A 56,260-nucleotide genomic window follows, 5' to 3' on the forward strand; every position below is an offset into this window, starting at 1 on the left:
GCAGTGAGAATCCCCAGTCATGGCAGTCTCGCACCAACTGGCAAACCTGCAGCTCAGAGCGAGATCCACAGTCAACTTCACTTCGAAGGGACAGCTGGCCACTGCCGTCACTCGTTTGAGGACTCCGTTGCCGGCGGGATACCGCACAGCGGGCAGCCGTTTGCGTGGTCGTCCTGGCAGACGTAGCCGATGGCACCTTCCACGCACCATTCGGCGGCCTCCTCGGACAGCAGGTCGGGCCCGGCAAGGAGCAGCCGACGAAATTCCGTGGTGTCCGCAATGTCGGCCGGCCGGTTGGTGAACCACTCGTCGAACCAAGGCTTGTCCCGGTATATGCGCCAGTGCGCATTCTCCCGGTCGTCGACAGCCGTAAGGAACCGATCGACGATGCGCCCCCAACTCGGTGCTCCGAACCAGCCGTTGTCGAACGCGCAGAAGGATTCGATCAGGGTTCGCAGGCCGAACTCCTTCTCGCTAAGGCAGTACCTTCGCCCCCATGAGATCGCGCCCTGTGCCATCTCCGCGAGATCTTCTCGCGGATCATCCTCGTGCGCCGGGTCGTCAGGGTTGTGGCAGGCCAGCCCGAGCTCGAGCACGGACTGCCCGGTCGGTAGAACCCGGGACGGGTTGACGATCGCGAGACCGACAGCGATCCAGTTGACATGGTCGAACGACAGCATCGAGCGCACCAGTCGGGTGGTTGCCGCGTTGATCCGCATCATCGTGCCGTCGTGTAGCGGACTCTTCCCGGCATGCCAGTTCTCGACGGGTGTGTTGCGCCACAGGGCGAGCGTGATGCGGGTGGCAGCGAGCCACAGCAGCGCGTCGTCGTCGAGGTGCCCGAACCGCTTGGCACACTCCTGGGCGCCGTAGGTGATCAACTCTTCCGGTTTCGGCCACCTGTGGCTATCGGGCCCTTCAGGCGCGTACTCGTAGTCGTCGGCGTACTCGTCGAGGATCGCGCTCAACTCGGCTGCGCTGTAAGCCTCGCTGTACTCGGAGCTGTTCGGCTCCTCGACGGTGTACATGTCGTGGTCCCAGGAGACGTACACGTCGCCCCAGAGCACGACGTCATCGCACTCGCTGGCGTTGTCCGTCACAACCGGCCTGATGGTGATCGGGGCAGTACGCCCGTCGGTTCGCTCGCCGTCCTTCTCGGCAGCCCATGCAGTGATGACCCCGAGCGGCTTCGGAAGGAGAGGACCGACCTCGGTGATGCTGAACGGCTCGTCGTCGTCATCGGTGTCGAACCGGCTGTTGACGAACGCGACCGCCTCGGAGGGCGAGCTGACGATGGACTGGGTACCACTCGCGTTGTCAACCACTCGCCACAACGCGCTGTTCTTCACGATGCTCTCCGATCGCGGTGAGTGCACCCGGGGCGGGTGCGATGCGCCGGGTCGCTCGGCACTGACTCCAATTATGGGCTGATCAACCCGTCCGTAGTCCCGCAGGCGCTTGTCAGCGACGACGCTCGGGACGTTCGTGTGCAACGAAGGTGTGTGAGTGGGTGGAACGGATGGTTGCCGATGCAGGTTCGTGACGCCCCGGGCCGCGTTGCAGCCTGCTGGACAGCCTGAGGAAATGACACCGATCTGAGACAGCCGCCTGCCGACACAACGTGAGACTCAAGGGAAATTTCCAGGTCACAGGGTCGGCGCCTGACACTGAAATTGAGAACCTACAGGCCCGCCGCATTCTTCGCCGCCCAAGCCGCTCTTCAACCGCATCATTGTTCGTTGCGTCCCCTGCCAGGTACACGCAGTGGACACCCGTCGCCGGATGGATCCGCTCAACCAGACCGCGCCGTACAGCACAGCACACGCCCGTCTAATCCAGCGTCTCGCGGGCCGTCGCGGTCCCTCCTGCCGCAGATCATCCCGCCGCAGCTGTTCCTCGCTCCGTAGAGGGGGGAAGTTGCCGCAACCGACCTCGTCCGTGGCGAATGCCAGGCGCTCCGCCTCTTCCCGCTCGATCAACTGCCGCACAGGATGCCGCACATCACCCACTACATTAATCAACTTACGGGTGCTTTCACCTGACGGCAGGTCGCCCCTACCCCACAGCGAGGGCCCAAGGAGTCCAGATGACGCTCTCTTCGCCTGGTGCACAGGCCCTGAACGGCGGCGGACCACTGGTACAGGCGAAGGACGCCGGGCTGATCACGTTCGGCTCTGCTCCCCTGCACGGGGGCGAACTCCTCGACGCCATGACACCCGAACTGGTGAACCTCATCCGCCCCGGCCTGTCGGCCGCAGCTGCTGCCCTGCTGGCCGCTGGCTCATGCCCCGGCCTCGATGTCGTCCTCACCTCCGCGAGCACCCGCGAGCACTGGGACGATGCCGCCAAGGCTCTGGCTGCGCCGCTGACGGCCCAGGAACTCAGGAGGGTGACGGATGAACTCGCCGGTGAATGAGGAGGTACGAGCCCTGATGGAGGCAGCCCACGACCGGGCGGCCAAGGCACTGGGCCTCACCTGCACGGGGCCACTGGCGTGGGGCTTCCTCGGTGTCACCCTCGGACGCCGAGCGGAGGACCGGTGGCTACGGGTGAGCCGGACGGCGAAGAGGAACGCGGGCAGGAAACCGGGGGAGGGCATCGTGGGCGCCTCCCAGTTCGTGCCCGAAGGCGTGCCCCGCCCACGCCTGCACGGGGTGCACGACTGGACTGACGGCGAGTGGGCCTTCGAGGCCGAAGTCCTGGACTACCTCACACAACCTGTGGTGTCCCCGGACCGAGCCGACATCGACCACGACCCTGGGTTGCCCGACGAATGGTGGGCGGACCTTCGCCAAGCCCTTGCCCTACTCGCCGAAGCGGAGGGTGTGAAGACGACCGTCCGGGACGGATGGATCGAACGAGCCTTCCCCCAGTTCCTCGGCATCCCGGCCCCCGCCAACGTGGAGCGGGTGACCGGTCACGGTGACCTGCACTGGGGCAACCTCACCGCCGAGCCCCTGTGCCTGCTGGACTGGGAGCGGTGGGGCCTGGTGCCCTTCGGCTATGACGCGGGGCTTCTCCACGCCAACAGCCTGCTTGTACCCGACGTAGCCGCCCGCATCCGCAAAGAGTTCGCCGCCATCCTCGACACCCCAGCCGGTCGAATCGGGGAACTCGCGGCCCTGGCCGAGATGCTGCAAGCCGTGGCCCGTGGCTGGTACCCCGACCTTGCGCCCCACCTTCTCGCCCGAGCGGAGGCACTCACGGGAGTGCGCCCGCCCGTTCCGGTGCACTCCGAGGTGAGCGCCTGACTGCGCCCCTGCGCGCCTCTCTCAGGCCCTCTCTGCCAGGTGGCGGTAGAGGGTGGCGCGGTGGACTCCCAGCGCCTTGGCAATGCTGGTGACGCTCTCGCCCTTGTCGCGTCGCGCACGGGCTATGTCCAGCTTGCCGTCCCCACCCGGCCGCGGGGCATCACCGGAGGACCCAGCGTTGTCGGACCGGAGACTGTCGTACCGGCTGTGGACGGCCGTGAGCTCCTCGGTCGATCGCACGTCGCTGTGGACGTACACCTGCGGGCCTTCGCTGCGGATGCCGGCGTCACGGGCCTGCAGTACGAGGAGCTGCGAGCTGTGTACGAGGAGGCCGCCGCCGCCCTCGGACACGAACCGGGCGGGATGGAGCACGCGGTATGGCGGTTCAAGTCGAGGGCCGTCTGACCCGCCACCCTAGGCCGGCCGCTGCTCGGCGATGCCCAGCACGCTCACCCGGATGCTCTGAATCCTCGGATCGACACGGCGCCCTCGACCGTGGTGGTCGAGAGCGCCGTTGCGGGCGCGTCAGCGGGTTGCTGTCGCCTTGGCGAGGGCCTTGTCGAGATGCTGACCGACCAGGGCTGGCGCGCCAGAGACGATGAGGAGCAGGCTTCCCTCACGTATCGCGGTCTGCTTGACGACGCTGTCCTGCCCACCGGAGGTGAAGGTCATCAGCTGGCTCCACTGCTGGTCGCCGAGCCGGGGCGCGGTCGTCTTCTGTGACGTGACGTTGATGACGGTGCTGCCGGAGACGACTTGGTAGGTCGGGCAGCCGGTCGTGGCGTCGAAGATCCGATCGATGCCGTCGGACAGCTTCGTGGAGGTGTCGCTGTACAGCTCCTCGGAGACCTGCGAACCGGCGCTTCCGCCGGTGTAGGTGAAGGACACCTTCGCCTTGTTGGGGAAGTCGAGGGAGCCGCTGGCCGCCGCGTCGCCGCCCAGCTTCTCCAGGGCGGGACAGCCGGTGACGGTGACGTCGTCGTGGCTGGAGGTGTCCTCCGGCTTGCGGGTGTAGTCGGGCCCGAGGTCGCTCTCGTCGAGCAGGCGGGGCTGAAGCGCGGCCGACGACAGCGGGGCGTCGCTCTGCTTGTTGGTGGCCGGGTGGTCTGCGGGGGCGGAGGACGGGGAGGTGGACTTCCCCTGGCTGGTGCCGGCGGAGCAGGCGGGCAGGGTGAGGGCGGCGGCGGTGAGGCCGAGGGCGGTGATGGTGAGGCGAACGCGCATGGGTGAACTGACCCCTGTGGTGCCGGTGACGGTTGGACAGTGCGGGCCCGTGGGCCCGAGAAGGGGCCGAAGGAGTGGAGGTCAGCGGTGGCCGAGGTGCCGCAGGCAGTCCTCGAACGTGGCGTGGATGGCATCTCCCGGGCCGGAGTGTCGGTTGAACCACGCGGTGTCGAGACGGGTCTCGTGCTGCTCGTGGCCGGCCTGGCAGCGCAGCCAGACCTGGCCGTGGGTGGAGAGGATGAGCCACTCGCGGTAGGCGCCGCACTCGGCGCAGGCGACGACCTCGCCGTCCAGGACGACCGGCCACGGCCAGGGCATCACCCGGCCGTCGAGCTGGTCGTGGCTGGGGACGCGCAGCTCCGGCGGGAGGAAGTCGTCCACAACCGGCGCCGGCTCCGCGAGCTGATGCTCCTCCTGCATCTGCAGGACCGGCGGCACCTGGTCGGCCATCCGCAGCCACGCCTCGCACGCTTGGCGCTGCACCTCACTGAACTCTTCCTCTTCCGCGCGGCGGCGTCGTCGTATCCGGTGAAACACCCGGTGTCCTCCCTCGTCTCGTCCTGCACGCGTCATGATCGTGCGCGAAGTCCGCTGACCTGTTCAATTCACAAAGTCCACAGTCACGACCGGCCACGCCCAGGCCGGGCCTGTCCGGGGATGTGCTGCCCGGCGCGCTGTGCGGCGTGAGCGTCGGGCACCATGCCGGTGGTATCCGCAGGCAGGTCCGCTGCCCGGCGCAGCCGCCACACCAGGACGTCGCTGACGGACTCCGCCGTGTCCAGCTCCCGCCGACCCGCGGCGTCGGCGAGCAGGGCGGCCGGGTCGTGGCCGGCGGCTTCGGCGTCGGCGAGGGTGGCGGCGAGCGCGTACCAGCCGGGCTCGGCGAGGATCTGCTCGGCCAACTCCGGCAGCGCTGTGCGCAGCACCGTCGTCTGCCGCTGCCGCAGCGCCCGGCCCAGGCGCCGGCCTCGCTGGTAGAGGGCACCGAGGGGTTGGGCGGCGGCGGCCTGGTAGGCGGCGCGCAGATGTTCGGCGGCCTGGCGGGCGGCGGCGGCCTGCTGGGCGTGGTTCTTCTTCGCGTGCCAGTGGGCGGCGGCGGTGATGAGGAAGAACAGCATGTCGATCGCCATCGCGGTGGTCGCGCCGTCCTCGCCGCGGCCCAACGCCGGACCGCTATAGACGAGGTCACGGGCGGCCTGCCGCAGCGCTCGGTCGTGGCCACGCTCGGCGCGGACGTGGGAGCGGGAGGCCCGCTCGAACGCGAAGGCGGCGTCACGCAGTTCGCGCCTGGTGCGGGCCGCGGAGGTCTTCGCGAGCGCGTCCAGGACCTCGCCGGCAGCGGCAATGTACGCGGCGGCGATGGCGTCGTCGCCGTGCTCGATGACGAGCACCGCGTTCCACGCGGCCGAGGCCGTGCGTCGGCGGGCGGCGGCCGGGTCGCTCGGCGCCGCAGGGGTGGGCACGTCTGCCGGTGTGGCGTCCTGGTCGCGAGTGTCGGCGGACCAGCGCTCCCGGATACGGGGCAGGGACAGATCGGGGGCCAGGCGGGCGCCGGGGTAGAAGACCGGTTCGCCGTCCTTGTTGCGGTCGTCGGGCAGGGCGACCTTGTAGCCGAGCAGGTCGCCGGAGGGGGCGACGCGCTTACGGATGATCAGGCCGGCGGCGGCCAGCCGGTCGAAGAACTCGGTCTCGCTGCTGGCGCCGGCCACCGCGCGGCGCACGGTTTCGCGCAGTTCCTCCCGCGCGGTGCGCTCGCGGCCCTGACGTTCGGCTTTGTGGCGCTCGGCGCTGGTGGGTCGTTGGGCCGCGGTGCCGTCGCCCTTGTTGAGCCGGCGCAAGCCCAGCTCCGCTTCCAAGGCGCGGGCCTGGGCCTGGGCGCGAGCGGCGTCGTGGTCGAGGTCGGGCTTGTAGCCGTCCTCACGGACGAGCGTGGCGACGATGTGAATGTGGTCGTCGGCATGCCGGACGGCCACCCACCGGCAGCCCGCGCCCTGTTCGGGGTAGTCGATACCGGTGGCGGCGACCATCCGGCGGGCCACCTCGCCCCACTCCTCGTCGGTCAGGATCCGGTCCTCGGCACTGTTGCGGACGGACAGATGCCACACGTGCTTCTTCGGCCGCTCAGCCTGGTCGATGTTCTCGACGGGTTGGTCCAGGAGCTGCTGGAGCTGCTTGAGGGTGGCAGACGGGTCGCGGCCGGGGTCGGGAGCGTTGTGGTCCCACGAGGCGACCAGGTGCGGGTCGATGTGCTCCTCGTGCTTCCCGGGCCCGTAGAGGTAGTAGAGGAGACCGATGGTGCGCTGCCCGCGCTTTTGTATCCGGGGGATCATGCTGCTGTCCGAGGTCGTCGCTGGGAGTGGCGGGATGCGGGGCGGTAAGGGGAGCCAGCTCAGCGCTGCTCCAGCAGTCGGTCTGTGGCTGCCTGTACGCGGGTCACGGCGCGCTGGACCGCCGCGACGACCGCGTCGATTTCCGCTGGCTGGCCGCCGGAGTTGATGGCCCGGGCTATCTGGTTGAGGTTGTTGCCGACTTGTCCGAGGTGCCGGCGTGCGGCGAACAGCTCGGCGATCAGCTCGCGGTGGCCGGCGATGGCGGCGGCGGTGCTGTCGAGGTCGTGAGCGGCGGCGAGCCCGCTGCGGGCGAGGAAGCCTGGCAGGCTCGTACGGGTCGCGGTGGCGGCAGCGCAGAGCAGGGTCTTCTCGTCGCCGTTCAGGCGGACGCTGCAGACGTATTCACGCTTGTGCGAGGGCGGCTTGGGCGAGCGCTTGCGCGAGGTCTTCTTCGCGGCGCGCGGCTTGCGCAGTGAAGGCGTCTCCTCCAGCTGCGATCCTCCCTCGGTCGCTGTCTCACGGACCAGCACCCCCCGGTGCTGGTCCGCTCTCGCCACCCCCGGGGCGGGCTTGGCCAAGGCACGCTTCCCCGACGGGGAAGAGTGTCTTGGCCGATAACTTGCTCGCCGCGAGACCGAGTTGGAGTCGGGAGCAGGTTCCGGGGCGGTGCCGGTCTGGGTGGGGTTCGTCATCAGGATTCGGTCCTCGTGGAGCGGGTGTGCTGTTGGATGCTCGCGGCCAGCGCGAGGACGTCGGCCGGTCCCGTAAGGACGCGGACGGATCCTTCTGAGTGGCCCTGGACGAGCCACTGGCCGGTAGGCGTGAGGACGGCGGCGTGCAGGAGTCTCCGGCGGACCAGGACGTCCGCCCAGGCGCTGGCCTCGACGACCGTGGGCTCGGATGAGCGAACAGGACGCGGAATCAAGGCGTGTCTCCTCAAGCGGGGCGGGTGGCCCGGCACGGAGCCGGGCCACCCTTTGCGATTAGGGCCTTGAGTGGGGTTTTGCCGGTTCAGCCGCACTCGGGGCAGCGACCGACGTGGCTGTTGAGCGCGCGGGCCATCCGCTGCTTCGTCGAGGCAGCCTGCTTCGCGCTGGACTTCGCCGCCGGCCTGCCCTCGTGCCGCTTTGAGTGGGCGAGCATGAAGCCGATCTCCCGCTCGTACTCCGCACGGACGGTGTCGAACTGGTGGCAGGTCTTCATCGGGCGGAGCTCCATGTCGTCGTGGTGGCGTCACTCCGCAGTTCCTGGAGGACGAGGCTCAGCCGGTCGTTCCGGCCGCCCTTCAGGCCCTCACGGCGGAGAATCTCCCGCAGCTGGACCCGGGTGACGGACTCGTTGCCGTCCCGTTCGAGCAGGGCAGAGACGTGCGGACGGACCTGCTGGACGAGCTGGTCCACCGACTGCTCGAGCTCCCGCGGCGCGCGCTGCGTCTGCGGGCTGCGGGACCGGGCGCGATTCCCCTTGGTCTTAGTCCGGGGCTTCGTGGCCGTCTTGCTCCGCAGAGGCACCGTGTGTCCCCGGTCCCCGGTGGGCTCGGTCCCCGTGTCGGTGTCGTTCGGTCCCCGGTCCCCGGTGGGCTCGGTCCCCGTGTCGGTGTCGTTCGGTCCCCGGTCCCCGGTGGGCTCGGTCCCCGACTCGGCGGCGTTCGGTCCTGGATGCGAATCAGGGCCTTGAGCAGGTACTTCTCGCGTAATGCGGTCGTTCCCCGCGCCTCCGGCGTCCCCCTGTGAGGCTTCCGGGTCGGTGGGACCGGTCCCCGGGACCCCACCTGTGGCTGGAACCTCGGTCCCCACCCTGGTCCCCGCGTTCTCGCCCCCGGTCCCCGCGCCATCCGACGCCTTAGAGTCCGCAATCTTGGGGACCGGTCCCCTCGGGGCGCTCGGTCCCCGGTCCCTGTACGACTCGTGGGGGCCGGGGGGATCGGCTGCGGGGACCGGCGCCGTCGAGGCCGGATGCGAGGGGACGGCGGCTGCCCTCGCGGTGATGTGCGCCGGGGACCAGGGCGAGGGAAGCGGGATCGTGGCGAGCGCGAGTGCGTGGCGGCGCGCGGCGAGCTGGTCGAGCAGCTGTGCGCGCTGGCGGGCGTCGGTCCCGACCGAGGCCCTGCCGACCGCCTTCGACAGGCGCCGCGTCAGCCGCCGGCCGCGTCGGCGCTGCTGCTGCTCGGGTGCGCGTTCGGCGAGGCGGACGGCGAGGGCGACTGCGCGGGCGGTGGCCCGGTCCCGGGTGATCTGTGCGGCGTCGCGGTCGCGTGCGGCGATCCCGAGGCGGGACAGCAGCCGCTCGCGCGCTTCCCGCCCCAGGACGGCGATCAGTCCGTGGGAGGCGGCACCCGGGGTGCGCAGGCGCAGCTCGATCCCCATGGCGAGGTGCCACAGCATCGCCGCCATGACCGGCCCGACGAAGGCCCTTACCGTGCCGCCGATAGGACCGCTCTCGGCATAGGCGGGGATCACCTGCACTCCGGTGATCACCCAGACCAACGTGCCCGGAAGGCCGGGGGCGCCCTCGGTGGCCAGGTTCTGCCGTGCCATTAGCGCCGTCGCGAAGAGCGCCAGCTCGGCTGCGGCGAACATGCCGGCCCGCTCGGCGGTGCCGGCCATGTCGAGGTAGTCGGCGGCGAACCGCCAGCTCGTGTCCGCGGAGTAGCAGGTACAGCCGAGGGCGGCAAGGGCAGCGACCTTGACCGCCGGACCGCTGAGACGTTTCTGCGGGCGTGTGCCCTGGCGCCGGATCGTCCAGGCGGTCAGCACCAGCACGACGGCGGCGGGCACCACGGCGGCGAGGAGGAGAGAGAGGTCCGGAGCGGCGCCGAGGGACAGGAAGGGGTGGGTCATGCGGCCTTTCCGAGAGAGGCGTGCGCCGGAGTCGACGCTGCCGGGCGGGCTGCTGGCTGCTGTGTGCCGGGTGCTGAGGCGGGCGGGGGGCCGCCTGCTGCTGGGGCGGTCTTCTTCCGCTTCTTCTTGGGCCGCGGCACGCCGTAGGTGCGGTCGCGGTCGAACACCTTGTTGGCCGCCTGCCGCAGCAGGTCGCGTGCGTGCTTGTGGCTGATCTGAAGGGCGGTGGCGAGCCGGTCGGGCCGCCAGCCGCGTACGTAGGCATGGTCGATGACGACCTGCCGCTCGGCCTCGGTCAGATGCACGTCGCGTCCCAGGAAAAAGGAGGTTACGCGTCGGTAGTCGAGGCGCTGGTGCAGTCCGTCGTGCCAGGGACGCCGCTCGGCCTCGGTGAGGCCGCCCCAGATGCCCTCCTTGAGGACGTTCTCCAGGGCGAAGTTGAGGCAGTCGCTGCGTACCGGGCACCAGCCGCACAGCTCCTTCGCCTCGGCGATGGCTTCGTGGTCCCGCGGGAGCGGGAAGAAGACGGCGTCAGCGTCCTCGACGTCCATGCCGTGGCACGCTCCCTGGGTGTGCCAGTTGGTGTCTCCGATACTGCGCAGGCCGGTGGCCGGCGCGTCGTGGGTGGTGATGTGACGCAAGGGTGGTCTCCGATGTGCTGCCGCGTCGGCCGGCTGGGGCGGTGCTGGGCGCGGCGTCGGGTGGCCGCAGCGCGCGGGCGTGCGCCGCAGCCGGGGCGGGACGGTGATTGGGGGGAGCGGTGCATCGGGCCGGATGCACGCGCCCGATGCGCCGGTCAGGCCACGGCGGGCTGCTGGACCTGCTCGCTCGGCTGGGCCTGCCGGGCGGCGGCGAGGTCGACGCGGCCGGGGTGCGGGGTGGCGCGCGGGGCGGTCGTGCGTACCCCGTCGTCGGGACCGATCCGGCGGCGACGACACGGCTCACCGGGCTGGGCCAGGCACCACTCGCACTTGACGCTCAGGGCGTCGGGCAGCCCCTGAGCGACGGCGGCCTCGCGGGCTGCGCGAGCGGGCCGATAGGGGGCGAGGGCTGCGCGGGCGGCGGGCGGTATGCAGGAGCCGATCTGCCGCAGCCTCGCCTCCAACCTTGGGTCGATGCGGTCGCGACCGCTGGTGATGGCTCTGGCCTGGGCGGGCTGCGCGGTGCCGGCGGCGACGGCGCGGCGGGTGCCGACCAGCTCGGCGGTCCAGGCGGCCTGGTCGTCCGGGTCGGCGGACGGCGTGGGATCGGAGTGCCGGGCCAGGCGGTCGCGACGGTAGCTCTCCCAGGGGCGGGCGACGTCCGCGGGCAGGATCTGGTACGGCGAGACTCTGATGTGCTGGCGGGCGGCGACGCGGGCGTCCCAGCCGTGCGGAGTGGCCATCGGCACGTCGCCAAGCAGCTCGTGCCACTGTGCGAGCTGGTCGCGTGCCTCGCCCTGGTCGGTGCGGATGGTGCGGGGGTCGAGTCGGCCGATGTAGGCCAGCAGGGCTGCGATTTCACGGCGGTCCACGACTACTGCTCCGTTCCGGTCGGCTCGTTCAGGGCGGCGAGAAGTGCGGCGGTGTGGGCCTCTGCCCGCGTCATGCCGCCGGGCTGGCCGGGACCCGTGCCGGGCACGGCGTAGAGGTTCGGGCGGCCAGGGGGGTGCTCCCGGGCGACCCAGGAACGCCAGTCGGCAGCCCACGCAGCCGCCGGCCTCGGCTTGAAGCCGGAGCGGTGGGCACGCCACTTCGCGTCGGCCGCCTGCAGGCCCTGCTCGCCCAGACGGTCGAGGTGCCCCTGCTCGCGGGCCCAGGTGTGGGTGGCTGGGTCGACCTGCCACTCGGCAGCTGAGAGGACGGCAGCACCACCACTGCTGTACCTCCGGTTCAAATCCGGTTCACTACGGTTCTGTGTGCCGGTTTCCGGTACATCGCTGTGCCGGTTCCCGGCACGTCGAGGTGCCGGTTTCCGTCCGGACCTGCCGGATTCCGGTACTGCCGGTTTCCGGGCCCTCGCAGGGGACTCCGGCACCTCACGCGGGCGGATGTTGTAGCGCCGCAGGGCCGAGATCCGGAGCGCCGGGGTGGCTTCGGTCCCCTCCGCCGGCGTCTGGTCGGGGTCCTTGTCGTCCACGGTCTCCGCCAGGACCTTGGCGGCGAGGGGGAGGCGGTAGACGGTGCTGCGCTGCGGGCCGGTGAGGTCTTCGAGCTGCTCCAGCTCACCGGCGTCGACCAGACGGTCGATGGCTTCGCGGACCGTGGAGACGGAGGCGCGGGTGCGCTTGGCCAGGCTCGACAGGGAGGCCCAGGAGACGCACTGCTCGTCGCCCACCCGGTCGGCGATCGACAGCAGGACCAGACGCGCCGTCCCCCGGCTGCAACTGTGCTCCCACACCCAGTCGCGGGCTTCGCTGCTCATCGGCAGCTCCCGACGAGCGGGCGGATCCCGCAGCTCGGCGGGGCCATGAACGTGCGGTCCGGCTCGGGGCGCTGAGGCGCCGAGGCGGAGATGGCTGCCGCGCAGGCCAGGCGAAAGGGCCTTTTGCGCAGGGCAGGAGGCATGCGATACTCCCCTTTGCAGTGTTGCCACGCTGACGCGCCCCTTGGAAGGACTCAGCGTGGTGATGGTGGGCAATCTCCGCCCTTGCCGGGGCGGGTATGCCGCTTAGCGTTCGGCGTCCGTGAGTTACCGCTCCCGGGCGCCGTCGCTGTTTGTGGACCTTCGCGGTCCGGTCCGTCCTCGTGCTCTCCTCATGTCCGTCGCTGCGGGCGGGCTGCCCGGGGACGACGAACATACGCACGGACCCGTATCAAGATCCAGACTTGGTTCTTAAACTCTGTACTGGTTGCAGAGAGTCATCGAATGATCGTGTGCCGCAAGTGTCCGTACGGCGCGACCTGGGGCGCACCCTCGCGTCGAAGCGCACCGTTGCCGCGGTTGTCTCGAACGCCGAGAGCGTGTCGCTGTGTCCGAATTGGAACGGGTGTCTGTTATTCCCTGCAGTGGAAATGCGAGGCGGATGGGGTGTTTCCACTGCCGCCTCCGCGCTTTCCGGTCGAAGATAAAATCCTGCGTGCCAGACGTGACCTATGTCGCTGGCTTAATGTGGCTTGTGCCACTCACCCGGCATACTCCTGCCGGTAGAAACGGACAGGCCGACCTGAAACAGGCGGTACGCGTCACACGGAAACGTGCTGGTGAGGAAGAACTTTCCATACAGTGGATCAGCTCGTCAACTCACGTTTATCGCGGGGTAGGGTGCTTGAAGTGACGACGAAGTCCACCCAGGAAAGGATCATGAAAGACTCGACCGAAGGCCAGGTGAGCCCCAAGGGGCTCATGGACCGCCTAAACCGCCTGTTCGACACAGTGCACCCGCCCGACCGCGGCCCCTTCAGCAACGCCGAGGTGGCCGAACTCATGGAGAAGCGCGGGCTGGGCAAACTGTCGGCCCAGTACCTCTGGCTCCTGCGGACCGGGCAGCGTGATAACCCGACGAAGCGTCACCTCGAAGCGCTAGCAGGGTTTTTCGGCGTGGACCCCGCATACTGGTTCGACGACGCCGTCGCCGAAAAGACCGTGCAGGAACTTGAGTTGCTCACACTGCTTCGCGACACGAAGATCAAAAACGTGCTCCTTCGCCTGTCCGACGTTTCCGCAGACGGAAAGGATGCCGTCCTGGGAATCGTCGAGAGCGTACGAAAATCCGAGGGGTTGCCACCCTCAACTGGCTCGTAAAACGGCCGCGTTCAGTAAGTGATCAAGGAAAAGCAATGTGGTCCGCACGTAGGCTGCGCCGGCCTGACCTCTTGGCCGAGCTGCAGCTCCCGCACGTCACCAATATCCGCGACCTCAGCGACGAGGTCTCACGCCGCACGGGACGGAAGGTGGTCCTGGAGGCCCGTGAGCAGGCGCCCTCCGTGTGCGGGGCATGCGCCGTCACGGAGAGTGCCTTCCACGTGTACTACGACCCGCGGACCAGCTCCCTGCACCAGGACCACATCATTGCCCACGAGTTCAGCCACCTGCTGCTCGGCCACCACAAGAACCGCCCGGCGTCCGCGCTCTCCTCAACGATCTTCACCAGCGTGGGCTCGGCCACCGTCGAGATGATGTTGGGCCGTACCAAGTACGACGAGGACGAGGAGCGGGACACCGAGCTCCTCGCCTCGTTGATCCAGCGCCGGATCATCGACCGGTGGCTGCGCAGCGACGAGTCCTCCGGAGACGAAGTGCAGGACCGGGTCACGCACACGCTGCTGCGCCGACGGGAGGCCCGGCCGTGAAGGACCTGCTCCACCCGATCAGCCTCGTCGTCGCCACGCTCGGCTTCCTCTGCTTGCTGCGGGACGTGCCGACCCGCCGCCGAGACCCCGCCTTCACCGCGCTGGCCGCCGTCTTCCTGCTGTCAGGGCTGTCGTTCCTGTTCTCCATCACACTGATGTGGCAGTACCTCGACCATGTCTTGGGCGTGGTGAACCTCTCCGTACCCCTGGCGATGGGGTGCGTGGTCGCGCTGCTCGCCTGCCAGCAGATCGTCCTCACCTACTGGGGATCACCCCCCGAAGTTGCCCGCAGGAGGGCACGGGAGTGGCTAGCCGCAGGCTTCACTGTGATCGCAGGGCTGCTGGTGCTGTTCGCCCTGCTGACGCCGAACGCGCCGCGGCCGATCAACTTCACGCTGTACTACGCGCATGATGGCTGGTACGCCGCGTATCTCACCCTGTACGTCACGGCCTACACCATCGGTGAACTGTCCCTCGCCCGTGCCTGCTGGCGCCTGGCCCACCGCAGCACACGCGGGTCCGTCCGTATCGGCCTGCGCATCGTCGCCCTCGGCGCGACCGTCACTCTCGGGTACAGCGCCGTGCGCATCGGGAACGTGATCGCCGGTGCCTTCAACGCGTCGCTCGCAGAGTGGGAGGGCTTCGCGTGGACCTGCGGCGATGTCGGCGCCATGCTCACGCTCATCGGCTGGCTAGTGCCCACCATCAACGATCAGGCTCAGAGCCTCCAGTACCGGATCAAGCAATACCGCAGCTACTACGGCCTACGCCCTCTGTGGCTGGCGTTCTACAGCGAGGCGCCCGAGATCGCACTGCCGATCGACCGAGTCGACCCGGCCCAGAGGCGCCGCTTCCGCAGCATCTCGATCCGGCTCTACCGCCGAGCAGTCGAGATCAGAGATGGACGGTTCGTGATCCGTCAGTACCTTGATGCCGCAGTCCGCGAAGCCAGCGAAGCCAGCCACCGGGCCCGAGGGCTTCACGGAGAAGAGCTGTCCGCGGCCGTCACCGCCGACCAGATCCTCGCCGGAATCGCCGCCCGGGCAGCCGGTACCCGCCCGGAGACCGACCAGCTCACCGAGTTCGCCGACTCCGAACGCCAGACCAGCAGGCCCATGGACGACATCGACGCTCTCCTCGACGTCGCGCGCCACCTGCCCCGCCAGCCCGCACGAGCCCCCCACCTTGAGCAGGTCTCTGCATGACGATCGACCTCACCCACCAGCCCGCCCACGTCCAGCTGCAGGCCCTGGATCGCCGCGAGATCTCCAGCCGCGAACTGCTCGACCTCCACTTGGCGCAGATCGACGCCAGCCAGATCAACGCTGTCGTCACCCGCGACGACAGCGCTGCCCGAGCCGTCGCACACGCAGCCGACGAACGCCGCGCCCGCAACGAGAGCACCGGCATCCTCGACGGCCTTCCCCTCACGATCAAGGACAGCTTCGAGACGGCCGGCCTGCGCACCACCAGCGGTGCCGAAGACCTCGCCGATCACGTTCCCGCACACGACGCCGACGCCGTCGCCCGGCTCCGCCACCAAGGCGCCGTCATCATGGGCAAGACCAATACCCCGGCGTACTGCCAAGACCTGCACACCGACAACGTCCTGTTCGGTCCCACGCTTAACCCGCATGACCCCAAGCGCACTACCGGCGGCTCCTCCGGCGGCCCCGCCGCAGCAGTCGCCGCCCGTCTGACCCCCGCCGACCTCGGCAGCGACCTCGCCGGCTCCCTGCGGCTCCCCGCCCACTACTGCGGTGTCTACGGCCTGCGCCCCACGCAGGGACTCATCCCAGCCCGCGGCCACGTCCCTCGCCCGCCGGGGTGGATCACCAGCAGCGACATGGTCACCCCTGGCCCCCTGGCCCGCCACCCCCGAGACCTCGACCTGCTCCTCGCCGCACTGACGACACCGTCACCCGACGAGAACAACCCCTGGAGCGTCACGCTGCCCACAGTGCAACGCCCAATCGGCCAGCTCCGCGTGGCAGTGTGGGCCGACGACGCGAGCTGCCCAGTCGACCGCAACACCGCTGATGCTCTCGCCACCGTCGAACGGACGCTGACCTCCGCCGGCGCGAGTGTCCGCCACACCACGGGGCCGGTCGGCTTCGCTGACTCTCTGCGCCTCTTCGAGCAACTCCTTTACGCCACCACGACCGCAGCCACCGACGACGACGCCGGCGCCGCCGAACTCGCCGCTGCCCGTGACCTGCACACGGACGATGCGAGCCCTCGAGCCGCCTTCCTCCGCCACCGAACGCAGACACACCGTGTCTGGCTCCGCGCCAACGAGGAGCGCCTCCGGCTCCGGCAAACGTGGCACCGGTTCTTCGCCGACGCCCAGCACGATGTCCTCATTACGCCCGCCGCTCCTACTGTGGCGATCCCAGCCGGGAGCCGCTCTCTCATGGTCGACGGCGTCGAACGGAGCTTCTTCGACCAGACCGGCTGGGCCAACCTGACCAGCCACGTCGGTCTGCCCAGCCTGGTCATGCCTGCTGCGCGTAGCGCCGATGGCCTCCCGATTGGTGTGCAGTTGGTAGGACCGGCCTATTCGGAGCGGTCCTTGCTCGTGATGGCCGAGCACCTGGCGCCTCTGCTCGGCGGGACGGCCGGGGGCGTCATCGGATCATGGAGCGGATGACCTCTGCGTCGCCGTTGTAGGCGATGACGGCACCTTCATCGTCGGTAGGCGGTTCGAACCGAGCGAAGAAGTCGTCCAAGGCTTCGGGAGTCACGTTCAAGGCATTGGCGTCCTTGCGCTGGTTGCGCACGGCGAGGCGCCGCAGGAGCTTCTCCCTGGAGGCCGGCAGGTAGACGAGCAGCGGGAGTCCGCTCGCGGCCCGGACTGTCTTCTTCCATTCCTCGCGATCGGAACGACGCCACAGGCCGTGGTCGAGGACGACGGCACGGCCCGCGCGCAGGTGCTCCGTGAGCTGCGCACGTACGGTCTCGACCGCAGGAGCCTCGCGCTCGAAATACCCGTGCTCGGGATAGTCGACCCCATACCGGCCGTGGAGGCGGTGGACCTCCTCGTCAACGCTGAGGCGGACAAGGCCCATCGCGGCGAGAGCCTGTGCAAGGTGCGTCTTGCCGGAGCCGGTGATCCCGATGAGTAGGACGGCGGTCGGCTTGCTCACGATGTCGCGCTCCCTCGCGGTGCTGCTGGTAGCTGCTGCTACGTACGGTCGCTTGGTCCGTAGATGGCGGCTGCCTGGCCAGTGTGGAGGGCCCAGTATCGGTCTCCGTAGCTGAAATGCCACCACTCCGTTGGATAGTTCACAAAACCGGCGGCTGACATGACGCGGCAGAGCGTGTCGCGATGGGCCCGGGCAGCGCCGCTGATCGAGTTCGCGTGGGTGTAGCAGGCGCCGTCGCTTTCCTCCGGGGAGGCGTTCATCCTCGTCCCCATGTCCACCTCCTGGCCGTCCGAGGCAGCGAGGGTCAGGTCGACGGCCGCGCCGGCGCTGTGCGGCGCGATCTCAGGTGGGGAGACGTAGCGGCTTGCGGCCTCGTGGACGCGGCTGTCGCTCCAGTCGGGGTTTCCGCGACGCAGCTTGGTCGCGTACTCCTCGAAGTACGCCCGCTGGAGCGCCGGAGGCCGGTACCCCTCAACGACGAGCAGGCGGAACTCAGTGGGAAGCAGTCGCTGAGCGTGTTCCAGGCGCTCGATGAGCCCGTGCCGCAGGTGTGCGAAGTGGCCGTCGGGGTCCTGCTTGCGTTGATCGACGAGGAACAGGCCGGACGCCCGTATGTCGATGAGTTCCTCGCCGCAGTCCTGAACAGGGATGGCGGCGACCCGAGGGTCGGACATCAGCACGATCTTCAACTACGTCTCCTTCGACAGTAAAAGATGAGCGGCGCCGCCGGTGTACCTCGGTGCTGGCGGTCAGGCCAGGCCGTCGCCCGGCATGGCCGCTGGTCCGGATGCGAAATGCGTGAAGTGCGCTGGCGAGTGGTCGATGGCCAGGTCGGGCCGCCATGCGGTGAGGATCTGGGCGCTGCACACGAACAGGCCGTCGGGCAGCTGATCGAGCGGGTGCCAAGCCCAGTCGCCGACGCTCTCGTCCGGCTGCGTGGTCGGCTGCCCCTGCCAGGCGTGGACGAGCGCGCCGACGGTGACCCGCAGGACACTTCCGACGTGGTCGACGAGCGTGCCCAGGAGCTGGACGTCGCCGGTCCGAGCGACCAGACCGGTTTCCTCGCCGAGTTCTCGGATCACCGCGTCCTCGAAGGATTCCCCGGCCTCCACGCTCCCACCGGGCAGTTCGAGGGTGCCGCGTCGGTGTCGGCCCAACAGAATGCTTTGTTCGCTCAGCAGGATCACTCCGACGCCGACGGCTGCGTGGGCTGCCGGCGCTCGGGCGCTGCGGGGCCGGCTGGAGACTCGCGCCGGCCGGTCGGGAAGGCGCCGGGCGCGGATGAGCTGCTGGATAACCGTGGCGCCCTCGTCGGGGTGAGGCAGCAGGTCGATGGCCTCGACGCGGAAGCCGTACTCGGTGAGCAGGTCCTCCCACAGCTGCGGTGACAGGACCCACATCTGCGTCGGCAGGGGCGGATCGTCGCGCAGCAGGATCATCTGCTCGCGCGGCGCCACCTCCGTGGACGGGCCGCGGCCGTGCAAGTCGGTGTGGAGGAGCGAGAGGATCAGAGGGGCACCGGGGCGCAGTCCGTCGCGCAGCGCGGGCAGGGAGCGGTGCGGATCGATGAACCCGAGCGTCCCGATCGCGTATGCGGCGTCGAACGGCGCGGTGCCGGCCAGGTACTCGGCCACGTCTCCTTGGACGAACTCCACGCCCTCCACGTTCGTGTGGACAGAGACGGCGCGTTCGTGCTGGGTCGGGGACAGCTCGATTCCGGTGACGCGGGCTCCGTGCGCTTGGGCGAGATGGACGGCGTGGTGGCCAGCTCCCGAACCGATGTCCAGGACGCGGCGGCCGGTGACGTCACCGAGGACTTCTGCTCCTGGTCCGACCCCTTCCCAGGGCGTCCAGGTGAGCTGGTCGGGGACGGGCGGGGTGTAGGCGCGAGCCAGTTGTCGCTGCCCATACATATGCCAGGCCCGTGTGTTGGTGTCCTCGGCGGCCACGATTGCCTCCTGGGTGGGTGCGCTGGGGATCAGGTGTGCGTGGTGAGGTAGGCGGGGCCTTCGCCACGACGGGCCTGTTCGATGGCGTCGAGGCGGGCGAAGGCGCGCGGCGCCATCAGTCCCTGCCAGGTGGCGAGGTCGTGTACGGCCCACATGTCGTGCTCGGCGGGATCGAGTCGGATCCGACCGAGCTGCTCTGTGGTCAGCCGCCCTCCGTCGAAGATGAGCCCTACCTTGTTCAGCGGCAGGCGGGGCCCGGCGTGCAGGAAGTGCGTCAGGAGAAGCTTCGGCGTATCCAGGCCCAGTTCGAGGCCGGTCTCTTCGACTGCTTCGCGGCGAGCGGTTTGCAGCGGGTCCTCTCCTTGGGCGTCCAGGTTGCCGCCCGGGAACTGCCAAAGGCGCGAGCCGTAGACCGAGCGCAGTTGAACCGGCCGGTCGTGTTCGTCGCGGATGTACAGGCAGCCGTACACCGTGTGGTGGGGGACGGTGTGTGCGTACTGCGCGGGCGTCATCGGCATCGGTCGGCCTGGCCGTGCAGGGCGGTGGTCGAATGCGAAGGCGAGGACGCCGAGGCCCTCCTTGGCTGGCGGGTAGATGCTTCGCAGGTTGGCGAGCAGTTCTCCGGGCGGCCCGTTCGGGTCGATGCGCGCGAGGTCCTCTGAACTGAGCAGATCCTCGAAGGAGGGGTACGGGGTGATCCGCTGCACGATGACGTCGAGCTCCCGGCCGGTGTCGCGGTCGTGGAAGACGACCGTGTCGCCGACGGCAACGGCGCGCTTCCGCGGGGTGGCCACCCTCACTTCGATCGTCTTGCGGCCTGCTTCCACTTGGCGGTAGTACCGCGGGAGCAGGCGCATGTGGTGCTCTTGCCGTTCCTCTCTGGCCGCCGGACTCGGGACGGCTGGGATCGCCTGTTGGGTGTCGTCAGGCACACATGCCTCCGATAGATGCGGTGTGGTTCGTTGCGTTCAGCGGCCCATGGAAGGTGAACGGGGGTTGCTCCGTGACGGAATCTTCAGGGTGGACCATGTCCCGCCCCCTGCGCCGTCGGCCCGTCACACCCGGCTGCTCTCGCGGGCCACAGAGGTGTCCGACCAGCTGGCGATGTAGCCCACTGCTTGTTTCGGCGAGCTGCCGCACTTCCAAGGGCGGGAGGTCCGGGTGCATCGAAGCGGCCATGTTCACACCCAGCCCGCTTCGGAGTAGGAGCGGCCGGCCCGGATGCCCTCGATAGCGACCCTGGTATAGGGGACGAGGTCCTCGGGGAGGGCGGCCGGATCCCAGAACTTCCACTGGGTGCACTTGTCCGGCTCGCGTAGTTCCGGCTCGCCGCTCCAGGTCCGAGCGCGGAAGAACAGGCCCATGCGGGGCCGGCCCCCGGCCCGGTCGATGTGGTGGACGACGTGGACGAGTTCGACGTCCTGTCGCTCGATGCGCAGACCGGCCTCCTCCCATGCCTCTCTGATCAGGCAGGTAATGGCGCTCTCCTGCTCGCAGTGGCCGGCCAGGACGTGCCAGGTGGAAGGCGCGAAGTTGGAGCCGGGGTGGCGCAGCCCGAGCAGCACCGTCCCGTCAGGCCGTTCCAGGTAGAGGTGAACGCCGATGATGTTGGGAACCGTGCCGTGCGGAGCGGCCGGGCGGCGCCCCTCGTGCGATGCGGGCCCGCTCTGCGACACGGTGCGGGATGCGCCGGCCGGGCGGCTGGCGGCGTGGCGCCGTACGAGGGCGCTGGTGGTGTCTGCGATGCGGAGGCGGTGGAGGTCGTCGGGGGCGAACCAGGCCAGCATCACCCCTTCCGTCAGGTGGAGTTCGCGGGGGTCACCGTTCCAGCGGCCGGCGTAGATGGCGATGGGTACGGTCACGCCGGCGTCGTCGGTTGCTTCCTCGATGCCGAACGGGGTCAGGTCGGCGATGTGGAGGCCGGCTTCCTCGGCCAGTTCGCGCCGCACAGTGTGCTCCAGGGTGGCGTCCTGGGGCTCTCGGCCGCCACCCAGCAGTGACCACATCCCCGGCTCCCAGATCCGGCCGGGGAAGTAGTCGCGCAGGTGGAGCAGGTACTCGCCACGGTCGCTGTAGATCAGGGCCGAGGCGTTGGCGGTCGCCGGTCCGGTTCCGGGCGGGAGCTTGAGCAGCTTCTGGCGCAGGGAGGGGGAGGCCACCCTGTGCGCGGGACGCCATTCGATGCCACCGACCTCTTCTTCCTGCAGTACCAGCGGCACCTCTACCGCGGTCTGCAGGCGGAAGAGGAACCGGAGGTCGAAGTGCCGGTGGCCGGGTTCCCCCTTGCCCGGGTGGGCGTCGATGTCGTGTATGTCGATGTCGAACGGGACAGTCTCGTAGCCGGGCCACGGTGCCACGGCCTGGGGCGGGATCCCGGTCTCCTCGTGCAGCTCCCGAAGAGCCGCCCTTGCTAGGGACTCGTCCTCGGGCTCGGTGTGTCCGCCGGGAGCGAGGACTTTGCCGCTCGCCAGGTGCAGCACCTGCAGGACGCGGCCGAGCGGATCGATGACGATCGCGCCGCAGGTGACGTGTCCGGTGAAGGTGGAGCGGCTGGCGATATCGGTGGGACGGTCGAGGGCGCCCAGGAGGTCGGCAAGCTGCGCGCGCTCGTGAGGGTGGCGAGCGAGGTAGGTCTCGACGGTGGTGCGGATGTGGTCGGGTGACAGCGGCATTCGGCTACCTCAGAGGAGCGTGAAGCGGGACAGATGGAGGCGGGGTAGTCGTTCGTGTCAGCTCAGCCGCATCCCCTCAGCAGGGATCTCCTCGATGGCAGCGGGCCGAGCGGCAGGCAGACCCCACCGCTCCCGGGCCGTCTCAGCGGCAAGCAGGGCTTGCCGCGCTCCGGGCGGCCCCCATCCCAGCAGGGCGGCTGCTTGGGTGGGGGAGGCGAGCAGGCGTGCGAAGGGGTGGCCGGTCGCAGGGTCGACGGCCGCCGGCCCGACGGCGGTGACCCGGGCGACCAAGCGGAGCCGGGCGTTGGGCCCCACCCCGCCGTAGACCTCACCGGTTTCGTCCAGCACCCAGCCCAGTCGCACCGGGTCAGTCAGAGCGAGTTGCGCTTCCTCGGCGGCTTCCCGGCGGAGAGTGTCCTCGGGAGTCGCGTCGGTCTTCTCCAACGTGCCGCCGGGCAGCATCGGCAGCGCGCCTTGCGGGCCGGGGTCGGCCAAGAGGACGACCCGGCCGTCCGGGACGAAGCACCACGCCCAGGCTTGCTGCACGGGGAGCCGTTCGGGGACGGGGTCGCGGTTGAAGGGGCTCTCCCACAGAGGCCGGTAGCGAACGTGCACGTCATGGCGGTCCAGCACCGGGACGTCGAGGATGTGTCGGCCATCCGCGAGGTGAGCGGTGGCTGTGTTCCCGAGCCGTGCACGGTAGGCGGCGAGCATGATCTGCCCGTCCACGGGGCGCAGCCGCTGCACCGCGTCCCGGGTCTCCAGGAAGGCGTACTCGGACAGCTCCTCGCGCGGGAGGCGGATGGCCTCCGCCTGGTCAGGAGCGAGCGTTCCGCCATCGAAAACGAACCGGATCTCTCCGGGGAAACGGGTGCTGTGCTGGCTGTCCGGGTGGTGCGGGGAGAGGGAGTGGACGGCGAGCACGCCCGACAGGGGCAGGCTTGTCAGGCCCAGTTCCTCGGTGATCTCGCGCCGGCAGGCGACGTGCGGGTGTTCGCCGGGTTCGACGACTCCTCCGGGCAGCAGCCACCGGTCGTCCTCGCGGTAGGTGGGGTGAACGAGCAGGACGCGGCCGACTTGGTCAGTGACGAGCGCGGCGGCGCCGACCCACACCGTGTGCCGGGGGACGGCGTACTGCCCTGCGGACAGGGCGGCACGCGGTGCGACATCATCCGAACCTGAGACGGGAGTGGTCACTTGGCGGTGCCTTCCTTATCGGTGGGGCGGGCATGGGTTCGGCACGGGCCGGGAGCGGTGATCAGGAGGTACGGCCGTTCATCCCGCGCTGCAGCTCCCTCGGCCGGTGAGCAGTGCAGCGCGGCCGGGAACGATCGGCCAGTCCACGGTGATGCGGGTGTGCTTCTTGGCAAATACGTGCAGTTCGTGGTCTCTGGTCGGCGGGGCGCAACTGGCGGCCGGTCGGGCGGTGATGCGGGGGCATAGGGCGCCGCGGTGGTTGCGCTGCCAGTGCCGGACCTGCTCGGCCATCTCCTGTGCAGCGAGGTGTCCTCGGGTGCCGTGGCCATGGACAACGAACTCGTACAGGCCCTTGCCGTCGTCTCCGTCGCCGATGCGCTCGGTGGCCAGTCGCGCGAGGGAGTTGCCGCGGACGATCGCGGCGCCGGGCCAGTGCTTGGGCGGCGGGTTCAGGACCCCGTTGTCGCCGTCGGAGTCGGCCGAGAGGCGGCAAAAGCCCGGCAGGGCGCCGGCGAGGTAGAGGGTGAGGGCGTCGAAGGGTTCCTGGCCGCCTACGGTGACTTGGGTGTGCGTCACGGTCGGCTCGCAGGTGAGGGCTGGGGCGAGTTCGTCGACGGGCAACGGGGTGCCGTCTTCCCAGGACAGGTGGACGCCGGTGCCTGGGACGGTGCGGCGATTCCTGTGCCAGGCGCCGTCGCCCTGCATGGCGACAAAGCCGCAGACGATGAGCGGCTCGTCGCTGTGCAAGGCCCCGTCGCGCTTGGTGAAGCTGATGGCCCAGTGGTACCCGTGCAGACGCAACGGTGCGACGAGACGGCCGCCCTCGGCCAGGGCGTCGATCCAGGGCAGATCCCAGGTGTCGACGGTGACCACGATGGCGTCGAATCCGCCGTCCGGTACTACCTCGGCAGGCACGTGCTCGGCGTCCGCGGTGACCACGCGGATGCGGCCGTATCCGGTCTGGTTCAGGAAGCGGGTGGCCCGGTCGGTGACGGCTGGGTCGATGTCGAGGGTGGTGACGTGGCCGGTCGGGCCGGCGAGTTCGGCGATGAGAGCAGCGTTGTAGCCGCCGGAGCCGATCTCCAAAGCGTGGTGGCAGGGCTGGATGCGGGCGGCTTCGAGCATGTCGGCCTGCAGCCAGGGCGCGGAGATGGAGCTGATGACGGTGCCGTCGTCGCTGTGGCGGGTGGCGATGATCTCGTTGGCGTACACAGCATGGAGGGGCGTTTCGGGGGCGAAGGCGTGCCGGGGCACGGTGCGCAGGGCGCGGTCGACCGCGGGGGTGCGGATGTGTCCGGCGGCGGCGAGTTCGTCGGCCAGTTGGTGGCGCAGAGCGGTGGCTTCGTCGAGGTCCGTGCTGGGGCGTGTGGTCACGGCGCGCCTTTCGGTCGTGCGGGTCAAACCTGGTCCGAGACGGTGGGCGTTGCAGGGTTTGGGATGGTCGCGGTCGGGGCGTACTGGGCGGCCTGGGCGTCGAACATGGCGGCGTACCGACCGCGGGCGGCGATGAGTTCGTCGTGGGTGCCGTGCTCGGCGAGGTGTCCGTTGTTGAGGACGTAGATGTGGTCGGCGTGGCGGACGCCGGACATGCGGTGAGTGACCAGGACGACGGCTCGGTTCGGTGCGGCGAGGCGGCGGATGCGGTCGAAGGCTTCGATTTCGGCTTCGGGGTCGAGGGCGGAAGTCGGTTCGTCGACGATGAGGACGCCGTCTGCCTGTGATGTTGAACTGCGCCAGTGAGTGCGGGCCAGGCCGACTTTCTGCCATTCGCCGCCGGACAGTTCGATGGCGCCGCGGAACATGCGGGCCAGCAGACTGCGCAGCCCGTCGGGGAGTTTGGCGATGACGGGGCCGGCAACGGCGTAGTCGACCGAGGGCTTGAGGTCCTGGTCTGTAGCGGGGTGGTCGGGGCGGCCGAGGCGGATGTTCATCGCGGCGGTCACGGGCCAGCGCTGGAAGTCCTGGGTGAGCAGGGAGACGCGCTCGAAGACCTGGGCGCGGTCGAGACCGGTGAGGTCCGCGTCGCCCCAGCGCAGGGTGCCGGCCTCGGGAAGCAGCATGCCCGAGAGGATCTTCATCAGGGTGCTCTTGCCGGAGCCGTTCTCACCCACCACGGCGGTGACCGATCCCATGGGCAGGGTCAGTGACACGCTGTCCAGGGCGGCGGTGTCCCGGTCAGGGTAGCGGTAGGTGACCTGGTCCAGAACGATTTCCCTGACGCGTTCCGGTACGGGCGCACCGCCGGCGGGCAGCGTCCGCTGGGCGGCCTGGGTGAGGAAGCGGCCGTGGTCGCGGACGTAGAGGCTCTCCTCGTGGAGCTGGTTGATGTTCATGACCAGCGCGCCCAGGCTCGCCGAGCCGGTGCGTACCGCGATGACGGCGGTCCCGGCGACGGCGAGGCTCATGTGCCCGGCCATGATCAGCCAGAACATGGCCCCGTAGGTCGCCGCCATCGCCAGACCGGACAGCGCGGAGGCGACCCACTCGGTCAGGGCCTTGTTGGAGGCGAGGCGTTCCTGTTCGGCCTCGGCGCTCTCGGCCATCTGCTCGTAGCGGCTCAGGAGGAAGTCGCCGACGGCGTGGAGGCGCACTTCCTGGGCGGCGGTGCGTTCGGTGAGCAGGTTGCCGATCAGGCGGCTGGCCCGCACGTGCTCGATCCAGCTCATCACCGACACGTATCGTTCCTGGGCCACGCGCATGGCGCCCCAGCCGCGAGGGGCGGCGATGAGGATCAGCATGGGCAGCAGTACGGGGTGGAGTACGGCGAGGACGCCGGCCGTGGTGATCAGCGAGATGAGGCCGTTCAGCGCGGCGACGCAGGCGCTGATCATGCGGCGGGCCGAACCCGGGCCATGCTGGGCGATGTCCACGAGCCGCCGGAAATCGGGATCGTCGATGGCCTCCAGTTCGACGCTGGCTGCGGCGGCCAGGTACTGCGTGGTCGCGATCCGCTCGACCTTCGGCTCCAGCCGCCCTGCGCGGGAGGTGGACCAGGCGGACAGGGCGGAGTTGATGACGCCGATAGCGGCAGCGGCCAACAGGCCGGGTAACAGGGCGTGCAGCCGCTCGGCAGCGCTGCCGTTGCCGGCGAGCAGAGCGTGCATGACGGCGTTGACGGCGAGCAGGCCGGCGGCTGCGGCGATGCCTTGGCCGATCTCGCTGACCCCGACCGAGAGCAGAGCACGCCGGTCGGCCTGCCACGCCATGCGCAGCGTTGCGCCGACGAGTGCGGGCATGGAGCGCAGCGCGGACATCATGGTCAGGTCCAAGGTCGCGTGCTCGTGCTGGGACCAGCCCATGTCGTAGCGCAGGGGGCCGCCGAACAGCTCGTGTTCGGCGTCGGAGACCTGCGGATCGGCCATCGTGACCGGGCCGAAGAATCTCTTCACCGGGCGCCTCCCGCAGGCCAGTTGATGGCCCGGTAGGACGGGCCGTGGGTGAGCATGTGGAAGATGGTGGCGGTGTAGGGGTGACAGTCCGGCGACGGTCGTTCCATCGGCACCCAGAAGAGCCCCTCGTGCTTGTGCGGCTCGGCGTTGTACGGCTCACCCGTCCACGACTGCGCCACGAACACGGCGGTGATCCGGTCCAGGCCACCGTCGGTGTCGTGGTGGTGGATTAGCCCGCAGAACTCCTGCTGCTCATCAGTGATAAGGACCCCCACCTCCTCCATGGCCTCGCGTCGCGCAGCATGGTCGAGTGGTTCACCGACTTCCAGGTGACCGCCCACGACAGTGAGCTGTCCCGGTGCGAGGGCGGCGTCCAGTGCGCGGCGTACGCACAGGGCGGCGCCGTTCGTACGGAGCAGGACCTGTGCCACGTCGGCGATCAGCTGGTGAGGCGAGTCGCTCACGGGCGGCCCTCCTGTACCAGGCGTTCTACGGTGTGCCGACCGTTGGTCACGAGGGCACCGCCGTGCCGAAAGCTATAGGTGAGGACGGAGGACGGGAGAGGTGTGGGCTGCGTCACGCCAGGTACCTCGTATCCGGTCGTGCCCCGTCGTCGAGCAGAGCTGCGCGACCGGAGGTGAGGCGAAGGCTGGCGCCCGAGGAGGTAGCGGCATTTTCGAACGCAGGATGAACGAGTCCAGGGCGGCGTACGGGATGCATGGGGACTCCTCGGGGCGAGATGCGGACAGGTGATCGGGTAACGGCGGCCCTGCTGTAGCCGTAACGGGTGGAGGGGGGCGAAATCTAGAACGTGATTTCGAATACTGGGCTCTCTCCTTGTGCCGTCGGTTGGGGCGGGCTGTGATGCAGTGTTCGATCACTCATGTGGGTTGCGGTACCTCCTGCGGGGGATTGCCGGGGGGCGCTTGGTCAGTCATGCCGTGGCGAGGTCCGGGCGGAGGGCGATGGCGTCGCGAAGGAAGCTGCGCTTGGAGTAGAAGGTGTGCCCGGCGGCCCAACCGTGACTGGCGAGGTACTCGCAGAGCCAGCTGTCGATCCGCTTCATCTCGATGAGGATCTCGTCCTGGTCGTGGTCGAGGATGCTGCGTGAGCGGAGGTACTCCAGCTCGCACTGGGAGAGCACCACGTCGGGGGCCGCCAGGAGGGCGCAGCGGTCGAGGAAGATGCCGTAGACGTGTCCGGTGCGCAGCGACTCGCACTGGATGTCGTAGCGGACGCGCTGGAAGGGCGGCATGGCCCGGACCTGGAGGTTCAGGTCTTCGCGCAGGAACGTCTCGAAGCGGTCGGGGGTGATGTCGAGGCCAGGGGTGAGTTCCTCGCGGCGGGCGAAGGCGTCCTCGGTGAACCACTTTCGCTTCAGCACGTGCCCGGCGGTGACGGTGGGGATGAAGGAGGCGTAGCCGATCTCGGGCTCGGGGCCGGTGACGTCGAACAGATGGTTCTCGGTGTGGTGGATCTGGAACTCTTCCCGGTACTCCGGACGGCAGCCTTCCAGCTTGCCGTCGCGCAGTGCCTTGAGCAGTTCCATGGACGCGGACCAGATGTCCGGTGCCGGGTCGAGGGTGTACTTGAACTCCAGCTCGGTGCCGGAGCAGTGCTTGCGGAAGTACCGCAGATGATTGTTGAGCGCCGTGCTCGACTCTGCGTGCGCCGTCAGCACGGGGTCGAACCAGCGCAGTTCCTCGACCGGGCCGTGGCCTACTGGGTCCCGGGTGGTGCGGACGAAGCAGGCGTCCTCGGGGTGGAAGCGGATCTGCGCGTACGCGTGGTAGCCGCCGCCGGGGTGTTCGGCCAGGTAGCACAGCGGCACCAGGCCGGGGGCGGCCTCGGTGCCGACCAGGCCGCGCAGGGCGGGGCCGGCGATGGCGTCGGGGAACAGTTCGCCGCCGTCGATCCTGGCCGCCCCGAGCCGGGTGCCGCCGGGGTACAGCGCTTCGACCGGGCAGGGCCCCAGCGCGTTCCAGCGGACGATCACGGTGGTGGCCGGCCGGCATACCTCCTGCGGTGGCACCCGTACGAGCACGATCGGCTCGTCTGGTCGCCGTGGCGCGGTGCGGTTGAGCAGGTGGACGCCGCCGAGGACGACCCAGGCTCCCCGGTCCGAGGGCTGCTCATCGGGCACGCTGGTCTCCTTCGTGTGAAGCGGGTGCCACGGGTGATCGCCCTGCAGCCCGAAGGGGCCACCGGGTCGGCCGGACATCCTCGGATGGCTGCCTGCTCGTCGCTGCGACGTCCGGCCGGTTTGTCGGCCTAGGGTGGGGTGGGTGAGTCATGGTGAAGTCGGTCAGGTGATCTTGGACGAGGCTGTTGCGGATGCCCGCCTCGCCGCATGGGAGTTCGACGGTGCACGGGCCTGGTTGGAGGAAGCCCGCCGGCATCCCATGGAGCCGCTGGCGGCCGAGGTGTGGGTCACCGACCCTGCTTTCGAGCACGTCCTGCTGGTCAAGCACCGCGTGCGCGGATGGGTGCCGCCGGGCGGCAAGGTGGAGCCGGGCGAGGCGCCGCGTGCGGCGGCGGCACGAGAGCTGCTGGAGGAGACCGGCCTGCGCACCGAGTTGCTGCCCGAGCCCGCGGCCGTGGCGGTGCGTTCCTACCGGGCCGACTGGTCTCCGACGCTGGGCCTGTCCTACGCCGCGATCGTGGGACGCGACGTGCCCCTCGCCGGGGAGCAGAACCAGCCGGCGGCATGGTTCCGTCTGGACACAGGCTGGGACAGTGTCTTCCCCGAGGACCGCGAGCGGATCTGTGCGCACGCTCGCCGTCTGGCAGCCGGCTGGGCGGTCGGCTCCCGCTGAGGTAGGTCCCTGGCCGCCGTTCACAGGAGGGCCTCGATCCGGTCGAGGTCGGCCAAGGGCATGGTGACGAGCTCAAGGTCGTGCAGGAAGCGGCACCACACTGGTTCCAGGCCGGGTTCGCGCTCGAACTCCTCACGGCCCAGGCATCCGTTGGCGTGCGCGGCGGTCCGCAGCGCGTGCTGCTGCAGCTGGGCCGGGTGGATCCACCGAGGGGTGCGGACCTCCCGGGGCGAGGGGCACAGAGACCCGGAAACCTCGGCCTGGAAGATCCACCAGTGGTGGCCGACCGGACCGCTGGGCGTGCGGTGGCAGTGGTTGGGCCGCCACTGGTCCAGCAGCAGGTGCAGGTGGGTGACGGTAAGACCGACCTCTTCGGTGACTTCGTCGCGGGCGGCCTGCTCGGGGCCGCCATGCTCGTCGACGTGGCCGGCGACCGGGGCGATTCCGGCCGGAGGAATCGCCCGCTCGAAGACCAGCAGGCCGCTCGGAGAGGAGATCAGTACCCCGACGCTTGCGTGGTCACAGAGGCGGGCCCCGCCGTCGGGAGCCGGGGCGGCCGGGGTCATGCGGTGGCCTCCGGCCGTTGGGCGACGACGACGAGCCAGCTCGTCACGGCCGGGGCGTCGGGGGTTGTCATGGCGTAGGCGGCGTCGAGGATATGCATCCGCTGGGCGTGGGTGAAGTCGCCCTCGGGCCGCGCGAAGACGGGGATGGACAGCCACGCCTTCTTCTCGGCCATGGTGCTGTGCTGGGCGGTGACCTCTGTGCCGACGACCGTCAGTCCGGCTGAAGTCAGCTGCTCGGTGACTGTTTTCATCGGAAGCTTCGGCGGCCTGTCCGCGTCGCGCGGCGGTGGGGTGTATCCGTGGGTCTCAGCGGCGACTTGGCGGATGAGGGCGTTCAGGGTAGGTCCGGTGCGGGTGGACAGTTCGTCGGGGTGCCGGACGCCGGCGAAGCCACCGCCGATGTTGAAGACGAAGCGCCCGCCTGGGCGCAGGATGTGGGCGACGGCCGCGAACACTGCGGCGGTGTCGGTCTTCCAGATCGCGGAGTTGCACACCACGGCGTCGGCGCTGCTGGCGTGCAGGTGGTCGGCGAGCTGTTCGGCCGGGGCAGTGATCCAGGTCAGGCGGGCGTCTGTCAGGGTGCGGCGGCCGACGCGCTGCATCGCGGCGGCGTTGTCGACGGAGACGACCCGGGCGCGGGCCGGGATCAGGTCGAGGATCGCGCGGGCGGTCGCGCCAGCGCCGCCGCACAGGTCGACCACCAGGCTGGCGTTGGCCAGATGACCTCGGCGGGCAAGGTCGCGGCTGGTCGCGTCGTACATGGGGTGGGCGCGGGTGAAGGCGTCGTACGCCTCGGCGTTGCTGTCCTCGTCCCAGCCGAGGATGGCGTCCTGGGGTGCCATGTTGCTGTGGCCTCGCTTCTCAGGGCGGCCCGGCAGTGCAGGCCGGGCGTTCGGACAGGGTCAAAAGAGCGCGGACTGTACGGCGGCGGGCGGTGAGGAGAACTGTGCGCCGAGGACGATGCGCCGACCCTTGAGGGTGCCGAGGTCAAGCAGGTAGGGCAGTTGTTCACCGTCGCCGTCGAGGGTGGCGAGGACCTGGGAGCCGAGGCAGGAGAGCACCGTCAGCCCGTGCTCACCGGAGCGCGGGTCGTGCGGGTACAAGGCGCGCCCGGTCTCCGGCGTCCGCAGCAGTTCGCCTTCGCTGGGCGGCGTCCACGGCTCCGGTGTGGCTGGGACGTTCAGGCCGCTCAGGGCCGCGGTGGCGCGGTCGAGGTGCTGATGGTGCGCGGCACCGGCCGGGGCGAGGTCGCGCAGCTCGGCCAGGGCCGTCAGCTTGGCCGCGCCTCGCACGGTCTGCGTCAGGCCGAGGTGGCGGGTAAGGGCATCCTCCAGGAACCGCACAGCGCGGCCGTCAGCACTCCGGGCGAGGTAGGTAGCGATCAGGGCACCCTGTTCGTCGAGGCGGGAGCGCTTACGGGGTTCGGCCGCGGTGCCGATCTTGGTGGTGCCGTCGGCGAACGTCGCCAGGTACAGCCAGTGCGGCTGGGCCATGTACGCCGCCAGGGCGTCGGGAACATGCCCGCCGGAGTGGAACCGGTGGGCGAAGCGGAAGTCGTCCCGCCCGGCGCAGGCCGGGCACTGTCCGCCGGCCTCGGCCGGGGACCGGTCAGGGCAGGCGACCGCCTCGACGCGGACGCGGTCGGCGAACCGGTAGCGGCCGGTGCACCACCGGCCGGTACCGCTCACCTGGTAACTCAGGCGCCTGCCCATGACCGGGGCGTAGACGAGTGGTCCGCCGGTCACGGGGGCGAGCAGAAGACGGGGGTCTGCGCTCGCCCAGGTGATGCCGTGACAGACGTATGTCCCGCTGGCGGGCAGGGCCTGGTCCATGGTGCGTTCCTTGTCGATCGGGGAGGGAGGGCCGGTTTAGACGGTCAGGCGCAGACGGTCGGCCAGGGCAGCGGCGGCGGCCTTGAAGACCTGGTCGCGGTCCAACTGGGCGACGTCCAGCGTCAGCCAGGCGCCGCGCTCCGCCTGTTCGCGCATCTGGTCCAGGACGGTGTCCTGGTAGCGGATGAAGTCCTCGTCACCGCCGCCGGCGTGGCCGGCCTCCAGGGAAGTGAACGAGCCTTTGCGGACGAGAGCCTCGCGGGCACCGATGTTCAGGAAGAACACCAGGTCCGGCTTTGTGAGATGCGCGAAGACCTGCTCGCACAGGCGGGGGGAGACCTCGGGGTTGACCGCGTACCGAGCGAGGATCTTGTGGTGCGCGTTGTCGAGGATCACGTGGGTTCCCGCGGCGAGGGCCGGCTGGATGACGAGCCGGTCCTGCAGGGTGTACCAGGAGGCCAGGGCAAGCAGCCAGTAGTGGTCGCCGCATGCCTGGGCGACGCCGGCGTCGCGCCGGTAGACCAGCTCGTTGAGGCGGTCGAGGTAGGCGGACAGCTCCGGGTCCCGGCGGACGTCGGTGCTGTGCTTGCCGATGAGGACTGCCGTGTGGCCGGCGTCGTTGAGGGCCTGGTGCAGGCGGGCGGCGAGGGTGGACTTGCCGGCCCCGTCACCACCGACGAAGGTGATCAGCTTCCCGGCTGCGGTGGTGGTCGGCGCGTTTGCCGTCATCGGGATTCTCCCAGGGGGTGGGTCGGGCTGGCGGTCAGGCGGCCGGTGATGATGGTGCGGATGCGGTCCACCAGGACGGCGCGCTGGCGCAGGACGTCGCTGTGACGCTCATTGGACAGGTCGGCGGGATAGTGCGTGGCGAGGTTGTTGGAAATGACGTGGAGGTAACCGAATCTGATCCCCGCCTGGCGCGCCGCCGCCCCCATGGGGCCGATCTCCGGGTCGACGAAGGCGTACGAGGCGGTGTGCTGGGCCAGCCAGTCGCGGTTCTCCAGCAGGATCGACGGGGAGGACACGTGCAGGCCGCTGCGCACCCCATCGTGGGCGGCGGCGTAGTCGCCGAAGAAGTCGTCCCAGCTCACCATCGCCCCGCGTACCAGGCTGGTGTTGCCGGTCGCCAGCCAGGCGTTCGGTTCGACGCCGGGGGTCAGCGAGCCGACCTTGCCGACGTAGACGACGTCGCCTGCGCCGAGTTCGGCAAGGCGCGCGACGACCCGTCCGGCCACGTCTCCCCAGATGCTGTGGAGGAACCCGAGGTAGACCACGCGACGGCCGGCGACGTCGAGGCGCTGCCACGCGTAGCCGGGTCCGCGGGTCCACACTCCATTCTCGGGAGCAAGGTGCTGAAGGCCCCAGCCGACGATCACCAGATCGCCGTCCAGTTCCAGGTCGAGCGCGTCGAGCGCCGCTCGGCACTCCTCCTGCTCGGGCGGCTGATAGGTGACGGTATCGGCGGGGCGGCCGGTCATGACCAGGTACGTGGCGATGATCAGGGCGTAGTGCTGGACGTAGTCGGCTCCGGGGAACGCCTTGACGACGAGGTCACGGCCGTGGATCTCTGCGGTGGGCCGTTCGATGTTGAACAGCTTCCCGGTCTTCTCGTACCGGGAGACCACCGCCTTGCGGTCGTAGCCGCCGATGACGCGGATGCTGTCCCAGTCCTGGTCCTGGATGAGGTGGTGGACCTTGATCTCCAGGTAGCGCAGCAGCCTCGCGTGGGTCATGGTGTGCCCGGCCGGCTCGATCGGGGCGGCGCGCAGGAGTCCGGGGGTCCGGTCGGCGAGTAAGGGCGTCATCGGTGCTCCTCGGCGATCGTCACGGTGCTGCCGGCCGCCGCGCGAACGACGGAGATGTTCTTCCGGATGAGGTCGAACCGGTCTTCGGGGATCGGGCCGAGCTTCTCGATGCGGGGCGTGGAGGGCTTCTCGTACGGCCCTTCGGGCAGCAGGGCGACGCCCATCGCGCCGAGGATGACCGGGGCTGCGCCGTCCACGGAGGAGATCCACTCGTGCTCGCGCTGCTCGATCAGCTCCAGGTGCCCGGTCCGGCCCAGACCGAGCAGCCGGTAGATGAGCAGATCGTCGACCAAGCCGCGATCCTGCAGGTAGGCGGTCGCCAACCAGCGGGTGCGGCACAGTTGCTCGTCGGGATCCGGTCGACGCGAGGCCGGCAGGGCGATGGCCCCGGCCCAGCCGCTGGTCACGAAGGCGTCGTAGGTGCGCAGCCACTCGTCGTCGTCCGCGGCGTGCAGGACCGCGCACAGCCGGAATGCGTCGCCGGACAGCTTCCGGATCTCTCGCGCGGCCTTCTCGCTCGCCTTCAAGGTCGCGGCCCCGTCCCGCATGACGTCCGGCAGGATGATCTCCCTGGCGGACACCGCCAGCGCGGCTTCGACGAGGCTTTCCGCCGGCAGGGCGTAGCCGAGGTCGAAGAGCCCGTTGTCGACGATGATCTCGGCGCCGCGCTCGGCCTCGCGAGCGAAGAAGGCCCGGTAGCTCTCGTCGGACAGCACGTGCTGGGCGGCCACGTGGTGGACGCGGGCCGGCTCCTGGGCGACGAAGTTCTTCAGGTAGGCAGGCGGAGCGATGACGGAGAAGTCGATGCCCGCCGTGGTGATCACGACGCCCCCCACAGGCCGGTGGTGAGGGTGAGGAACTGCTGGGAAAGGACGGGGTCGGTGCCGAAGCGCCCGCCCGAGTGCACCGTGGTGGTGCGAGCCTCCTCCATCCGTACGCCCCGCATGCTCATGCACAGGTGCACGCCGCGCACGGCGACGGCGATGTCCTCGTGTCCGATCACGCCGTTGAGGTATTCGGCGACCTGGCGGGTGAAGCGTTCCTGGACCTGCAGTCGGCCGGCGAAGTGCTGGGCGATCCGCCCGAACTTCGACAGGCCCACCACCTCGCCATCCGGCACGTATCCAGCAGTGACCTGCAAGTTCATGGGCAGCATGTGGTGCTCGCAGAGCGACCACACGCTCATGCCGCCCACGATGACCAGCTGACCACCCAGCTGGGACTCGGTGAAGCAGGTGGCCGTTTCGGCGCCGTCCGGGGACAGGAAGGCTCTCCACCAGGCCGCGACGCGGTCCGGGGTGCCGGTCAGCCCCTCGCGGGCGGGGTTCTCGCCCAGCTCGACCAAGAGCTGGTGGATCAGGCCGGCGACCCGGCCGGTGTCGATGACCGTAGCGGGCCCGGCGACGGCAGCCGTCGGCGCCGCCGCAGGGCTGGCGATAGAGGTCGTCATGGGCGTCTCTCGTTTCCGGGGACTGGGGAACGGATGGGGCGTGCGGTCAGCGGCCTCGGGCGTCCGCGAAGGCCAACACGTGAAGGCGGGTGGTGAAGTGCCAGTGCCGGGCCGCGACCCCGTCCGCGAGGACCCGGGTAGTCGCGGTGATCACCTCGGGGGTGGTGCCCTCCGGCATCACCCACACCGGCGTGAGCCGGTGGGCGTCGGCCAGCTCGGCGATCCGGTCGAGGTCGTCCACCGTGGAAGCGACGAACTTGAACGCCGCCCGCCCGGAGGCCACAAACGCCTCCAGCGCGGCTGGCACGATGCTCTTGGTCTCCTTCACGCCGAAGCTGGCAAGCTTGGGCGAGACGTTGAACCGGACCCCGTCGGCCGCCAGCTCGGGAGTGGGCGCGATGGTGCCGTTCGTCTCGAACTCGATCCGCTTGCCGACTGCTATCAGTCCCCGGATGAGAGGCACCAGTCGCGCCTGCTGAATCAACGGCTCGCCGCCGGTGATCACGACCAGCTCGACCGGTGAAGACGTGGCCCAGGCCACCAGGCCCGCGACGGATTGCCTCGTCGACTCCTCGTGCGGGTCGAACCGAGACCAGTCCCAGGTGTACTTCGTGTCGCATCTCGTGCAAGTGAGGTTGCACCGGGACAGGCGGATGAACAGGGCCGGGTGTCCGCAGCTTGGGCCCTCGCCCTGAAACGTCGGCACCTCGGTACCGAAGCACTCCGCGACGATCAGGGATTCGCCTTCGTCAGCTTCCGGTTCGAGGTTGAGCGGCTTGGTTGTGGTCATTGGCCCACCACATCGAAGCGGGCCCAGCTGCTTGCGGTCTCGCGGACTAGGACGGCGACAAGGCGGCCGGGGATCTCCGACTGGAGGTTCTGAACGAACCAGCCGGCCAGGAACTGGGCCAGGCGCTCCGAGGTGGGCTCGAAGGGCAGGATCTCGTGCAGGTTGTGGTGGTCGAGCTCGGTGTCCAGGAACGACTTGAACGGGGCGAGCGCACCGAAGTCCGTTACAAAGCCGGGATCCTCCAGCGCGGATGCAGTGAGGATGACCTCAACCTCGTAGCTGTGCCCGTGCTGGCGGGAGCACTTGTGCTCATGCGGCAGCCGGGGAAGTCGATGGCCAGCCTCGAAGCCGAACTTCTTACCGATGGTGAAATTGCCGGGCGGTAGTGGAACAGCAGTGAAGCCCATTCGTTTTCTCCGAGAGGTGAGGGTGTGGCTGATTCGGGCGGGGTGGGGTAGCCGCCTCTTCAGGCGGCTACGGGTTGTGCCCCCAGGTGGTTCTTCGCGGCCTTGTCCAGCACCTTGGTGAAGTGCTCGGCGCGCTCGTCGCCCTCGGCCTCCTGAGCGCGGCGTGGGCGGCTCCGACCACGGCGGTGGCGAGGGAACCGGCGCCGGCAGCGAGGACGGCGGTGGTGAGCTTCATGCTTTAGCGGTCCTTCCACGCAAAGTGGTCTGGGGCGAGGGGCGAGTCTCTGGAAGCCTGCGGGGCTCGCTGCGTCATGCGACCCCCGCGAGCACGACGCTCGGTGAGCCGCCGTCAATGTGATCCAGGCCGTACCGGCGGCGCACAGTGTCCAAAGCGACGGCGATCGGCGGCAGTCCGACGGCAGCCCTTCGCTGGTCCAGCAACTGCGGCGCACGCAGTGGGCATAGCTCCACTCCTGCTGCGCTGAGGACGAGTTGCGTCCCGAACTCTTGGGGTCGCCCGCTGTTGACCAGGCCGCGGTCGTGAAGGTGGGCCCAGTGCTGGATGCGCGCATCGCCGTCCTGGACCGCACGTTTCAAAAGGGTGGTGGCCGCCCGCTGGAAGTCGGGTTCGTCGTCGGCGTGAAGAGCGATGCTCCAGGCGGCACGTGCTGCGTCGGGGCCCACGAGACGGTGGCCGGGCCAGTCATGTTCGGCCAGGATGCGGCGCAGCACTTTGGTGTCGGCGTGCTCAGCGTGACGGTCCTGGCCGAGGTGGACGGCGTCGAGCTGGTTGCGTACGCGTCTGGCCCGGCGTGCTGCCGACTGTGCGGCGCGGGCGATGAGTTCGCGGGCGAGGTCCGGCCGCAGCGGTTCCGAGGTCCTCACGCGATACTCCGCTGGTCGGCGGCGGACTGCGGCTCGTGGACCTGGCAGCCGATGAGCGCGCTCAGCCCAGGCCGAAGCTCAGCGGTGAGTTCGAGGCGCGCGACTCGCTCATGGTGCTGTCCGGTGCCCGATCCACGGACGTCCCAGCCCATGTCGGTGAGCCGACGAAGGAATGTGGCGATCGGATCGACGTCGAGAGGATGGCGGGCCATGGCCTCGGCCCGCACAAGCGGTACCTCGAGCCGGGCGGCGAAGTCGGAGGCCCACAGAGTGATCAGCCGGACAGTGTCATCGGAGTGACCGGGCAGGGTGGGGACGCAGTCCAGGAAGAGGCACGGGCCTTCGCCCCATCCGAGGTCGGGCCCGCGTTGCGGGATCATGCAGGCCAGCAGCAGCCCGTCCTCGAACAGTCCAGCCGGCTTCACCTGCGGGGCGCGGAACAGGGCCGGGATATCGGACCGGGCGGGTGTAGGCACTCCGCGCATGGCGAGCCAGCGCTGACGGTCCTGGACGAGGGCCGCGGCCTCGTCCCGTTCGGCGTCGGTGCGCAACGACCGCATCTCGTACACGGCCGGTAACCCTTTCGCGCACTGGCTTCGAGGCGCGGGGGAGGACTCGATGGCCGCAGAAGCGGGTGAGGCATTCACTGGCTCGCTCCGCTCTCCATCGTGGTGGCCCGCCTGGCGCCCAGCAGGCCCCACGCGTGGGCCCAGACGACAAGTTGGGTGGTGTTGGCCGCCCCGGTCTTGTCGAGCAGTTCGTCATGTGCGGCTCGCACGTCAGCGGGCGCGATCTTGGCTATGGCAGCAATGTCGCTGGGATTGCTGTGCTCAGCGACCGCCCGCAGCAACAGTTGCTGCTCTGGACTGAGTTCCGGCATTGGCCTGTCCGTTGTGGGCGGAGCGACCTGCCGGGCGTTGCACAGGAAGTGCACGATCACCGGGGGCTTGCAGCGGGGCGGGCAGTGGAGGCTCTCCCGGATGTCGCGTACGTACTGGCGGACGGTCACGGCCGACAGCCCGGTCCTCGCGGCGATCTCTTGAGGGCCGAGGCCGTCCACGAGGTGCTGGGCGACGCGCTGCTGGGTCGGGGTCAGGGGGGTGATCGGTGCGCTGGTCGTCATGCGCGGGGTCACGGGTGTCTCTTTCGCGGCTGGGTTGAGGGATATCGGGTGGGGTGTCGCCGGACCCCGCGGGGGACGGGGGCCGGCGACACGGGCCCGTGCGCGGCGGTCTGGATTCACGGGGCGCCGCACACGGGGGCTCATGCGGCTGTCGGGTCGGGGCGGGCCCACGCCGCTTCGGCGGCGAGACGTTCTGACCACTGGATGTGGGCCTCGTCGAAGGCGGCGTCGGCGAGGCGTATGCGCTGGACTTCGCCGGTTCCGGCCGGTGGGTAGGTGAACTGGATGTCGCGCCACAGGCGCTGGAGGATGTAGTCGCCGTTGAGGGCGTGGGCGCCGTGCAGCTCCATGGCGTCCTGGGTTGACTGCATCGCCCACTGGTGGCCGAGGTACTTGGCGTTGATCAGGTCGGTGTCGCAGGGCAGGCCCTGGTCGAGGAGGTGCACGGACTGATAGGCCAGGATTCGACCGGCGCGCAGGCGGGCCTCCATGTCACCGATGCGGTCCCGCAGAACCGGCAGATCGGAGAGGGCGCCCCGGTAGCGGGAGCGCGCCTTGAGGTAAGCGGTCGAGGCGGCCACGACTGCCTCGTGTATTCCCAGGCTTACTGCGGCCAGGTTGGGACGGCCATACAGGATGCTGCTGCTCTGCGCTACGCCCAGCCCCTGGCCGATCTCTCCGACCACGTTTTCCTCGGGGACGCGGACGTGATCGAGGTCGAGGCGGCCGGCGGAGAAGCCGTGCAGGCCGAGGCCGGGACGGTGGTCGGCGACTGAGAGCCCTCGGCGCTTGGATTCGACCATGAACGCGGTCAGCGCATGAGAGGTGCTCACGCCTGCCTTGGCGGTCCGGGCGACCACGAGGTGGGCTCCCGCGAGGTGGCTATTCCCGATGTGGATCTTGCTGCCGGTGATCACCCATTGGTTGCCGACGTGCTCGGCGATGGTCTCGATGCCGCCAATGTGCCCGCCGGCTCGCGGTTCGGTCACGGCGATCGACAAGAGCAGTGAACCGTCCGCTACGCGGGGCAGCCAGCGGCCCTTCTGCTCGTAGGTGGCGAAGTGCAGCAGGGCGCCGACGGGGATCAGCGTGGCCTGGAGGATGGCCGCCGCAGCCGCCGAGACGCGGGCAATGCGGTGGACGAGGATGGTCTTGGCCACGTGTCCGGCGCCCAGCCCGCCGAAGGAGGACGGGACGGTGACGGCGAACCAGCGTCGTGCGGCCATCAGGTCGGCGACCTTGCGCTCCACCCTGCCGGGGGCGGCCTCCATGCGTGCGGCGCGCGGCGCGATGTGCTCGGCCGCGAAGGCGTCCGCCTCGTCCCACAGCAGTTCGTGGCGGGCGGTGAGATAGGGGCGCAGCGCCGGCGGCGGCGTGGTGGGTGTGGCGGGCATGGTCGTCTCCCTCTCCCTGGATGAAGGTCGCACGGTGGAGCGGCCGGGGATCGCCTGCGGCTCCCGGGTGGGGGGGCGTGGAACGGACTAGCGGACGGGCGCGCGGGCGATGTGGTCCATCACCCGGACGCCGGCGTTGATGACGATGTCTCTCAGCCGTCGGGCCTCGCTCAGGGGCCGCTTCTCGGGGTCGATGACGCACACCGTGCCCAGCACGGTGCCGCTGTCGTGGATGAGCGGGGCACCGAAGTAGGAGCGGATCCCGACCGCGTCGACCACGTGGTTGCCGCTGAAGCGCGGGCTGGCGTGCACGTCGTGCAGCGGAAGGGCCTTCTTGCGGGCCATGACCTCCGGGCACCAGCCGTGGTCGCGGCTCATGGTGCGGCCGACTATGACGTACCCGCTGTCCGCGGGCGGCTGGTGCAGCCCGACGAAGGTCTGCTCCTCCAGGAAGAGGTTGACGAAGCCGTACAGGAACCCGGCTCGTGTGGCCATGTCGCGGGCCAGTTCGTCGAAGTCCTCGCTGGCAGCGGTGGGCACGCCTAGGCGATCCAGCAGCTCGTATCGCTGCGCCAGCTCGCTCGCCTGCTGGGCCTGCGGGACGGGGACGGCGGCGCCGGCGGGGAGGGATGGCCCATGGGTGACCTCCCGCATGGTGCGTCGCGGCAGCGACTGCGTGAGGGGGGCGATCTGCCGTGCGCGGTAGGGATCGTTGGGCTGATACGACATCAGGCGTCCTGAAAGGTGGTAGTGGATGCGGGGCGAGCGGGGCTTGCCGATGCGCTCTTCAAGGCGTGGCCAACTAGGGTCAGCAGGACGCCAGCGACGTGGTTCGGATCGCGAGCGTCGCAGGTGACCACCGGCACAGAGGCGGGCAGTTCGAGGGCGGTGCGGACCTCTTCGGGGGGGTAACGATGTGCTCCGTCGAACTGGTTCACCGCGACGACGAAGGGCAGGCCGATGTCCTCGAAGAAGCCGACGGGGGTGAAGCTGCTTTCCAGGCGGCGGGTGTCGACCAGGACGACCGCGCCGACGGCTCCGCGACAAAGGTCGTACCAGAGGTCGACGAACCGGTCCTGGCCGGGCGTGCCGAACAGGAACAATTCCAGGGGCACGGGCGCGTCGGGCAGGTTGAGGCGACCGAAGTCGAAGGCGACCGTGGTGGTCTGCTTGGCCTCGACGCCCGCCAGGCTGTCCACGTCCGCGCTCGCCTCGGTCAGGTACTCCTCCGTGCTCAGCGGCGTGATCTCACTGACGGCACCCACGGCGGTGGTCTTGCCCGCGCCGAAACCGCCAGCGATCACGACCTTAAGCACGGTCGGTGCACCGGTACGCGGGCGCGACGACGGCCGCAGCACCACGGCCGGGTCACCCGGCCTGGGGGTAGGCGATGGCATCGGGCCACTTCCTCTTCAGGCCGGCAGATAGGGCCGCCAGCAGTTGTGCAGAGGGACGTGCATGCGCGTCGGACGCGGCATAGGCGGTGACGGGGACGACCAGGGCGTCGGCGTCCAGGAGGTCGGAGATAAGGATCTTGACGGCGGTTACGGGACGGCCGAGTCGGCCCGCCAGCTCGGTCACCGAACGCCGGTGCTCCCGGCACAGGGCGAGGATCTCTGCGCATTCTTCGGCCTGGCCCGGGCCGGGCCGCCCGGGTCCGGCGTCCAGCACCGTGTCCAGGCCGAGCAGATGCCGTGGCCGGGTGCGACCGCGCGTCAGGGTGTAGGTCCGCACGAATGTCGAATCCTCGGCCGCGCTCCCGTGTGCGGTCACCGGACCTCATCACCCGTGCCGACGCGGACGGGGATCTGCATGTAGGGGGCGAACTTCTGCACCAGGCGCCCCATCTCGAACCCGACGGTGCCGGCATCGGCGTCCATGGTCGCGATCACCGCGAGGACCGTGTCCACCACTCCCCGTTCGTTGCCGGGATGGCCCTCGAAGGCCGCGCTGCGACCGGAACTCTGGACGAAGATCAGACAGTCGTCTCGCTCGATGACGACCTGCCTCGCCGGCCTCTTCTTGTGGGTGGGGCCGGTGATGTTCGCCGCGAGTGAGGCCACTCCGCTGATGGCGGCCGACAGTTCGTCCGCCCAGTCCTTGTCGACGTCGCTGTCCAGCAGCCGCAGTCCGTCCCGCGAGAGCAGGACGGCGTGCGTGACGCCCGTCGTGTCGGAGGCGAACTGCCGCAGCAGCCAGGCCATGTTGTCCCGCTGTCCGCTTGCCGTTGTCTCGGTTGCGGGTGCGTCGCCGGTCACGTTGTTCATCGCGGGGTGGGTACTCATAGGGATCGCTCCAGAAGGGGGGAAGGGCCAGCGGATGTAACGGCCACCGGGAACGTGGAGGGACGAGGTTCAGGGCCTGGGGTGCTCTGTCGAAGCGGTGGGAGAACCGGCTTGCCCGCTGGCCTGGATGCCGGTGCGGAAGGCGGCTGCGAGCCCTGGGCCTCGGAGTGGCTGGAGTCGCGGCAACCTGCTGCGGTTGCGGCGCCAAGGGGCGGGCGTCCTGGGGCAGCGCGCTCGCATCGTCGACGGAGGGAATCGCTACTAGGAGCCGTGCCGGGATGACCACCAGGGCGGTGGTGCCTCCCGTCACGTTCTCCTGCAGGAGAACGGACAGCCCGTGCGACTGGGCGATCTTCGCGGCGACCAGCAAGCCGAGCTGCCCCGCTCGCACCTGGCCGCTGACGTCGACCTCTTCGGGGGCCTGGAGCAGGTGGTTCATCTGCGCTCGCGTCTGCGGATGCATGGGGATGGCCCGGTCCTCGACCTCGACCGCCAACCCGTTCGCCACCCGCTGCGCACGCACCATCACCTTCGTAGCCGGATCGGAACACTCACAGGCGTTCTCGATCAGCTCAGCCAGCAGGTGCGTCAGGTCCGGACCCACATGGCCGGGAAGGCCCAGCTCCGCGCCCACGGACCCCGCCGCAACCGCCACCCGCGGATACTGCACGACCTCGGAGACGGCGCCGCGCAGCACGCTCTTGACGGGAACGGGCCGACGCACGCTGCGCAGGGACTGCCCGCCCAGCACCGCCGTGCTCTCGACCTGGCGACGCATCCGCGTCACGAGGTGATCGATCTCGAAGATCTTGGCCAGCAGCTCCGGGTCGTCGGTCAGCATCTCCAGCTGGCTCAGTGCTTCAAGTGCCTTGCCGACCAAGGCGTGCTCGCGCATGGCCAGGCGGCGCAGCACTTCCAGGAGGACGACGGACTGGGACTCGTCGTGCACCCGTATCAACGACGCGACGGCCCGCACTTGGAGAACACTCAACGCCTTGTCAATCTCGGCGTCAGGGCTGGCAGGTGGCGCCTGCAGGTCCGGCAGCGGCGGGCGTCCCCCGCGGCACAGCTCGTCCGCCGACCACTGCACCGACTTCTCGATGGCCGCGGCTGCCCCTGCGATTGCTGCAAGTGCCGTTGCCCGGGCCTCCTCCGCCGCTGCCTGTATGGCTCCTGCGGCCGTTCGCGCTCCGCGAGCCGCCATCGTGGCGACGCCCGCGAGTCCGCAGATCAGGCCGGTCAGGAGCCAGCCGGGGCCCACCGCGGACACCGACCAGAGGGTGAAGGCGGCACCCAGCAGGGCGGCAAGGAGCACTAGGGGCAGTGCGACGGCGCGGTGGACACGGTGCAGGGTGAACGCGTTGATCGGAGGCCGCCGTCGGCGGTGGCCGGTGGCGGCCGGCCGTGCCGAAAAGGCGCTGTCAGGCATGGGAATCCTCGTCAGGGTGGGGGTGGCTAGGCGTGCTGCAGCGTCAGGTCTGCGCAGGTCTTGTGTGTGCTGCGTGCGGTCGAGCAGGGTGACGGAAACGCGACCGCGCCGCGGTGGGAGGACTGCGTCGCCAGGAGTTGAAGCAGCCGGGCGCTCTGGATCAGGCCCATGTGGCTGAATGCTTGCGGGAAGTTGCCGAGCTGGCGCTGCTGGACGGGGTCGTACTCCTCGGCCAGGAGGCCGAGGTCGTTGCGCAGTGCGAGGAGGCGTTCGAACAGGGCGTGGGCCTCGTCGAGGCGGCCGGTCAGGGCCAGGGCGTCTACGAGCCAGAAGGAGCAGAGGACGAATGTGCCCTCGTCTCCGCTCAGGCCGTCCACCCCGGTGTGGTCGCCGATGGTCGGGTAACGGCGCACAAGCCCGTCAGACGTGGAGAGTTCACGGCGCACTGCGTCCACGGTGCCGATGACGCGCGGGTCGTTCGGCGGTAGGAAGCCAACGCGGGGGATCAGCAGCGTGGCGGCGTCGAGTTCCTTGGAACCGTAGGACTGGGTAAAGGTGTTGCGCACCGGATCGAAGCCCCTGGTGCAGACCTCGTGGTGGATGGTTGCCCGCAGCTCGGTCAGGCGGGCCAGGTCGATGTCGAGCGCGCCGGCTTCGGCCAGGCGGATGGTGCGGTCGATCGCCACCCAGGCCATCACCTTGGAGTGGACGAAGTGCTGGCGTGCCCCGCGGATCTCCCAGATCCCCTCGTCGGGCTCCCGCCAGCGCTGTGCCAGGTGCTCGACGAGCCGCTGGTGCAGGACCGCGGTGTCGGCACAGTGGGCCACACCGCTCTCGTGCGCGAGGTACAGGGTCTCGATCACCTCGCCGTACACGTCGAGCTGGAGCTGGTCCGCCGCCCCGTTCCCGACCCGCACCGGCGTCGAGCCCTCATACCCGGGCAGCCAGGGCAACTCCCGTTCCCGAAGATCACGCTCTCCGGTGATCGCGTACATGATCTGCAGGTTCTCTGGGTCGCCGGCCACGGAACGCAGAAGCCAGCGCCGCCATGCCTGCGCCTCCTGCCGGTAGCCGGTCTCCAGTAACGCGGCCAGGGTCGTAGCGGCGTCGCGCAGCCAGGTGAAGCGGTAGTCCCAATTGCGTCGGCCGCCGATCTCCTCGGGCAGCGAGGTGGTCGGCGCGGCGACGATCCCGCCGCTCGGGTGGTAGGTCAGTGCCTTCAGTGCGATCAAGGAACGGACCACGGCCTCACGGTAGGGGCCGTCGTAGGTGCACTGCTGCGTCCAGTCCTGCCAGAAGGCGAGCGTCTCGGTGAGCGCCGCGTGCGGGTCGGGGATCTCCGGAGCCGGTGCGTGGGACGGGCACCAGCTGAGCACGAACGCCACGCTCTGCCCGGCGCGGATGGCAAAGGCACTGACGACGACCCCGTCCTTCTCCGCCTGCGGGACGCAGGTGTCGAGCCACAGTGCGTCCGCGCCGGCCTCCGCGACCATGCGCCCATCGGCCTCGTGGATCCACGGGCTGACGCTGCCGTATCCCGGCCGCGGACGCATGGCCGAAACCATTGCCACCTCACCGGCCAGACCCTCGACGATCCGGATCACCTGCGGTGCCCCGTCGCGAGGCGGCATGAAGTCCAGGACGCGGACCGACCCGGCCGGTGTGCGCCAGATCGATTCGAGGACGAGCGTGTCACCGCGGTACCGGCGCTCGGTGACCGCTCCGGGCCCGGAGGGGCCAGGCGCGGCCGGGGCGATCTGCCAGGTGCCGTGCTTGTGCGTGCCGAGCAGGCCGGCGAAGACGGCCGACGAGTCGAACCGGGGCAGGCACAGCCAGTCGATCGAACCGTCGTCGCAGACGTGGGCACTGGTCTGCATGTCGCCGATCAGGCCGTACTGCTCGATGCGCGGGAGGCGTTTCATCGTGTGGGTCTCCGTAGTCCCCGTGGACCCGGGGGTGGCTTCGGGGCCGCCGGGGCGGCCGGGAAGTGTCGGTGTGAGAGGCACGGTGGTTACCGGTCCGGGGGAGGTCTGTTCTGCCCCGGCCGGGGATCCACGTCCCGTGGAGCAAATGCGGCCGGTTACTCGCTCACCACGAAGAGCCAGCCACGCCATGGGACCGAGAATCAGCGCGATCAGAACTGCCCCGGCGGCGGTCATGTCCGGGGCACCGACGCGGCCAGAACCACGCACGCGAGGGCGAGAGCGAAGACCGCGCCGCGCAGCACGTTGATCGGCGGCTTCCACCAGCGCCGTCTCTGGACCGACTTCGCAGGGGCCACGTCGTGGGCCTGCACGGCAGCGATAAGGTCTTGGGTCGCCTCGGCCAGCCTGACCAGATGAACCCTGCTGGGCATGTAGCCATCGGGGAGGCCGCCCGAACAGAGCTGCTGCGCACGGAGCAGGGCCGGCTCTTGCGAAGGCGTCAGAGCTCCGAGCTGGCTGACGTGTCCTCGCAGCCGCAGTGCGAGGTCTTCCACATCGGCGGCAGTATCGGGTAACGGCGAGTCCTCGCCCAGCACGAGCGCCACCGTTTCCGTCGCCGAGGCCGCCGGGTCACGTCGCAGGATGGGCTCACCAAGGGCGTGGCTTCTCCTTCCCTGATCACTCAGTTGGCACGCCCGGCGAAGGGCCAGCGAGGGACGCATGACGCAACTCCTAGGTGAATCAAGCCAACTTGAGCGAGGAACGCTGTGCACCGCAGGCAACTGACGTGCAAGGTGAGTGATCCTGCGGCTACGTTGAGCGAACCGCGAATCCCTGTCAGGGGGTATGCCTACGCGGCCCTCAAGGCCGTCAAAGGCGTCAAAGATCATTTCGGAACCGAGGGGCAGTACATGGCCCGTGAGAGAAACGTCGCCCTTGCCGCGCTCCTGCGCGAAGCGGGCTGGTCCCAGCCCCAAGCAGCCGCCGCGGTCGCTCGCGTTGCCGCGGAGAGCGGTGTACGCGAACTGGAGGCTATTTCCCGCTCCCACATCGCCATGTGGGTCCAGGGCACGAAGCCCAGTGGACGAGCGCCTCATATCCTGCGTGAGACGCTGTCCCGCAGGCTCGGCCGACGCCTCACCCTCGCTGACCTCGGACTGGAAGATGGGCCGACAGGATCCACTGACAGTAGTTCTGACTGGAGCGTCGACCCTCTGACCGTGCTGGCCGAGCTGGGAAGCGACGATCTGGACATGCACCGACGCAAGCTGTTGGCTACCACCGCGTACTCGGCCGCCGGCCTCGTCCTGCCTGCCGCTCCATGGTGGGCAGCCGCCCCGGCCGCGGCGGCCTCGCGCCCTGCAGTCTCCTCCCGGCTGGTGACTCAGGCTGACATCGACGATGTCCGCAAACTGACCACCTTCTACTCCGCGAGGGACCAGCAGCGCGGTGGAGCCTCGGGGCGCTCGGCCCTGGCCGGCCATCTTCGCGACGAAGCGGTGCCGCTCCTGGGCAGCAGGTTCCGAACGGAACAGCACCGCCGGGATACGTACTCGGCCGTGGCAGAGATGACCTACCTCGCAGGCTGGATGGCCTTCGACGCCTCCGAGCATCGGACCGCCCAGCGCTACCTCACCCTCGCCGCACGCATTGCGGCCGAAGCCGCAGACGGACCGCTGGGCGGCCACATCCTGCGTGCCCTCGCCCATCAAGCAGTCGACCTCGGGCACCCACGCAGAGCGCTCGACCTGGCCGATGCCTCCATGTCCCGCACCCACTACGGCCAGGCCAGCTCGCGGGAGAAGGCCCTGCTCGCGGTAGTCCATGCCCGCGCCCTGGCCGCCGGCGGCGACCGCCGCGGCACTCTCGCGGCCATCAGTCGCGCGGAGAGGGACCTCGCACGTGCCGATAACGAAGGTGCCCCCGACCGCGTCAGCTTCTTCCAGGAAGCCTCCCTCGCCCACGAGACTGCGTGTGCCTTGCGGGACCTGGGAAATCCTCTCGACGCGGAGTTGCATTTCCAGCGCAGCGTCGCCACCCGCCGGCGGCAGCAGTATGCCCGTACCCACAGTGTGACCCTCGGCTACCTCGGTGCTGTCCAGGTCCAGCAGGGACGCCTCGCTGAGGCATGTGGTACCTGGGGACAAGCACTGGACGCCATGGCTGGCGTCCAGTCCGGCCGCGCCCGCGACGTCATCGTCCGCATGCAGAGCGACCTCTCGCCTGTGCGGCAACGTGGTGGCCGCCACGTCGCCGAACTGGACCGCCGGGCGCGGGAAATGCTGCGCGCCATAGGCTGACCACAGGGCACGTCCGCAGCTATTGACGGCAGCTGCTGAACACGCGACCCCGTTAGAGAGGAACGAGCGCCGATGGCAACGTACGAGGTCGAATCGATCGCAACGGTGGTCGGGGGCCACACCCGCGTTCAGGACGATTACCAGGGCGGAGTCGAGTCGGTCATCCGACTCAACGAGGCGTACCCCCTTGAGACGCTGCAGGGAATCGAAGAGTTTTCCCACCTGACGGTGACCTGGCTCTTCCACCTGGCGCGACCGGAAGACGTCCAGCTCCACGCACGCAGCCCCCGCGGGAATCCGGACTGGCCGTCGACCGGTACCTTCGTCCACCGCAACCATCGGCGTCCCAATCAACTGGCGATCAGCTACCCGCGGCTGCTCGAGGTCGAGGGACGGGACCTGTTGGTCACCGATCTCGATGCTGTAGACGGAACGCCCGTGATCGACTTGGCACCGTACTTCGAACAGATGGGGCCTCGTGGCCCGATCCGTCAGCCCGCCTGGCCCGGCGAGATGCTCGAACCGAATTACTGGGCGAAGGCAAGCGAACGGCCCTCGGAGCGCCCTGTGTGACAGAAGCGACTGAGCTGCCCGGCTTGCCATTTGCATCGTCGGCAACCAACTGGAGGTCTGGCTCAAGCTGCAGCCCTCGCGTCTTGGAACTCACACCACGTCTCCTCGCCGCTGCTCTCCCATGCGTCTGAGATCGCATCGACCAGCCGGATCCCGCGCCCCGATTCACCGTCGGGTCCGGCTTCCTTGAGCACAGCGGGCGCCGGGTTGTGGTCGGTTACCGAGACACGCACCACGTCGACGCCCACCGTGATGCGGAGCACGACTTCGCCCTCACCGTGGACTACGGCGTTGGTGACCAGCTCCGAGACGGCCAGTACGACGAGCCCCGCCACCGGCTCCGAAACACGGCACCGCCGCAGGAACGCCCTGGCTATGCGCCGCATCTCCCCGATCTTCGCGAGGTCGGGGAGAAGGGCCACCTGACAGGCATGGGATGCCGCCGGTACCTCTGCCCTCGCCCATGCGCCGGGCTCGTCTTCCTGAACCGGCCTGACGCATGACGCGCCTGCTGTAGCCGCACAGCTACGGATGCCCCCGCCGGGCGGGGCCGCCTCTTGGAGCCTGGTCATGTGGGCTATGGCACCGCGCGGCGACGCCGTCGACCAGGGGAATCCAGAGGGGGAAAAATATGTCAAGGGGGAAACTGCAGGGGGGAATTGAGGCCATGATTGGATTCCGCCCACCAACAGAGGTCACACTCATGCCAGACCCCTTCGCCGACCTGCTCCTCCGGCTTCGGCAGGAGGCGGGCCGGACTCAGGAGGAGCAGGCGGAGGCGATCAACGCTGTCTCCGGCCGGGACACCATGACCCGCCGAGAGATCAGCCGTTATGAGAACTTCGAGAACATTCCTACCAACCACACGATCGGCCACATCGCGGCGGCCTGCGGTGTCCCCTTCGAGGAACTGCAGCGAGAGGCCAAGGCCGCCCGCGCTCGGAAGAGAAAGGGGCATGCCGATGCAGGGGAGGAGCAAGACGCCGTGAAGCGTCGCACGCTCCTGGGTAGCGCCACCATCGGCGTGAGCGTGGCCGCCGAGCCCTGGGGGCGCCTCGCCTTCGCCCTCAGCAAGGGGGCCAAGATCGATTCGCCCGCTGCCGCCGCGCTCATCGACCGAGCCGCTGAACTGCACGTCCAGGAACTCAACCTCAGCGCGCGGCGGCTACAAAAAACGGTCGAGTCGCATCTTGACGCGATCACTGCGGCCCTACCTCGTGCAGGCGATCACGAAGGCGCTCTCACCATCGCCGCCGGTGAAACCGCCGCTCTGGCCGGTTGGGTGGCCTGGGACCTGGGGGAGCACGACAAAGCCAACGCCTACTACAAAGTCACGTCGCAGTGCGCGGCGGCTGCCGGGCATCCTCCACTCCGAGCCCTGGCCCTGACCTACAGCAGCTACGGCGCTTTGACGCCAAAGGCGAAGATGGAGTTCCTCTCCCAAGCCGCCAACGACGTGCGCGGCCACGGTAACGCTACTGCTGCCGCCTGGGTTCTCGGTAGGCATGCGGAAGAAGCTGCGGCGGCCGGCGACGAGGTGGGGGCGCTCCGGGCGCTAGACCGAGCGCGCTTCGCTTACGATTTCGCGGACCACGCCAGCGAGCAGGCATGGGTCAGGTTCGTGACTCCATACCGCATGGACTCGTTGGCCCTGTCCGTGTACGGCCAGCTGAGGCGTCCCGAGCTCACGTCCACAGCTGATACCGCGGTCGACCGCCTCGGAGACGGACTACCGGACGGGGGCGTCGTGGTCCTCGGTGATCTCGCTACGGCCCTACTGCGTGGGGGGGACGTCGATCAAGGGGTGTACGTGTCACGTCAGTTCGTCGCAGCTGCAGAGGCCAAGCCCAACACGATGGGCAAGGAGCGCGCATCGACTATCGCCTCGTCGCTCCCTGACAGTGAGCAGGAACTCGGCCGCCATCTAAGGAAGTTCGCATCCTGAGACCCCACACGCAGTAGGCGGGTAAGCCCAGGACGCGAGCGCCGTCGTACGGGCGGCCCGGCGCTCCGCAGAACCTATGCCGTCTCCTCGTTAACCCAGGACAGGTACGCCTCCGACCCGCCGGTCACGGGCAGCGTGATCCACTGGGGAACGTCGTAGGGGTGTTTCTCGTGCAGCCACGCCTCCAGTGCCGGGAGACGGTCCGTCGTAGTCATGTACGAGATCCGCCACTCCTGCGCCGTCTCGACCTTCCCCTTCCACCAGTAGAAGGCTGTGATCGGCGCATCAATGTGAACGCCCGCTGCCAGCTTGCTCTCGACCGCGCCACGGGCCAACGCCTTCGCCTGATCCTCGTTGTCGCTGGTCGTCTGCGCGATCACAATCTCGTTGGCCATGCAATTACCTCTCCAGTTCAGTTACCGCGACTCTACCGAGCCGTCAAGGGCACACGTCACGCTGCTGCAACAGCATCATCCCGGCCGTGCCGGACCATCCGCTAAACAGAGCGACGTGATCATGCGGGTCACCGAGCCATCGAGGCGGCGACGCCCCTGTCGAAGGACGGTCACGGGTAGTTGCGGCATCGAAAGCGGAACCCCGCAATTAGGGGGGCACAGAGCCGCGGGCACACCCGAGTGCGTGACCTGTGAACGTCGACCGCACGACGGCCCGTCCGCTACTGATGGACTTCAAGCGGGTCCCCGTCGTGCCGTCGGAGTGGGATCTTGACTCTATGGCCGCGGAGATGACGACGGCCGACGCGGCCACCAAGACCGAGTACGCCCAGTTTCGCGAGACGTACGGCACGGACGTCACCGAGGTGCGAAGGATACGAGTTCCTCCTCGCAAGTTGCGCATGGCGACCTACAAAGCCCCGTATGAGGCCACGCGACCGAGTGGCAAGCAGAGGCTCAGTACCGTGTCGACTGCCTGCATGGCCGTGCAGCGCCGTGACCCTGGAAATGGAGAGGGATCCATGTAACCCTCACGAACACTCCGACACTCAGGTGTTGTAGCTCTTCAGTTTCACTTCGCTCCCCAATTGCCTGCGCCCTCCACTGATATGTCTGCAGCGTAGCCGGCGACCTCCGCCGCCTTCTTTTCGGAGGTCGCCGGCCGCTCGTCCGGGCTGGTCCCTGGCATCGTGCACATCGACATCACGGTGCGACCGAGTCAGGTGAAGGAGGAGCACGCCTTGCCCCTCTTCTCCGACGGAACGCCCCCTGCGTCTTTCGGTTGGTCTTCCCGCGGCTCGGCATTCGCCCACGGCAGACGAGAAATAGCCCCGAAGGACTGGAACCCCCTCTGGGAATATGTCAACGTACAACGTCCCGGAAAATGCCAGGTCAGTGGCGGGATTCAGGATTCCAGGCCGACGTGCACGTCGGCCATGACGGCGTCCGACACCTCGCGCTGCTCGGCCTCATCGCGGAGGCCCCGACCCAAGGAGCACCCCTGTCGAATGCCGCTCTCCGATCGGTCCGATTCAACGCCCCCATCTGCTCGGCACTTGGCGCCCTGAACGTATGGACCACATCGGAGCGAGAGGATTGCGCCGCTCCTCCCCGGCGCTGTGCCTCTGTGTTTGTGCGACCGCGTTGACAACGGACTCGGGGTGTTCGTGACGGACGGCGCGGCCTCGTTCTCCGATCGCGCCGACTGGCCCCCTGTGTTTCGTCCGTTGCAATCGTCCGTGAGTTGCCCTGCGGGGCGCAACATAGACCACGATCGCCGGTTGGCCAAACCGGCGATCGTGACGACCATTGAGGTGTTCAGAGCGGCTGTGCTTGGCGGTGGAGCCGTTCGGACACCATGGCCCTTCATGTCGGCGACCAGTAGTCCCCGTAACTGACAAAGTTTGCCCATCAGTTGCGGCGGAGTGGGTGCAAGTCGAGCACTGCCGCTTGGGCCGCCGACATATCTGGAACATCCGAGGAAACATCAATGGCTCGTCCACCTGCGCTCAAGCTCGCCGAGGTCCTAGCGGAAATCAGGATGAGCCCGTCGGCTTTCTATCGCCTGCGCGCTCGCGGTCAGGCACCCCGAATGATCAAGCTGCCCAATGGTGAACTGCGCTGCCGCCGCGCCGATCTGGATGCGTGGTGGGATGCGTGTGAAAGGGATACGCCTGGATGGCGATGAGTTATAGCATCCGCTTCTGGGAGATACGTGAGCGCCCCGACCGGCGCAAGCCTTTCCAGATTCGGTGGACGGTTAACGGGCGAGAGAAGTCTGAGTCCTTCATCGCGTTCGCGCTTGCTGACAGCCGGCGTGCGAAGCTGATGACAGCCGCGCGCGAGGGTGAGCCGTTTGACGAGCACACAGGTCTGCCAGCATCCGAGTTGCGGGCCATCAAGCAGCGCACTACGTGGTACGACCTGGTGCACGAATACATCGAGCAAAGATGGGAGCGCACGCCAGGGAACACCCGCCGCACCCTGGCTGATGCCTTCGCTACGGTCACGCCCGCCCTGGTACGCCCCGGCGCAGCGTATTCCGATCCACGGGTACTGCGGCGTGCCCTGTACTCGTGGGCATTCAACAAGAAAGCCTGGGAGTGCGAGCCCACCGAGGAGTGGCTCCACGCGCTGGACTGGATGAAGCGCAACTCGCTGCCGGTCAGCGCCCTCGCGGAAGCCGACGTTCTGAGGCGGGCCCTCGATGCGATGTGCCGCAAGCTGGACGGCAAGGCGGCTGCGGCTAAAACAGCCCGACGCAAGAGGGCTGCGTTCAACGAAGCTCTCAACACTGCAGTGGAGAAGGGGTACTTCGCAGAGAATCCCCTCAAGGGGCTCCGGTGGCAGGCGCCAGCAGTCAATGAGGAGGTGGATCCGGCCGCCGTTCCCAATCCGGCCCAGGTGCTTCGGCTGCTCGAGGCCGTTGCTCGCCAGCGGGGGCGGGGTCCTCATCTTGAAGCATTCTTCGGTTGCATGTACTTCGCGGCTATGCGGCCAGCTGAGGTCATCCACCTTCGGATCGAGCAATGCCACTTGCCAAAGACGGGATGGGGGATGCTGAACCTCTCGGGCGGGGTCGTCACGTCTGGCAAGGAGTGGACCGACGACGGTGAGGTGCACGAGGTGCACTCGCTCAAGCGTCGCGCGGTAAGCGCGACGCGGCCTGTTCCCATCCCGCCGCAGTTCGTACGCATGCTGCGTGCCCATGTGAATCGGTTCGACGTGGCACCTGACGGTCGACTTTTCCGGAACCAGGCTGGCAACTACGTGGACGCTGCCGCCTACGGCATCACATGGGCGCGGGCCCGGGAATACGCCCTGACCCGTACTGAGCGCACTTCTCGCCTGGCCAAGCGGCCTTACGATCTCCGTCATGCCGGGATCTCGTTCTGGCTCTACTCCGGAGTGGACCCGGCCGAGTGCGCCCGCCGCGCCGGCCAGAGCATCGAGGTTCTCTTTCGCCACTACGCCAAGTTCCTTGACGGCCTTCGAGAGCAGGCGAACCGTCTCATCGAGCAGTCCATGAACGAGTGGCAGCGCGTCAGTCAAGGTGACGTACCCGAGGGCTGAACCGGGGGTTTGGTCCGTGACTGGTCCGGAAGCACTGGTCAGGAGGGGTGCAGTCGTGGGAGGAATTGGGAGTTAGCGCGCAAGTCGGGCCCGGTCGAGAGCGGGTTGCACGAAGGGCGCCTGACGGGTGAAAACCCAGGTCAGGCGCCTTTCCTCGTGCCTCTAGAAGAAGCCGAGCTTCTTCGGCGAGTATGACACCAGCAGATTCTTGGTCTGCTGGTAGTGCTCCAGCATCATCTTGTGCGTCTCACGGCCGATCCCCGACTGCTTGTAGCCGCCGAAGGCGGCATGCGCCGGGTACGCGTGATAGCAGTTCGTCCAGACGCGCCCCGCCTGGATCGCGCGGCCCGCGCGGTAGGCGGTGTTCATGTCGCGGGTCCACACGCCGGCGCCGAGACCGTACAGGGTGTCGTTGGCGGTCTTGATCGCGTCGTCGAAGTCGTTGAACGACGTGACCGACACGACCGGCCCGAAGATCTCCTCCTGGAAGATCCGCATGCGGTTGTGGCCCTCGAAGATCGTCGGCTGGACGTAGTAGCCGCCCTTCAACTCGCCGTCGTGCTCGATGCGTTCACCGCCGGTGAGTACCTTCGCGCCCTCCTGCCGGCCGATGTCCAGGTAGGAGAGGATCTTCTCCAGCTGGTCGTTGGACGCCTGCGCGCCGATCATGGTGTCGGTGTCCAGGGGATGCCCCGGCTTGATCAGCTCGGTGCGGGCGACGGCCGCCTTGATGAACTCGGCGTAGGCGCCGCGCTGGACCAGCGCCCGGGACGGGCACGTGCACACCTCGCCCTGGTTGAGGGCGAACATCGTGAAGCCCTCGAGCGCCTTGTCGCGGAAGTCGTCGTCCTTGGCCCAGACGTCGTCGAAGAAGATGTTCGGCGACTTGCCGCCCAGCTCCAGCGTGACGGGTTTGATGTTCTCCGAGGCGTACTGCATGATCAGCCGCCCGGTGGTGGTCTCCCCGGTGAACGCCACCTTCGCCACCCGCGGGCTGGACGCGAGTGGCTTGCCCGCCTCCACTCCGAAGCCGTTGACGACGTTCAGGACACCGGGCGGCAGCAGGTCCGCGACCAGGCTCAGCCAGTAGTGGATCGAGGCCGGCGTCTGCTCGGCGGGTTTCAGGACCACCGCGTTCCCGGCGGCGAGGGCGGGGGCGAGCTTCCAGGCCGCCATCAGGATCGGGAAGTTCCAGGGGATGATCTGGGCGACGACTCCCAGCGGCTCGTGGAAGTGGTACGCCACGGTGTCGTCGTCGACCTCGCCCAGCGAGCCCTCCTGCGCACGGATCGCTCCGGCGAAGTAGCGGAAGTGGTCGATGGCGAGCGGGATGTCGGCCGCCAGCGTCTCGCGCACCGGCTTTCCGTTCTCCCAGCTCTCGGCGACCGCGAGGCGTTCCAGGTTCGCCTCCATGCGCTCGGCGATCTTCAGCAGGATGTCGGAACGCTCGGTCACCGAGGTACGGCCCCATCCCGGGGCAGCCTCGTGCGCGGCGTCGAGCGCCCGCTCGACGTCCTCCGCCGTACCGCGCGCGACCTCCGTGAACGGCTGACCGTTCACCGGGGACGGGTTCTCGAAGTACTGGCCGCGCGTGGGCGGCACGTACTCGCCGCCGATGAAGTGGTCGTAGCGCGACGCGTAGGAGACGATCGCGCCCTCGGTGCCGGGCGCCGCGTAACGGGTCATCCTGTCTGCCTCCCTCATCGGGCGCTGCCCGCCGTTGGACAGCTCTGCGCGCGAGGCTAGGGAGCGGGACGTTGCGGAGACGTTGCGTGTGCGGTCGCCGGGGCCACGGCCGTGCCCGCCGCTTTCCGGGAGGCGGTCACCATCCGTTCGGCGCCGTCAGCTCGGACTCCAGCGCGGCGAGCCGGGAGCGGGCGGCCGCCGTGGGCCGGACCGCGGCCAGCGCGCGCCAGACGTCGAGATCGTCCTCACCCCACGGCGCGTGCGCCCAGTCGGCCAGCAGGTCGGGATCGCGGCAGGCGATCAGCGCGCTGCGCAGACCGTCGGCGAGCCGGCGCCTGAGCCGGGCCACCGCCGGGGCCTGGGAGCCGGGCAGCAACGGGCCGGCGTACGCCGTCGCCGCCGCCGTGACCGCACCGGCCCGCAGACGACGCTCGACGAGGACGGCGTCGGACTCCACGGGTATCGCGAGCCGGTACGGCCGGGACACCAGCCGGCCGGGCCCCAGGACCCCGCGCAACCGGGCCAGTTCGGCACGCAACGTCACCGGTGTCACCGTCTCGTCCTCGTACAGCGCGCACAGCAACTCGTCACCGGTCATGCCCTCCGGGTGGTGGGCCAGCAGCACGACGATCTCGCTGTGCCGCCGGCTCAGCCGCACGCGGCGACCGTCCGCGGTCAGCAGCGCCTCGTCCCGGCCCAACGCGGTCAGCTCGGCCGCGTCGGCGCCGGGCCCCTCGGGAGTGAGCAGTGCCAGCTGCGACTCGGCGGCACGCGCCACCGCCTGGACGAAGCCCAGACTGTGCGGATGCGCCAGCCCGTCCCCGCCGGTGATGTCCACGGCGCCGAGCACCCGCCCGGTGCGGGGGTCGTGCACCGGCGCCGCCGCGCACGTCCACGGCTGGACCCGCCGGATGAAGTGCTCGGCCGCGAAGACCTGGACCGGCCGGCCCACGGCCATCGCCGTGCCCGGGGCGTTCGTCCCCACCGCGGACTCCGCCCACCGGGCGCCCGGCACGAAGTTCATCCCACCTGCCCGGCGCCGGGCGGCCGGATGCCCTTCGACCCACAGCAGCCTGCCGTGCGCGTCGCACACCGCGAGCAGGTGCTCACCGTCGGCGGCGAACGTGCCCATGAGCTCCCGGAACAGGGGCATCACCCGGGCCAGCGGATGTTCGGCCCGATAGGCGCCGAGGTCACCGTCCATCAGCTCCACGCTCGCGGTGCCGTCCGGGCCGACCCCGGCCCGGACCGAG

At 69.2% G+C, this 56,260-nt stretch carries 56 protein-coding genes and 1 pseudogene (1 of these 57 cut by a window edge); 12 read left to right on the top strand and 45 right to left on the bottom strand.

Features of this window, described 5'->3' with window-relative positions:
* Window positions 1-107 precede the first annotated feature (107 nt).
* Window positions 108-1,349, bottom strand: coding sequence for a hypothetical protein (locus tag ACIGO6_RS22895; protein WP_399878973.1), 1,242 nt, complete (start codon window positions 1,347-1,349; stop codon window positions 108-110).
* A 737-nt stretch (window positions 1,350-2,086) separates the two neighbouring features.
* Here ACIGO6_RS22895 and ACIGO6_RS22900 point away from each other — a divergent pair.
* Together ACIGO6_RS22900 and ACIGO6_RS22905 are read left to right on the top strand one after the other, a co-directional pair.
* A complete protein-coding gene (locus ACIGO6_RS22900; protein WP_399878975.1) occupies window positions 2,087-2,416 on the top strand; it encodes a hypothetical protein in 330 nt (109 codons plus the stop codon).
* Entirely contained in the window at window positions 2,397-3,251 is an 855-nt protein-coding gene (locus ACIGO6_RS22905) for a hypothetical protein (RefSeq protein ID WP_399878977.1), read from the top strand. Before ACIGO6_RS22900 ends, ACIGO6_RS22905 begins: the two co-directional genes overlap by 20 nt.
* Window positions 3,252-3,272: 21 nt before the next feature.
* Here the strand turns inward: ACIGO6_RS22905 and ACIGO6_RS22910 are convergent, their stop codons facing one another.
* From ACIGO6_RS22910 to ACIGO6_RS22955, 10 genes are all read right to left on the bottom strand, one after another.
* On the bottom strand, window positions 3,273-3,623 hold the full coding sequence (locus ACIGO6_RS22910; RefSeq protein WP_399878979.1) for a helix-turn-helix domain-containing protein: 351 nt from the start codon (window positions 3,621-3,623) through the stop codon (window positions 3,273-3,275).
* Window positions 3,624-3,776: 153 nt separating this feature from the next.
* Complete coding sequence (locus ACIGO6_RS22915) at window positions 3,777-4,475, bottom strand: hypothetical protein (protein WP_399878981.1); 699 nt, start codon at window positions 4,473-4,475, stop codon at window positions 3,777-3,779.
* A gap of 81 nt (window positions 4,476-4,556) precedes the next feature.
* Window positions 4,557-5,012 carry a hypothetical protein gene (locus ACIGO6_RS22920; protein ID WP_399878982.1) on the bottom strand — a complete coding sequence of 152 codons (456 nt, stop codon included), beginning with the start codon at window positions 5,010-5,012 and terminating at the stop codon, window positions 4,557-4,559.
* An 83-nt stretch (window positions 5,013-5,095) separates the two neighbouring features.
* Window positions 5,096-6,805, bottom strand: a complete 1,710-nt coding sequence (locus ACIGO6_RS22925) for a relaxase/mobilization nuclease domain-containing protein (protein WP_399878984.1) — start codon at window positions 6,803-6,805, stop codon at window positions 5,096-5,098.
* A 59-nt stretch (window positions 6,806-6,864) separates the two neighbouring features.
* Complete coding sequence (gene mobC, locus ACIGO6_RS22930) at window positions 6,865-7,383, bottom strand: plasmid mobilization relaxosome protein MobC (protein ID WP_399878985.1); 519 nt, start codon at window positions 7,381-7,383, stop codon at window positions 6,865-6,867.
* Between the two features lie 433 nt (window positions 7,384-7,816).
* The gene (locus ACIGO6_RS22935) at window positions 7,817-8,008 is read right to left on the bottom strand and encodes a hypothetical protein (protein WP_055493674.1); all 192 of its coding nucleotides are present in this window, start codon (window positions 8,006-8,008) and stop codon (window positions 7,817-7,819) included.
* A complete protein-coding gene (locus tag ACIGO6_RS22940; protein WP_399878987.1) occupies window positions 8,005-9,645 on the bottom strand; it encodes a hypothetical protein in 1,641 nt (546 codons plus the stop codon). Before ACIGO6_RS22940 ends, ACIGO6_RS22935 begins: the two co-directional genes overlap by 4 nt.
* Window positions 9,642-10,286, bottom strand: coding sequence for a WhiB family transcriptional regulator (locus tag ACIGO6_RS22945; protein WP_040896654.1), 645 nt, complete (start codon window positions 10,284-10,286; stop codon window positions 9,642-9,644). The genes ACIGO6_RS22940 and ACIGO6_RS22945 overlap by 4 nt, the downstream gene beginning before the upstream one ends.
* 155 nt (window positions 10,287-10,441) lie before the next feature.
* A complete protein-coding gene (locus ACIGO6_RS22950; RefSeq protein ID WP_362491032.1) occupies window positions 10,442-11,158 on the bottom strand; it encodes a hypothetical protein in 717 nt (238 codons plus the stop codon).
* Between the two features lie 2 nt (window positions 11,159-11,160).
* Complete coding sequence (locus ACIGO6_RS22955; RefSeq protein ID WP_073946781.1) at window positions 11,161-12,048, bottom strand: helix-turn-helix domain-containing protein; 888 nt, start codon at window positions 12,046-12,048, stop codon at window positions 11,161-11,163.
* Between the two features lie 849 nt (window positions 12,049-12,897).
* Here ACIGO6_RS22955 and ACIGO6_RS22960 point away from each other — a divergent pair.
* The 4 genes from ACIGO6_RS22960 to ACIGO6_RS22975 all read left to right on the top strand — a co-directional run bounded on the left by ACIGO6_RS22960 (window position 12,898) and on the right by ACIGO6_RS22975 (window position 16,566).
* A complete protein-coding gene (locus ACIGO6_RS22960; protein WP_399878990.1) occupies window positions 12,898-13,368 on the top strand; it encodes an XRE family transcriptional regulator in 471 nt (156 codons plus the stop codon).
* Window positions 13,369-13,439: 71 nt separating this feature from the next.
* Window positions 13,440-13,916, top strand: coding sequence for a hypothetical protein (locus ACIGO6_RS22965; RefSeq protein ID WP_242705806.1), 477 nt, complete (start codon window positions 13,440-13,442; stop codon window positions 13,914-13,916).
* Entirely contained in the window at window positions 13,913-15,121 is a 1,209-nt protein-coding gene (locus ACIGO6_RS22970; protein ID WP_399878992.1) for an MAB_1171c family putative transporter, read from the top strand. Before ACIGO6_RS22965 ends, ACIGO6_RS22970 begins: the two co-directional genes overlap by 4 nt.
* Window positions 15,118-16,566 (top strand): amidase family protein, encoded by a 1,449-nt coding sequence (locus tag ACIGO6_RS22975; protein WP_399878993.1) that lies wholly within the window; start codon window positions 15,118-15,120, stop codon window positions 16,564-16,566. Before ACIGO6_RS22970 ends, ACIGO6_RS22975 begins: the two co-directional genes overlap by 4 nt.
* Here ACIGO6_RS22975 and ACIGO6_RS22980 read toward each other — a convergent pair.
* The 10 genes from ACIGO6_RS22980 to ACIGO6_RS23025 form a co-directional block, all read right to left on the bottom strand.
* On the bottom strand, window positions 16,544-17,062 hold the full coding sequence (locus ACIGO6_RS22980) for an AAA family ATPase (protein WP_399878995.1): 519 nt from the start codon (window positions 17,060-17,062) through the stop codon (window positions 16,544-16,546). The two genes, ACIGO6_RS22975 and ACIGO6_RS22980, sit on opposite strands and share 23 nt — an antisense overlap.
* Before the next feature lie 38 nt (window positions 17,063-17,100).
* A complete protein-coding gene (locus ACIGO6_RS22985) occupies window positions 17,101-17,736 on the bottom strand; it encodes a M15 family metallopeptidase (protein ID WP_399879483.1) in 636 nt (211 codons plus the stop codon).
* Between the two features lie 75 nt (window positions 17,737-17,811).
* Window positions 17,812-19,011, bottom strand: a complete 1,200-nt coding sequence (locus tag ACIGO6_RS22990; protein ID WP_399878997.1) for a bifunctional class I SAM-dependent methyltransferase/NUDIX hydrolase — start codon at window positions 19,009-19,011, stop codon at window positions 17,812-17,814.
* A gap of 29 nt (window positions 19,012-19,040) precedes the next feature.
* Complete coding sequence (locus ACIGO6_RS22995) at window positions 19,041-19,868, bottom strand: NUDIX domain-containing protein (protein ID WP_399878999.1); 828 nt, start codon at window positions 19,866-19,868, stop codon at window positions 19,041-19,043.
* 324 nt (window positions 19,869-20,192) lie between these two features.
* Window positions 20,193-21,683 carry an NUDIX domain-containing protein gene (locus ACIGO6_RS23000; protein WP_399879001.1) on the bottom strand — a complete coding sequence of 497 codons (1,491 nt, stop codon included), beginning with the start codon at window positions 21,681-21,683 and terminating at the stop codon, window positions 20,193-20,195.
* A gap of 57 nt (window positions 21,684-21,740) precedes the next feature.
* Window positions 21,741-22,880, bottom strand: coding sequence for an NUDIX hydrolase (locus ACIGO6_RS23005; RefSeq protein ID WP_399879003.1), 1,140 nt, complete (start codon window positions 22,878-22,880; stop codon window positions 21,741-21,743).
* Window positions 22,881-22,958: 78 nt separating this feature from the next.
* Entirely contained in the window at window positions 22,959-24,254 is a 1,296-nt protein-coding gene (gene fxlM, locus ACIGO6_RS23010; RefSeq protein ID WP_399879005.1) for a methyltransferase, FxLD system, read from the bottom strand.
* Window positions 24,255-24,277: 23 nt separating this feature from the next.
* Window positions 24,278-26,269 (bottom strand): ABC transporter ATP-binding protein, encoded by a 1,992-nt coding sequence (locus ACIGO6_RS23015; protein ID WP_399879007.1) that lies wholly within the window; start codon window positions 26,267-26,269, stop codon window positions 24,278-24,280.
* The gene (locus tag ACIGO6_RS23020; RefSeq protein WP_399879009.1) at window positions 26,266-26,733 is read right to left on the bottom strand and encodes an NUDIX domain-containing protein; all 468 of its coding nucleotides are present in this window, start codon (window positions 26,731-26,733) and stop codon (window positions 26,266-26,268) included. Before ACIGO6_RS23020 ends, ACIGO6_RS23015 begins: the two co-directional genes overlap by 4 nt.
* A gap of 470 nt (window positions 26,734-27,203) precedes the next feature.
* A complete protein-coding gene (locus ACIGO6_RS23025; protein ID WP_399879011.1) occupies window positions 27,204-28,412 on the bottom strand; it encodes a hypothetical protein in 1,209 nt (402 codons plus the stop codon).
* Window positions 28,413-28,554: 142 nt separating this feature from the next.
* Between ACIGO6_RS23025 and ACIGO6_RS23030 the strand changes: the two genes are divergently transcribed.
* Window positions 28,555-29,085, top strand: a complete 531-nt coding sequence (locus ACIGO6_RS23030; RefSeq protein WP_352224300.1) for an NUDIX domain-containing protein — start codon at window positions 28,555-28,557, stop codon at window positions 29,083-29,085.
* Between the two features lie 20 nt (window positions 29,086-29,105).
* Here the strand turns inward: ACIGO6_RS23030 and ACIGO6_RS23035 are convergent, their stop codons facing one another.
* From ACIGO6_RS23035 to ACIGO6_RS23130, 20 genes and pseudogenes are all read right to left on the bottom strand, one after another.
* Window positions 29,106-29,651, bottom strand: coding sequence for an NUDIX hydrolase (locus ACIGO6_RS23035; protein ID WP_367547409.1), 546 nt, complete (start codon window positions 29,649-29,651; stop codon window positions 29,106-29,108).
* Window positions 29,648-30,493: a class I SAM-dependent methyltransferase gene (locus ACIGO6_RS23040; RefSeq protein WP_399879013.1), complete on the bottom strand. Its 846-nt coding sequence runs from the start codon at window positions 30,491-30,493 to the stop codon at window positions 29,648-29,650. Before ACIGO6_RS23040 ends, ACIGO6_RS23035 begins: the two co-directional genes overlap by 4 nt.
* Before the next feature lie 60 nt (window positions 30,494-30,553).
* Window positions 30,554-31,483, bottom strand: coding sequence for a DUF2797 domain-containing protein (locus ACIGO6_RS23045; protein ID WP_399879015.1), 930 nt, complete (start codon window positions 31,481-31,483; stop codon window positions 30,554-30,556).
* Window positions 31,484-31,519: 36 nt separating this feature from the next.
* Complete coding sequence (locus ACIGO6_RS23050; protein ID WP_006143029.1) at window positions 31,520-32,212, bottom strand: AAA family ATPase; 693 nt, start codon at window positions 32,210-32,212, stop codon at window positions 31,520-31,522.
* Entirely contained in the window at window positions 32,209-33,288 is a 1,080-nt protein-coding gene (locus tag ACIGO6_RS23055; RefSeq protein WP_399879016.1) for a hypothetical protein, read from the bottom strand. The genes ACIGO6_RS23050 and ACIGO6_RS23055 overlap by 4 nt, the downstream gene beginning before the upstream one ends.
* Window positions 33,285-34,112 (bottom strand): hypothetical protein, encoded by an 828-nt coding sequence (locus ACIGO6_RS23060; protein WP_006143027.1) that lies wholly within the window; start codon window positions 34,110-34,112, stop codon window positions 33,285-33,287. The genes ACIGO6_RS23055 and ACIGO6_RS23060 overlap by 4 nt, the downstream gene beginning before the upstream one ends.
* Entirely contained in the window at window positions 34,109-34,738 is a 630-nt protein-coding gene (gene folE / locus ACIGO6_RS23065) for a GTP cyclohydrolase I (protein ID WP_165684230.1), read from the bottom strand. The genes ACIGO6_RS23060 and folE overlap by 4 nt, the downstream gene beginning before the upstream one ends.
* Before the next feature lie 46 nt (window positions 34,739-34,784).
* Window positions 34,785-35,528: a 7-carboxy-7-deazaguanine synthase QueE gene (locus tag ACIGO6_RS23070; protein ID WP_006143025.1), complete on the bottom strand. Its 744-nt coding sequence runs from the start codon at window positions 35,526-35,528 to the stop codon at window positions 34,785-34,787.
* Entirely contained in the window at window positions 35,525-35,935 is a 411-nt protein-coding gene (locus ACIGO6_RS23075; RefSeq protein ID WP_061915999.1) for a 6-carboxytetrahydropterin synthase, read from the bottom strand. The genes ACIGO6_RS23070 and ACIGO6_RS23075 overlap by 4 nt, the downstream gene beginning before the upstream one ends.
* A gap of 309 nt (window positions 35,936-36,244) precedes the next feature.
* Window positions 36,245-36,820: a DUF6624 domain-containing protein gene (locus ACIGO6_RS23080; RefSeq protein ID WP_399879018.1), complete on the bottom strand. Its 576-nt coding sequence runs from the start codon at window positions 36,818-36,820 to the stop codon at window positions 36,245-36,247.
* Window positions 36,817-37,389 (bottom strand): hypothetical protein, encoded by a 573-nt coding sequence (locus tag ACIGO6_RS23085; RefSeq protein ID WP_399879020.1) that lies wholly within the window; start codon window positions 37,387-37,389, stop codon window positions 36,817-36,819. The genes ACIGO6_RS23080 and ACIGO6_RS23085 overlap by 4 nt, the downstream gene beginning before the upstream one ends.
* Window positions 37,390-37,463: 74 nt before the next feature.
* Window positions 37,464-37,943, bottom strand: a complete 480-nt coding sequence (locus ACIGO6_RS23090; RefSeq protein ID WP_165687155.1) for a LuxR C-terminal-related transcriptional regulator — start codon at window positions 37,941-37,943, stop codon at window positions 37,464-37,466.
* Between the two features lie 140 nt (window positions 37,944-38,083).
* Window positions 38,084-39,337, bottom strand: a complete 1,254-nt coding sequence (locus ACIGO6_RS23095) for an acyl-CoA dehydrogenase family protein (RefSeq protein ID WP_399879021.1) — start codon at window positions 39,335-39,337, stop codon at window positions 38,084-38,086.
* A gap of 87 nt (window positions 39,338-39,424) precedes the next feature.
* On the bottom strand, window positions 39,425-40,066 hold the full coding sequence (locus ACIGO6_RS23100) for a GAF domain-containing protein (RefSeq protein ID WP_334540812.1): 642 nt from the start codon (window positions 40,064-40,066) through the stop codon (window positions 39,425-39,427).
* Window positions 40,066-40,698: an ATP/GTP-binding protein gene (locus ACIGO6_RS23105; protein ID WP_189908714.1), complete on the bottom strand. Its 633-nt coding sequence runs from the start codon at window positions 40,696-40,698 to the stop codon at window positions 40,066-40,068. Before ACIGO6_RS23105 ends, ACIGO6_RS23100 begins: the two co-directional genes overlap by 1 nt.
* Window positions 40,699-40,705: 7 nt before the next feature.
* Entirely contained in the window at window positions 40,706-41,110 is a 405-nt protein-coding gene (locus tag ACIGO6_RS23110; protein WP_006143017.1) for a DUF742 domain-containing protein, read from the bottom strand.
* Window positions 41,107-41,622 carry a roadblock/LC7 domain-containing protein gene (locus ACIGO6_RS23115; RefSeq protein WP_061916021.1) on the bottom strand — a complete coding sequence of 172 codons (516 nt, stop codon included), beginning with the start codon at window positions 41,620-41,622 and terminating at the stop codon, window positions 41,107-41,109. Before ACIGO6_RS23115 ends, ACIGO6_RS23110 begins: the two co-directional genes overlap by 4 nt.
* A 331-nt stretch (window positions 41,623-41,953) precedes the next feature.
* Window positions 41,954-43,051: pseudogene (locus ACIGO6_RS23120) on the bottom strand (ATP-binding protein); the annotation flags it as partial.
* A gap of 26 nt (window positions 43,052-43,077) precedes the next feature.
* Window positions 43,078-44,973 (bottom strand): glycoside hydrolase family 15 protein, encoded by a 1,896-nt coding sequence (locus ACIGO6_RS23125; protein ID WP_399879024.1) that lies wholly within the window; start codon window positions 44,971-44,973, stop codon window positions 43,078-43,080.
* A 233-nt stretch (window positions 44,974-45,206) separates the two neighbouring features.
* Complete coding sequence (locus tag ACIGO6_RS23130; RefSeq protein ID WP_234377044.1) at window positions 45,207-45,698, bottom strand: DUF6415 family natural product biosynthesis protein; 492 nt, start codon at window positions 45,696-45,698, stop codon at window positions 45,207-45,209.
* Between the two features lie 189 nt (window positions 45,699-45,887).
* Between ACIGO6_RS23130 and ACIGO6_RS23135 the strand changes: the two genes are divergently transcribed.
* Together ACIGO6_RS23135 and ACIGO6_RS23140 are read left to right on the top strand one after the other, a co-directional pair.
* Window positions 45,888-47,276, top strand: coding sequence for a Tat pathway signal protein (locus tag ACIGO6_RS23135; protein ID WP_399879485.1), 1,389 nt, complete (start codon window positions 45,888-45,890; stop codon window positions 47,274-47,276).
* 72 nt (window positions 47,277-47,348) lie between these two features.
* On the top strand, window positions 47,349-47,849 hold the full coding sequence (locus ACIGO6_RS23140; RefSeq protein WP_055493703.1) for an SAM-dependent methyltransferase: 501 nt from the start codon (window positions 47,349-47,351) through the stop codon (window positions 47,847-47,849).
* A 62-nt stretch (window positions 47,850-47,911) separates the two neighbouring features.
* On the opposite strand, the gene ACIGO6_RS23145 is transcribed toward ACIGO6_RS23140, so the two are convergent.
* Window positions 47,912-48,271 (bottom strand): ATP-binding protein, encoded by a 360-nt coding sequence (locus tag ACIGO6_RS23145; protein WP_399879027.1) that lies wholly within the window; start codon window positions 48,269-48,271, stop codon window positions 47,912-47,914.
* A 281-nt stretch (window positions 48,272-48,552) separates the two neighbouring features.
* On the opposite strand from ACIGO6_RS23145, the gene ACIGO6_RS23150 reads away from it, so the two are divergent.
* On the top strand, window positions 48,553-49,794 hold the full coding sequence (locus ACIGO6_RS23150) for a helix-turn-helix transcriptional regulator (protein WP_399879029.1): 1,242 nt from the start codon (window positions 48,553-48,555) through the stop codon (window positions 49,792-49,794).
* A 74-nt stretch (window positions 49,795-49,868) separates the two neighbouring features.
* Here the strand turns inward: ACIGO6_RS23150 and cutA are convergent, their stop codons facing one another.
* Window positions 49,869-50,189, bottom strand: a complete 321-nt coding sequence (cutA, locus tag ACIGO6_RS23155; RefSeq protein WP_399879030.1) for a divalent-cation tolerance protein CutA — start codon at window positions 50,187-50,189, stop codon at window positions 49,869-49,871.
* 1,549 nt (window positions 50,190-51,738) lie between these two features.
* On the opposite strand from cutA, the gene ACIGO6_RS23160 reads away from it, so the two are divergent.
* Both ACIGO6_RS23160 and ACIGO6_RS23165 read left to right on the top strand, forming a co-directional pair.
* A complete protein-coding gene (locus tag ACIGO6_RS23160; RefSeq protein ID WP_073946053.1) occupies window positions 51,739-51,936 on the top strand; it encodes an AlpA family transcriptional regulator in 198 nt (65 codons plus the stop codon).
* On the top strand, window positions 51,927-53,321 hold the full coding sequence (locus ACIGO6_RS23165) for an integrase (protein WP_399879032.1): 1,395 nt from the start codon (window positions 51,927-51,929) through the stop codon (window positions 53,319-53,321). Before ACIGO6_RS23160 ends, ACIGO6_RS23165 begins: the two co-directional genes overlap by 10 nt.
* Before the next feature lie 162 nt (window positions 53,322-53,483).
* Here the strand turns inward: ACIGO6_RS23165 and ACIGO6_RS23170 are convergent, their stop codons facing one another.
* Window positions 53,484-55,007 carry an aldehyde dehydrogenase family protein gene (locus ACIGO6_RS23170; RefSeq protein ID WP_399879034.1) on the bottom strand — a complete coding sequence of 508 codons (1,524 nt, stop codon included), beginning with the start codon at window positions 55,005-55,007 and terminating at the stop codon, window positions 53,484-53,486.
* A 136-nt stretch (window positions 55,008-55,143) separates the two neighbouring features.
* Window positions 55,144-56,260: the 3' portion of a GAF domain-containing protein gene (locus ACIGO6_RS23175; protein ID WP_399879036.1), read on the bottom strand. The gene runs 143 nt beyond the window's last position; the window shows 1,117 of its 1,260 coding nt (coding positions 144-1,260); the start codon falls outside the window, past its right edge — the gene reads right to left on this strand; the stop codon is at window positions 55,144-55,146.

Origin of the sequence: Streptomyces sp. NPDC053750, assembly GCF_044544295.1 — a bacterium.
GTDB lineage: Bacteria > Actinomycetota > Actinomycetes > Streptomycetales > Streptomycetaceae > Streptomyces.

Bases quoted from the DNA above. Each gene is read 5' to 3' on its own strand.
- ACIGO6_RS22900 (WP_399878975.1), top strand. From the start codon at position 2,087: ATGACGCTCTCTTCGCCTGGTGCACAGGCCCTGAACGGCGGCGGACCA.
- ACIGO6_RS22905 (WP_399878977.1), top strand. From the start codon at position 2,397: ATGAACTCGCCGGTGAATGAGGAGGTACGAGCCCTGATGGAGGCAGCC.
- ACIGO6_RS22915 (WP_399878981.1), bottom strand. From the start codon at position 4,475: ATGCGCGTTCGCCTCACCATCACCGCCCTCGGCCTCACCGCCGCCGCC.
- ACIGO6_RS22925 (WP_399878984.1), bottom strand. From the start codon at position 6,805: ATGATCCCCCGGATACAAAAGCGCGGGCAGCGCACCATCGGTCTCCTC.
- ACIGO6_RS22935 (WP_055493674.1), bottom strand. From the start codon at position 8,008: ATGAAGACCTGCCACCAGTTCGACACCGTCCGTGCGGAGTACGAGCGG.
- ACIGO6_RS22940 (WP_399878987.1), bottom strand. From the start codon at position 9,645: ATGACCCACCCCTTCCTGTCCCTCGGCGCCGCTCCGGACCTCTCTCTC.
- ACIGO6_RS22955 (WP_073946781.1), bottom strand. From the start codon at position 12,048: ATGAGCAGCGAAGCCCGCGACTGGGTGTGGGAGCACAGTTGCAGCCGG.
- ACIGO6_RS22975 (WP_399878993.1), top strand. From the start codon at position 15,118: ATGACGATCGACCTCACCCACCAGCCCGCCCACGTCCAGCTGCAGGCC.
- ACIGO6_RS22985 (WP_399879483.1), bottom strand. From the start codon at position 17,736: ATGTCCGACCCTCGGGTCGCCGCCATCCCTGTTCAGGACTGCGGCGAG.
- ACIGO6_RS22995 (WP_399878999.1), bottom strand. From the start codon at position 19,868: ATGCGCCTGCTCCCGCGGTACTACCGCCAAGTGGAAGCAGGCCGCAAG.
- ACIGO6_RS23000 (WP_399879001.1), bottom strand. From the start codon at position 21,683: ATGCCGCTGTCACCCGACCACATCCGCACCACCGTCGAGACCTACCTC.
- ACIGO6_RS23035 (WP_367547409.1), bottom strand. From the start codon at position 29,651: ATGACCCCGGCCGCCCCGGCTCCCGACGGCGGGGCCCGCCTCTGTGAC.
- ACIGO6_RS23040 (WP_399879013.1), bottom strand. From the start codon at position 30,493: ATGGCACCCCAGGACGCCATCCTCGGCTGGGACGAGGACAGCAACGCC.
- ACIGO6_RS23045 (WP_399879015.1), bottom strand. From the start codon at position 31,483: ATGGACCAGGCCCTGCCCGCCAGCGGGACATACGTCTGTCACGGCATC.
- ACIGO6_RS23050 (WP_006143029.1), bottom strand. From the start codon at position 32,212: ATGACGGCAAACGCGCCGACCACCACCGCAGCCGGGAAGCTGATCACC.
- ACIGO6_RS23055 (WP_399879016.1), bottom strand. From the start codon at position 33,288: ATGACGCCCTTACTCGCCGACCGGACCCCCGGACTCCTGCGCGCCGCC.
- folE (WP_165684230.1), bottom strand. From the start codon at position 34,738: ATGACGACCTCTATCGCCAGCCCTGCGGCGGCGCCGACGGCTGCCGTC.
- ACIGO6_RS23070 (WP_006143025.1), bottom strand. From the start codon at position 35,528: ATGACCACAACCAAGCCGCTCAACCTCGAACCGGAAGCTGACGAAGGC.
- ACIGO6_RS23075 (WP_061915999.1), bottom strand. From the start codon at position 35,935: ATGGGCTTCACTGCTGTTCCACTACCGCCCGGCAATTTCACCATCGGT.
- ACIGO6_RS23090 (WP_165687155.1), bottom strand. From the start codon at position 37,943: ATGACGACCAGCGCACCGATCACCCCCCTGACCCCGACCCAGCAGCGC.
- ACIGO6_RS23095 (WP_399879021.1), bottom strand. From the start codon at position 39,337: ATGCCCGCCACACCCACCACGCCGCCGCCGGCGCTGCGCCCCTATCTC.
- ACIGO6_RS23100 (WP_334540812.1), bottom strand. From the start codon at position 40,066: ATGTCGTATCAGCCCAACGATCCCTACCGCGCACGGCAGATCGCCCCC.
- ACIGO6_RS23115 (WP_061916021.1), bottom strand. From the start codon at position 41,622: ATGAGTACCCACCCCGCGATGAACAACGTGACCGGCGACGCACCCGCA.
- ACIGO6_RS23125 (WP_399879024.1), bottom strand. From the start codon at position 44,973: ATGAAACGCCTCCCGCGCATCGAGCAGTACGGCCTGATCGGCGACATG.
- ACIGO6_RS23130 (WP_234377044.1), bottom strand. From the start codon at position 45,698: ATGCGTCCCTCGCTGGCCCTTCGCCGGGCGTGCCAACTGAGTGATCAG.
- ACIGO6_RS23135 (WP_399879485.1), top strand. From the start codon at position 45,888: ATGGCCCGTGAGAGAAACGTCGCCCTTGCCGCGCTCCTGCGCGAAGCG.
- ACIGO6_RS23140 (WP_055493703.1), top strand. From the start codon at position 47,349: ATGGCAACGTACGAGGTCGAATCGATCGCAACGGTGGTCGGGGGCCAC.
- ACIGO6_RS23150 (WP_399879029.1), top strand. From the start codon at position 48,553: ATGCCAGACCCCTTCGCCGACCTGCTCCTCCGGCTTCGGCAGGAGGCG.
- cutA (WP_399879030.1), bottom strand. From the start codon at position 50,189: ATGGCCAACGAGATTGTGATCGCGCAGACGACCAGCGACAACGAGGAT.
- ACIGO6_RS23160 (WP_073946053.1), top strand. From the start codon at position 51,739: ATGGCTCGTCCACCTGCGCTCAAGCTCGCCGAGGTCCTAGCGGAAATC.
- ACIGO6_RS23165 (WP_399879032.1), top strand. From the start codon at position 51,927: ATGGCGATGAGTTATAGCATCCGCTTCTGGGAGATACGTGAGCGCCCC.
- ACIGO6_RS23170 (WP_399879034.1), bottom strand. From the start codon at position 55,007: ATGACCCGTTACGCGGCGCCCGGCACCGAGGGCGCGATCGTCTCCTAC.